The 56,775-nt window shown below is 59.5% G+C and carries 55 protein-coding genes and 1 tRNA gene (2 of these 56 only partly in view); 25 read left to right on the top strand and 31 right to left on the bottom strand.

Features of this window, described 5'->3' with window-relative positions; translation table 11 throughout:
• The 4 genes from metF to FHT78_RS03965 all read right to left on the bottom strand — a co-directional run.
• Positions 1 to 903: the 5' portion of a methylenetetrahydrofolate reductase [NAD(P)H] gene (gene metF / locus FHT78_RS03950; RefSeq protein WP_183740811.1), read on the bottom strand. Its footprint begins 3 nt before the window's first position; the window shows 903 of its 906 coding nt (coding positions 1–903); it begins with the start codon at positions 901 to 903; the stop codon falls past the left edge of the window.
• Positions 904 to 1,929, bottom strand: a complete 1,026-nt coding sequence (locus tag FHT78_RS03955; protein ID WP_183740813.1) for a metalloregulator ArsR/SmtB family transcription factor — start codon at positions 1,927 to 1,929, stop codon at positions 904 to 906.
• A gap of 156 nt (positions 1,930 to 2,085) precedes the next feature.
• Positions 2,086 to 3,735 (bottom strand): energy-dependent translational throttle protein EttA, encoded by a 1,650-nt coding sequence (gene ettA, locus FHT78_RS03960; RefSeq protein WP_183740815.1) that lies wholly within the window; start codon positions 3,733 to 3,735, stop codon positions 2,086 to 2,088.
• Positions 3,736 to 3,843: 108 nt separating this feature from the next.
• The gene (locus FHT78_RS03965) at positions 3,844 to 4,581 is read right to left on the bottom strand and encodes a ribonuclease (protein WP_183740817.1); all 738 of its coding nucleotides are present in this window, start codon (positions 4,579 to 4,581) and stop codon (positions 3,844 to 3,846) included.
• Between the two features lie 158 nt (positions 4,582 to 4,739).
• Between FHT78_RS03965 and FHT78_RS03970 the strand changes: the two genes are divergently transcribed.
• Genes FHT78_RS03970 through FHT78_RS03985 form a run of 4 tightly spaced genes read left to right on the top strand, consistent with a single transcriptional unit; the run spans position 4,740 to position 9,558 of the window.
• Positions 4,740 to 5,690 (top strand): alpha/beta hydrolase, encoded by a 951-nt coding sequence (locus tag FHT78_RS03970; RefSeq protein ID WP_183740819.1) that lies wholly within the window; start codon positions 4,740 to 4,742, stop codon positions 5,688 to 5,690.
• Positions 5,687 to 6,643 carry a DMT family transporter gene (locus FHT78_RS03975; protein WP_183740821.1) on the top strand — a complete coding sequence of 319 codons (957 nt, stop codon included), beginning with the start codon at positions 5,687 to 5,689 and terminating at the stop codon, positions 6,641 to 6,643. The genes FHT78_RS03970 and FHT78_RS03975 overlap by 4 nt, the downstream gene beginning before the upstream one ends.
• 43 nt (positions 6,644 to 6,686) lie before the next feature.
• Positions 6,687 to 7,886: a CaiB/BaiF CoA-transferase family protein gene (locus tag FHT78_RS03980; protein ID WP_183740823.1), complete on the top strand. Its 1,200-nt coding sequence runs from the start codon at positions 6,687 to 6,689 to the stop codon at positions 7,884 to 7,886.
• Positions 7,887 to 7,899: 13 nt separating this feature from the next.
• Positions 7,900 to 9,558, top strand: a complete 1,659-nt coding sequence (locus tag FHT78_RS03985) for a thiamine pyrophosphate-binding protein (RefSeq protein WP_183740825.1) — start codon at positions 7,900 to 7,902, stop codon at positions 9,556 to 9,558.
• Positions 9,559 to 9,617: 59 nt separating this feature from the next.
• Here the strand turns inward: FHT78_RS03985 and FHT78_RS03990 are convergent, their stop codons facing one another.
• The 3 genes from FHT78_RS03990 to FHT78_RS04000 all read right to left on the bottom strand — a co-directional run bounded on the left by FHT78_RS03990 (position 9,618) and on the right by FHT78_RS04000 (position 11,293).
• On the bottom strand, positions 9,618 to 9,962 hold the full coding sequence (locus FHT78_RS03990) for a RidA family protein (RefSeq protein ID WP_183740828.1): 345 nt from the start codon (positions 9,960 to 9,962) through the stop codon (positions 9,618 to 9,620).
• A gap of 70 nt (positions 9,963 to 10,032) precedes the next feature.
• Positions 10,033 to 10,371, bottom strand: coding sequence for a TIGR01244 family sulfur transferase (locus FHT78_RS03995; protein WP_183740831.1), 339 nt, complete (start codon positions 10,369 to 10,371; stop codon positions 10,033 to 10,035).
• Between the two features lie 85 nt (positions 10,372 to 10,456).
• Entirely contained in the window at positions 10,457 to 11,293 is an 837-nt protein-coding gene (locus FHT78_RS04000) for a DUF4432 family protein (protein ID WP_183740834.1), read from the bottom strand.
• Between the two features lie 252 nt (positions 11,294 to 11,545).
• Here FHT78_RS04000 and FHT78_RS04005 point away from each other — a divergent pair, with 252 nt between their 5' ends.
• On the top strand, positions 11,546 to 12,934 hold the full coding sequence (locus FHT78_RS04005; protein ID WP_183740837.1) for a L,D-transpeptidase: 1,389 nt from the start codon (positions 11,546 to 11,548) through the stop codon (positions 12,932 to 12,934).
• A 131-nt stretch (positions 12,935 to 13,065) separates the two neighbouring features.
• Here the strand turns inward: FHT78_RS04005 and FHT78_RS04010 are convergent, their stop codons facing one another.
• From FHT78_RS04010 to FHT78_RS04035, 6 genes are all read right to left on the bottom strand, one after another.
• Positions 13,066 to 13,776: a ParA family protein gene (locus FHT78_RS04010; RefSeq protein ID WP_183740840.1), complete on the bottom strand. Its 711-nt coding sequence runs from the start codon at positions 13,774 to 13,776 to the stop codon at positions 13,066 to 13,068.
• Positions 13,777 to 14,023: 247 nt separating this feature from the next.
• A complete protein-coding gene (locus FHT78_RS04015; RefSeq protein WP_183740843.1) occupies positions 14,024 to 15,178 on the bottom strand; it encodes an iron-containing alcohol dehydrogenase in 1,155 nt (384 codons plus the stop codon).
• Entirely contained in the window at positions 15,175 to 16,560 is a 1,386-nt protein-coding gene (locus FHT78_RS04020) for an aldehyde dehydrogenase family protein (RefSeq protein WP_183740846.1), read from the bottom strand. The genes FHT78_RS04015 and FHT78_RS04020 overlap by 4 nt, the downstream gene beginning before the upstream one ends.
• A 98-nt stretch (positions 16,561 to 16,658) precedes the next feature.
• The gene (locus FHT78_RS04025; RefSeq protein ID WP_183740849.1) at positions 16,659 to 18,023 is read right to left on the bottom strand and encodes a glutamine synthetase family protein; all 1,365 of its coding nucleotides are present in this window, start codon (positions 18,021 to 18,023) and stop codon (positions 16,659 to 16,661) included.
• A 147-nt stretch (positions 18,024 to 18,170) separates the two neighbouring features.
• Positions 18,171 to 19,718: an amino acid permease gene (locus FHT78_RS04030; RefSeq protein ID WP_183740852.1), complete on the bottom strand. Its 1,548-nt coding sequence runs from the start codon at positions 19,716 to 19,718 to the stop codon at positions 18,171 to 18,173.
• 119 nt (positions 19,719 to 19,837) lie between these two features.
• Entirely contained in the window at positions 19,838 to 20,608 is a 771-nt protein-coding gene (locus FHT78_RS04035; protein WP_183740854.1) for an N-formylglutamate amidohydrolase, read from the bottom strand.
• A gap of 176 nt (positions 20,609 to 20,784) precedes the next feature.
• Here FHT78_RS04035 and FHT78_RS04040 point away from each other — a divergent pair, with 176 nt between their 5' ends.
• The 8 genes from FHT78_RS04040 to FHT78_RS04075 all read left to right on the top strand — a co-directional run bounded on the left by FHT78_RS04040 (position 20,785) and on the right by FHT78_RS04075 (position 28,550).
• Complete coding sequence (locus FHT78_RS04040; RefSeq protein ID WP_183740857.1) at positions 20,785 to 21,657, top strand: MurR/RpiR family transcriptional regulator; 873 nt, start codon at positions 20,785 to 20,787, stop codon at positions 21,655 to 21,657.
• Between the two features lie 187 nt (positions 21,658 to 21,844).
• Entirely contained in the window at positions 21,845 to 22,948 is a 1,104-nt protein-coding gene (locus FHT78_RS04045) for an ABC transporter substrate-binding protein (RefSeq protein ID WP_183740861.1), read from the top strand.
• A 71-nt stretch (positions 22,949 to 23,019) separates the two neighbouring features.
• Complete coding sequence (locus FHT78_RS04050) at positions 23,020 to 23,913, top strand: ABC transporter permease subunit (RefSeq protein ID WP_183740864.1); 894 nt, start codon at positions 23,020 to 23,022, stop codon at positions 23,911 to 23,913.
• Positions 23,910 to 24,698, top strand: a complete 789-nt coding sequence (locus FHT78_RS04055; protein WP_183740867.1) for an ABC transporter permease — start codon at positions 23,910 to 23,912, stop codon at positions 24,696 to 24,698. Before FHT78_RS04050 ends, FHT78_RS04055 begins: the two co-directional genes overlap by 4 nt.
• A gap of 12 nt (positions 24,699 to 24,710) precedes the next feature.
• On the top strand, positions 24,711 to 25,772 hold the full coding sequence (locus tag FHT78_RS04060; protein WP_183740870.1) for an ABC transporter ATP-binding protein: 1,062 nt from the start codon (positions 24,711 to 24,713) through the stop codon (positions 25,770 to 25,772).
• Positions 25,773 to 25,935: 163 nt separating this feature from the next.
• Positions 25,936 to 27,273, top strand: coding sequence for an MFS transporter (locus FHT78_RS04065; protein ID WP_183740873.1), 1,338 nt, complete (start codon positions 25,936 to 25,938; stop codon positions 27,271 to 27,273).
• 31 nt (positions 27,274 to 27,304) lie between these two features.
• The gene (locus tag FHT78_RS04070) at positions 27,305 to 27,610 is read left to right on the top strand and encodes an NIPSNAP family protein (RefSeq protein WP_183740875.1); all 306 of its coding nucleotides are present in this window, start codon (positions 27,305 to 27,307) and stop codon (positions 27,608 to 27,610) included.
• Between the two features lie 334 nt (positions 27,611 to 27,944).
• Positions 27,945 to 28,550 carry a nucleotidyltransferase family protein gene (locus tag FHT78_RS04075; protein ID WP_183740878.1) on the top strand — a complete coding sequence of 202 codons (606 nt, stop codon included), beginning with the start codon at positions 27,945 to 27,947 and terminating at the stop codon, positions 28,548 to 28,550.
• Between the two features lie 140 nt (positions 28,551 to 28,690).
• Here the strand turns inward: FHT78_RS04075 and FHT78_RS04080 are convergent, their stop codons facing one another.
• The 5 genes from FHT78_RS04080 to FHT78_RS04100 all read right to left on the bottom strand — a co-directional run bounded on the left by FHT78_RS04080 (position 28,691) and on the right by FHT78_RS04100 (position 34,045).
• Complete coding sequence (locus FHT78_RS04080; RefSeq protein ID WP_183740881.1) at positions 28,691 to 29,692, bottom strand: ABC transporter ATP-binding protein; 1,002 nt, start codon at positions 29,690 to 29,692, stop codon at positions 28,691 to 28,693.
• A gap of 10 nt (positions 29,693 to 29,702) precedes the next feature.
• Positions 29,703 to 30,770 (bottom strand): Gfo/Idh/MocA family oxidoreductase, encoded by a 1,068-nt coding sequence (locus FHT78_RS04085; protein WP_183740884.1) that lies wholly within the window; start codon positions 30,768 to 30,770, stop codon positions 29,703 to 29,705.
• Complete coding sequence (locus FHT78_RS04090) at positions 30,767 to 31,609, bottom strand: carbohydrate ABC transporter permease (protein WP_183740887.1); 843 nt, start codon at positions 31,607 to 31,609, stop codon at positions 30,767 to 30,769. The genes FHT78_RS04085 and FHT78_RS04090 overlap by 4 nt, the downstream gene beginning before the upstream one ends.
• A gap of 13 nt (positions 31,610 to 31,622) precedes the next feature.
• Positions 31,623 to 32,570: a sugar ABC transporter permease gene (locus tag FHT78_RS04095; protein ID WP_183740890.1), complete on the bottom strand. Its 948-nt coding sequence runs from the start codon at positions 32,568 to 32,570 to the stop codon at positions 31,623 to 31,625.
• 215 nt (positions 32,571 to 32,785) lie between these two features.
• On the bottom strand, positions 32,786 to 34,045 hold the full coding sequence (locus tag FHT78_RS04100; RefSeq protein WP_183740893.1) for an ABC transporter substrate-binding protein: 1,260 nt from the start codon (positions 34,043 to 34,045) through the stop codon (positions 32,786 to 32,788).
• A gap of 532 nt (positions 34,046 to 34,577) precedes the next feature.
• On the opposite strand from FHT78_RS04100, the gene FHT78_RS04105 reads away from it, so the two are divergent.
• On the top strand, positions 34,578 to 35,462 hold the full coding sequence (locus FHT78_RS04105; protein ID WP_183740896.1) for an N-acetylglucosamine kinase: 885 nt from the start codon (positions 34,578 to 34,580) through the stop codon (positions 35,460 to 35,462).
• Entirely contained in the window at positions 35,459 to 36,223 is a 765-nt protein-coding gene (locus FHT78_RS04110; RefSeq protein ID WP_183740899.1) for a GntR family transcriptional regulator, read from the top strand. Before FHT78_RS04105 ends, FHT78_RS04110 begins: the two co-directional genes overlap by 4 nt.
• Before the next feature lie 113 nt (positions 36,224 to 36,336).
• Here the strand turns inward: FHT78_RS04110 and metH are convergent, their stop codons facing one another.
• The gene (gene metH, locus FHT78_RS04115; protein ID WP_183740901.1) at positions 36,337 to 40,110 is read right to left on the bottom strand and encodes a methionine synthase; all 3,774 of its coding nucleotides are present in this window, start codon (positions 40,108 to 40,110) and stop codon (positions 36,337 to 36,339) included.
• A 174-nt stretch (positions 40,111 to 40,284) separates the two neighbouring features.
• Between metH and FHT78_RS04120 the strand changes: the two genes are divergently transcribed.
• Positions 40,285 to 41,529, top strand: a complete 1,245-nt coding sequence (locus tag FHT78_RS04120; RefSeq protein ID WP_183740903.1) for an AGE family epimerase/isomerase — start codon at positions 40,285 to 40,287, stop codon at positions 41,527 to 41,529.
• Between the two features lie 10 nt (positions 41,530 to 41,539).
• On the opposite strand, the gene FHT78_RS04125 is transcribed toward FHT78_RS04120, so the two are convergent.
• The 7 genes from FHT78_RS04125 to FHT78_RS04155 all read right to left on the bottom strand — a co-directional run bounded on the left by FHT78_RS04125 (position 41,540) and on the right by FHT78_RS04155 (position 47,933).
• Positions 41,540 to 42,163, bottom strand: a complete 624-nt coding sequence (locus FHT78_RS04125; protein ID WP_183740906.1) for a DUF2799 domain-containing protein — start codon at positions 42,161 to 42,163, stop codon at positions 41,540 to 41,542.
• Positions 42,164 to 42,285: 122 nt separating this feature from the next.
• Positions 42,286 to 42,774, bottom strand: a complete 489-nt coding sequence (locus FHT78_RS04130) for a heme-degrading domain-containing protein (RefSeq protein WP_183740909.1) — start codon at positions 42,772 to 42,774, stop codon at positions 42,286 to 42,288.
• Positions 42,775 to 42,884: 110 nt separating this feature from the next.
• Entirely contained in the window at positions 42,885 to 43,628 is a 744-nt protein-coding gene (locus FHT78_RS04135; RefSeq protein ID WP_183740912.1) for an aspartate/glutamate racemase family protein, read from the bottom strand.
• A gap of 1 nt (position 43,629) precedes the next feature.
• Entirely contained in the window at positions 43,630 to 44,451 is an 822-nt protein-coding gene (locus tag FHT78_RS04140) for an ABC transporter permease (protein ID WP_183740914.1), read from the bottom strand.
• Between the two features lies 1 nt (position 44,452).
• Entirely contained in the window at positions 44,453 to 45,364 is a 912-nt protein-coding gene (locus FHT78_RS04145; RefSeq protein ID WP_183740918.1) for an ABC transporter permease, read from the bottom strand.
• 153 nt (positions 45,365 to 45,517) lie between these two features.
• Positions 45,518 to 46,816: a PotD/PotF family extracellular solute-binding protein gene (locus tag FHT78_RS04150; protein WP_183740921.1), complete on the bottom strand. Its 1,299-nt coding sequence runs from the start codon at positions 46,814 to 46,816 to the stop codon at positions 45,518 to 45,520.
• 28 nt (positions 46,817 to 46,844) lie between these two features.
• The gene (locus tag FHT78_RS04155) at positions 46,845 to 47,933 is read right to left on the bottom strand and encodes an ABC transporter ATP-binding protein (protein ID WP_183740924.1); all 1,089 of its coding nucleotides are present in this window, start codon (positions 47,931 to 47,933) and stop codon (positions 46,845 to 46,847) included.
• Positions 47,934 to 48,200: 267 nt separating this feature from the next.
• On the opposite strand from FHT78_RS04155, the gene FHT78_RS04160 reads away from it, so the two are divergent.
• Positions 48,201 to 48,911 (top strand): GntR family transcriptional regulator, encoded by a 711-nt coding sequence (locus FHT78_RS04160; protein WP_183740928.1) that lies wholly within the window; start codon positions 48,201 to 48,203, stop codon positions 48,909 to 48,911.
• A gap of 4 nt (positions 48,912 to 48,915) precedes the next feature.
• Here FHT78_RS04160 and FHT78_RS04165 read toward each other — a convergent pair whose 3' ends face one another.
• Together FHT78_RS04165 and FHT78_RS04170 are read right to left on the bottom strand one after the other, a co-directional pair.
• Positions 48,916 to 49,323, bottom strand: a complete 408-nt coding sequence (locus FHT78_RS04165) for a DUF4174 domain-containing protein (RefSeq protein ID WP_183740931.1) — start codon at positions 49,321 to 49,323, stop codon at positions 48,916 to 48,918.
• Between the two features lie 101 nt (positions 49,324 to 49,424).
• Positions 49,425 to 49,808 carry a hypothetical protein gene (locus FHT78_RS04170; RefSeq protein WP_112564635.1) on the bottom strand — a complete coding sequence of 128 codons (384 nt, stop codon included), beginning with the start codon at positions 49,806 to 49,808 and terminating at the stop codon, positions 49,425 to 49,427.
• 321 nt (positions 49,809 to 50,129) lie between these two features.
• Here FHT78_RS04170 and FHT78_RS04175 point away from each other — a divergent pair, with 321 nt between their 5' ends.
• From FHT78_RS04175 to FHT78_RS04185, 3 genes are all read left to right on the top strand, one after another.
• Positions 50,130 to 50,336 (top strand): hypothetical protein, encoded by a 207-nt coding sequence (locus tag FHT78_RS04175; RefSeq protein WP_183740935.1) that lies wholly within the window; start codon positions 50,130 to 50,132, stop codon positions 50,334 to 50,336.
• A 9-nt stretch (positions 50,337 to 50,345) separates the two neighbouring features.
• Positions 50,346 to 50,561, top strand: coding sequence for a hypothetical protein (locus tag FHT78_RS04180; protein WP_348644705.1), 216 nt, complete (start codon positions 50,346 to 50,348; stop codon positions 50,559 to 50,561).
• 216 nt (positions 50,562 to 50,777) lie between these two features.
• A complete protein-coding gene (locus FHT78_RS04185; RefSeq protein ID WP_183741840.1) occupies positions 50,778 to 51,026 on the top strand; it encodes a DUF2934 domain-containing protein in 249 nt (82 codons plus the stop codon).
• 9 nt (positions 51,027 to 51,035) lie between these two features.
• On the opposite strand, the gene FHT78_RS04190 is transcribed toward FHT78_RS04185, so the two are convergent.
• A complete protein-coding gene (locus FHT78_RS04190; RefSeq protein ID WP_183740937.1) occupies positions 51,036 to 52,964 on the bottom strand; it encodes a DUF5054 domain-containing protein in 1,929 nt (642 codons plus the stop codon).
• A 612-nt stretch (positions 52,965 to 53,576) separates the two neighbouring features.
• Positions 53,577 to 53,762, bottom strand: a complete 186-nt coding sequence (locus FHT78_RS04195; protein WP_183740940.1) for a hypothetical protein — start codon at positions 53,760 to 53,762, stop codon at positions 53,577 to 53,579.
• Positions 53,763 to 53,888: 126 nt separating this feature from the next.
• Between FHT78_RS04195 and FHT78_RS04200 the strand changes: the two genes are divergently transcribed.
• The 4 genes from FHT78_RS04200 (at position 53,889) to FHT78_RS04215 (ending at position 56,188) form a co-directional block, all read left to right on the top strand.
• Entirely contained in the window at positions 53,889 to 54,614 is a 726-nt protein-coding gene (locus FHT78_RS04200; protein ID WP_183740943.1) for a LuxR family transcriptional regulator, read from the top strand.
• Between the two features lie 247 nt (positions 54,615 to 54,861).
• Positions 54,862 to 55,527, top strand: a complete 666-nt coding sequence (locus FHT78_RS04205) for an acyl-homoserine-lactone synthase (protein WP_183740945.1) — start codon at positions 54,862 to 54,864, stop codon at positions 55,525 to 55,527.
• Positions 55,524 to 55,715, top strand: coding sequence for a hypothetical protein (locus tag FHT78_RS04210; RefSeq protein ID WP_183740948.1), 192 nt, complete (start codon positions 55,524 to 55,526; stop codon positions 55,713 to 55,715). Before FHT78_RS04205 ends, FHT78_RS04210 begins: the two co-directional genes overlap by 4 nt.
• Positions 55,716 to 55,957: 242 nt before the next feature.
• Positions 55,958 to 56,188 (top strand): DUF2934 domain-containing protein, encoded by a 231-nt coding sequence (locus FHT78_RS04215; RefSeq protein ID WP_183740951.1) that lies wholly within the window; start codon positions 55,958 to 55,960, stop codon positions 56,186 to 56,188.
• 14 nt (positions 56,189 to 56,202) lie between these two features.
• On the opposite strand, the gene FHT78_RS04220 is transcribed toward FHT78_RS04215, so the two are convergent.
• Complete coding sequence (locus tag FHT78_RS04220; RefSeq protein ID WP_183740954.1) at positions 56,203 to 56,571, bottom strand: response regulator; 369 nt, start codon at positions 56,569 to 56,571, stop codon at positions 56,203 to 56,205.
• 191 nt (positions 56,572 to 56,762) lie between these two features.
• Here FHT78_RS04220 and FHT78_RS04225 point away from each other — a divergent pair.
• Positions 56,763 to 56,775, top strand: a tRNA-Ile gene (locus tag FHT78_RS04225); it runs 63 nt beyond the window's last position.

Here is a 56,775-nt window from a genome sequence, read left to right on the forward strand (position 1 = left end):
GGCGGCCGCACCGGCACTTCTGGCTGTCTGGCGCGAGAAGCCGAGATTATCGAGAACGGCCGAGACCAGCGGCGCGCGGTTCATCGTATAAAGATGGAATTCGTGCAGACCTCGGCGGACGAGATCTTCGATCTGCTCGGCTGCAACATCAGCGGCGATCTTTGCTCGCTCCTCCGGCTTGTCTTCATATCCGGCAAAGCGCTCATCGAGAAAGGACGGGATGACCGTGCCGCAGGCGCCGGCAAAGCGCTTAAGCTGCGTCAGGTTCTGGATCGGCATGATGCCCGGCACAACAGGGATCCTGACACCGGCGGCACGCACCTTTTCGAGATAGCGCTCGAAATTGTCGTTATCGAAGAAAAACTGTGTCAGCGCGCGGTCCGCACCGTTGTCCGCCTTGCGCTTCAGCATGTCGATATCAGCCGCCTGGTCGCGGCTTTCTGGATGCTTTTCCGGATAGGCCGAGACGGAGATCTCGAAATCGCCGATCTCCTTGAGGCCGGCAACCAGTTCAGCGGCGTTGGCGTAACCGCCCGGATGCGGCTGGTATGGCGCACCGACGCCGCCAGGCGCATCACCGCGCAGCGCGACGAAATGCGTGACGCCTGCATTCCGGAAGCTGTCGACCACCTGATGCGTCTCCTCCTTCGTGGCGCTGACGCAGGTCAGATGCGAGGCGGTGGCAAACGGCGTGTCGGCCAGGAAGCGGGTGACTGTCGAGAGCGTCGGCGCCTTCGTGGTGCCGCCGGCGCCATAGGTCACCGAAACGAATTCCGGGTTCCAGTCCTGCAGATCGCGGACAGTGTCCCAGAGCTGGCCCTCCATCTCCTGGGACTTCGGCGGGAAGAACTCGAAGGAGAATATGATATCGCGGCGGGGGGCGTCGTTCTTTTTCTGGGGCATTTATTCTCTCCCGGCAAATGTAGGTACAGCGCCTTCGCTCTCCAGCGAAGCCATGAGGCGCCTCGGATCACGTGCGAGCCAGACGGTGACCGTGAGGCCCTTCTCGCCCTGCTGACCCGGATGAAGGTCGACGACCTGCTCTATATCGAGCCCGGCCCTGCGCACCCAGTCCGACATGGCCTGATGCGAAAAGCCGAGACGGACATGGGCATGTTCGTCGCGAAGATATTCGAGATTGTGCGGCGCCAGATCGATGACAACAAGACGCCCGCCCGGCCGCAGCATGCGCGCGGCCTCGGTAATGGCGATTTCAGGCTGATCGAAGAAGTGCAGCACTTGATGGATCGTCACCAGATCGAAGTCCTGCCCCTCGAACGGCAGGTTCAGGATATCGGCATGTCGCACCGACGCCGTCGTAATATGGGCCTTGTCGAGATTGGCGCGCGCAACACTCAGCATGTCGCGGCTGGCATCCACGCCGATCGCCCGGCGATAACGGCCGGCGAGAAGCTCCAGCATACGGCCGGTGCCGGTGCCGAGGTCGAGCAGGGAATCGATTGGGTTGGCGCCAAGCAGCTTGATGACGGCGGCATCCACCTCCTCGTCTGCGGCATGAAGGCGGCGGAGCTCGTCCCATTCGGCGGCGTTGCGGCTGAAATAGGCCTGGGCGCGTTCAGCGCGCTGGCGCTTGACGGAAGCCAGGCGCTCGCCGTCGCGCTGCACGACCGGATCATTTTCGGAGACATGCTTCAGCAGATTTCGCACGAGCGCCGCAGCCTTGCCTTCATGCGCGAGCCGGAAATAGGCCCAGGCACCCTCCTGATAGCGGTCGATCAGTTCCGCCTCACCAAGCAGCTTCAGGTGCCGGGAGATGCGGGGCTGGGATTGGCCGAGAATTTCGGTAAGATCGGTCACAGTGAGATCACCAGCCGCCAGCAGCGCCAGCAGCCGCAGGCGCGTCGGCTCGCCGGCCGCCTTCAAGACGTCCACCAGCGCATCCAATCCAAGCCTCAAGGGTTCACCCATATCCTACCCAATCAAGATATAAAGATATCTTTATGTGATTTGGATAGCTGAGGCAAGCGACATTTTACTGATTTGCGAACTTGCCTGTGGTGATAACGACAGCAAACATCGAAAAGCCCCGGACCAGCCGGGGCTTCGAAAGGTATATCAAACCAGTTAGCGCGTCAGGCGCTTATGAGCTTGGCTGCCCGGGTTCAGCGCATCGGGGCCGAGGCGGCGGATCTTGTCCTGCTCGTAATCCTCGAAGTTGCCTTCGAACCATTCGACATGACCCTCGCCTTCGAAAGCGAGGATGTGGGTGGCCAAACGGTCGAGGAACATGCGATCGTGGCTGATGATGATGGCGCAGCCGGCGAAATTTTCCAGCGCGCTCTCGAGCGCACCCAGCGTTTCCGTATCAAGGTCATTGGTCGGTTCGTCGAGCAGCAGAACGTTGCCGCCGGCCTTCAGCATCTTGGCAAGGTGAACGCGATTTCGCTGACCACCCGAAAGGTTGCCGACCTTCTGCTGCTGATCGCCGCCCTTGAAGTTGAAGGCGCCGCAATAAGCGCGCGAGTTCATGTCGAACTTGCCGAGCTTGATGACTTCGGCGCCGCCGGAGATTTCTTCCCAGACGGTCTTGTTGCCGTCGAGTGCATCGCGGCTCTGGTCGACATATCCGAGATGCACGGTCTCGCCGATACGAATCGAGCCACTGTCGGGCTTTTCCTGACCGGTGATCATCTTGAACAGTGTCGTCTTGCCGGCGCCGTTCGGGCCGATGATGCCGACGATGCCGCCCGGCGGCAGCTTGATAGACAGATCGTTGATCAGCGTGCGGCCTTCAAAGCCCTTGGTGATGCCTTCCATCTCGATGACCACCTGGCCGAGGCGCTCGCTGACCGGGATGATGATCTGCGCGTCACCAGGACGCTGCTTCTCGGCAGCCTCGACCAGCTGTTCGTAGGACTTGATACGCGCCTTGGACTTGGCCTGACGGGCTTTCGGGCTGGAAGCGATCCATTCCTGTTCGCGGCTGATCGCCTTCTGACGGCCGGCTTCTTCGCGGTTTTCCTGCAGCATGCGCTTGGCCTTCGCCTGCAGGTAGGCCGAATAGTTGCCTTCGTAAGGAATGCCGCGGCCGCGGTCGAGCTCGAGGATCCAGCCGGTGACGTTATCCAGGAAGTAGCGATCGTGGGTGATCATCATCACGGCGCCTGGATAGTCGCGCAGGTGCTTTTCGAGCCAGGCGATGGTTTCGGCGTCCAGATGGTTGGTCGGTTCGTCGAGCAGCAGCAGGTCGGGCTGCGACAGAAGCAGGCGGCAGAGCGCGATACGACGGCGCTCACCACCCGACAGTGTCGTGACATCGGCGTCGCGCGGTGGGCAGCGCAGCGCTTCCATCGCCATCTCGACCTGGCTTTCCAGATCCCATAGGTTCTGGCTGTCGATGATGTCCTGAAGCTTCGCGCCCTCTTCCGCCGTCTCGTCGGAATAGTTCATCATCAACTCGTTGTACCGGTCGACGATTGCCGTCTTGGAGGCAACGCCTTCCATAACGTTCTCGAACACCGTCTTTTTGGGATCGAGTTTTGGTTCCTGTTCCAGGTAGCCAACTGTCGCACCCTCAGCGAGCCAGGCTTCGCCGGTATACTCCTTGTCCTGGCCGGCGATGATGCGCAGCACGGTGGACTTACCGGCGCCGTTCGGACCCAGGATACCAATCTTGGCATCGGGATAGAAAGAAAGGTGGATATTCTCGAGGATCTTCTTATTGCCATAGGCCTTGTTGAGGCCGGACATATGATAGATGAACTGGCGTGCCATGCTGGGATGCTCCGGACGGAAACTTGAAATCGTGGCCGCTATGTAGGCGAAACCACGCCCGCGGGCAACGCCGAAACCCTGTTTCGTCAGGATTTCGGCATGTTTCCGTCAGAAGCCGGCGGCATCCACAATGCCTTCGTCGCAGCCGAAGGACGTCTGCCCTGCCCCTTGGATGAGGCCACCGAGGCCCTTCTCCTTCGCTTGAGCCGAAACGGCATCCTGCGAAAGCCCGATCGTCAGTTCACTGATCACGCGCTTGTTGCCGACGCGCCGGCAGCTCATCTTCACACGGTCACTGGCGCCAGCGCCGAAGCTCTTGTCGAACGCCGCCTTGATCGCATCTGATTTCAGCGTCTTGCCAACATTGGCGGCAAAGAGGTCGCGCACGGCCGAAGCATTGAGATCGCCCATAAGATAAATGGCGGTGGCGAAATAGTCGTCCGCGCTCATCTTCGTGCAGGTACCGTGCTTGATCCATTCATGCCGCTCGAGCGCCGATTGCGTCCCAGGCATCGCCTTGTCGAGCGCGCTCTTCGTCTCGGTCGAGAGGGTCACCGCCGGCAGGCTCGTCCATTGGCCGTCCTTGTCGGCGGTTTTCTGGTCGGCAGGTACGCCGCAATAATCCTGCCGCATCGGCCACAGGCCATGGAGAGAAAAGTTGGTGGCGTCATAGCGCTCGCCGCTCTGGCTGGCACACTCCGCCTTCTTCTGATTGGTCTGGCAGAACGCTGGCTGCCAGCTCGCCGCAAGAATGAAGCGTGTGCGCCCGCTTTCCTGCGCGGATACGGAACCGGCGGCAGATAACGAGAGGAATAGGATGGAAATCGACAGGAAAAGCTTGCTCATAAACAGCCCCGACAAAAGAACATTACAGGAACAAACAAGCACGAAGCCAACGATTTCGCAACCCTGAATCGCGAAGAAAATCAATTTTCGCATGTATGCCGGACCAGGAAATATTGCATTGCTCGGGTATCTGGTCTTTTTGGGCGCAGGAGGAAGGCATGGTTTTCGAGACATTGCGGCTTCAAAGCGCGGAAGCTTCGCTTGCCTATCATCACCAGCGTCCAGAGGGGCGCGCGCGGGCTATCCTGATGATTTCGCACGGGCTTGCCGAGCATTCCCGCCGCTATCAGCGCTTTGCTGAAGCCATGGCGGCAGGAGGTTATCACGTCTATGTGCATGATCATCGCGGCCATGGCGAGACAACCGCAGCCGATGCGCCGCTCGGCCGCTTCGCGAGACGGGACGGCATCGACCGTGTCATCAACGATATCGCTGCCATGCACGACTTTGCCACGACCCGCGACCCCGGCCTGCCCGTCATCCTGTTCGGCCATTCGATGGGCGGCCTGATCGCACTCAATGCCGCCGCCGAACTTCCCGGCCGGTTCGCAGCCCTTGCCGTCTGGAATTCGAACTTCGCGGTTGGTCTTTCCGGCCGCGTCGCACAGGCGATCCTGCTTGCCGAGCGCATGCTGAAAGGCTCCGATGTGCCGAGCGACATGCTGCCGAGGCTGACATTTTCCGCCTGGGGCAAATCCATTCCCGATCACCGGACGGGATTCGACTGGCTGTCACACGATCCGGATAAGGTCGATGCCTATATTGCCGATCCGCTCTGTGGCTTCGATGCGTCCATATCGCTCTGGCTCGATGTCTTCGCCCTCACCTTTCGCGGTATCGAGAAAGGGCGGCTCGATATTCTGCCGAAGGACATGCCGATCCATCTGTGCGGCGGTGGCAAGGACCCGGCAACCATCAATGGAAAAGCCGTGCTGTGGTTGTCAAAGCGTTTGAAAAGCCAAGGCTTCTCCCGTATCAGCACCCAGATATATCAGGACATGCGGCATGAAACGCTGAACGAGATCGGCGCGGAAGCGGCAATTGCGGATTTCGCCCACTGGTGCGATGAAGCGATCCGCACGGTCCGGAGCAAAAGGACCCTGAGATGACGAGCACGACTTCCACACGCCATCCCGCTGCCTCCGAGGTGACGCTCGGCCTGCTTTTCATGCTGCTCTCGGTGCTGATCTCGCCGCTGATCGACATCTTCTCGAAGCTCGCGACGGCAACGATCTCGTCGACGGAAGTCGCCGGCTTCCGTTTCGTCATCCAGTCGCTGACCATGCTGCCTTTCGTATTTCTGCGTGGCGCCAGAATCCGGCTTTCGCTGAAGCAGAGCTGCTATCATGCCATCCGCGGTGCGATGGTCACCACGTCGATGATCTGCTTCGTCACGACGCTGAAGGTCATGGCGGTTGCCGATGCGATCGCCATCTTCTTCGTCGAGCCGATCATCCTGACGATCCTTGGCAGCATCTTTCTGAAGGAAACCATCGGCTGGCGGCGCTACAGCGCCTGCGCCGTCGGTTTCCTGGGCGCCATGCTGATTATCCAGCCCAGCTTTGAAGAGGTCGGCTATATTGCCCTGCTGCCCGTCGTCAGCGCCTTCTGCATCGCCGTCTTCGCGCTGATGACGCGGGTGCTCTCGCATCGGGAGGATCCCTGGGCCATGCAGTTCCAGACCGGCCTCTGGGGCATCTTCTTCTGCGCCGTCATCCTGTTCTTCGGCTACGGCAGCGGCTCCGATATCATCGATACGGTAATGCCCGATCTTCCGGCCTTCGGCTACCTGCTCGGTACGGGCATTGCCGCTGCAATAACAGGCATTCTCGCGGCTTACGCCTATCGCGCCGCCCCGGCCTCGACGCTGGCACCATTGCAATATCTTGAAATCGTCTCAGCCACCGTCTTCGCCTGGCTGGTCTTCGCCGATTTCCCTGATGCGTTGAAATGGCTCGGCATCCTCATCGTCATCGCGTCGGGCCTCTATATCATCTGGCGTGAGCGGCGCTTTGCTTCCAAACCCGTATCCGATACATCTGAGGCAACGCGGGCGCCCTAAAATCCGCCGCCCGCACGGAGTTTGCGAGGAACTTGGGAGGAAGATGACGCAAGACGTGAAGAAGAAGCCGCCGCTTGCCGGCATCAGGGTCATCGAGCTTGCGCGCGTGCTGGCCGGCCCATGGGCGGGGCAGATGCTGGCCGATCTCGGCGCCGATGTCATCAAGGTGGAAAACCCTGACGGTGGCGACGACACCAGACACTGGGGACCGCCCTTCGTCGAGGGCGCGGATGGAGAAAACCTCTCTGCCGCCTATTACCACTCGACCAATCGCGGCAAGCGGTCCATCACCGCAGACCTAAAAAGCAAAGAAGGCCAATCGCTGGTGCGCCGCCTCGTCGCCACCGCTGATGTGCTGATCGAGAATTTCAAGCTCGGCGGCCTTGTCAAATTCGGGCTCGATTACGAAAGCCTGAAAGCAATCAATCCGCGTCTCGTCTATTGCTCCATCACCGGCTTCGGCCAGACCGGCCCCTACGCCAGTCTCGCCGGCTACGACTATATCGTCCAGGGCATGTCGGGTTTTATGTCGATAACGGGTGAACCGGATGGACAGCCGATGAAAGCGGGTGTCGCGATTGCCGATATCTTCACCGGCATCTATGCGGTCTCAGCGATCGAAGCCGCCCTCATCCATGCCCTAAAGACGGGCGAAGGCCAGCTGGTCGACATGGCGCTGCTCGATGTGCAATCGGCAGTGCTCGCCAACCAGAACATGAATTACCTGGTGTCCGGCCGTGCCCCAGTCCGGCTCGGCAACGCTCACCCGAACATATCGCCGTACGAGGTGGTGCCCACAGCTGATGGTTATCTCATCCTTGCCATCGGCAATGATGGCCAGTTTCGTCGTCTCTGCACGATCCTTGGCCTCGTCATCGGCGATGATGAAAACTTCGCGACCAACAAGGCCCGCGTCGCCAACAGAGACGCAGTTCGTCGGATGGTCTCAACCGAAACGCTGAAATGGCAAAAAGCGGATCTGCTCAAGGCCTGCGAGGACAATGCCGTGCCAGCCGGCGCCATCAATACGATCGAGGAAATGTTTGCCGATCCGCAGGTCAAGGCGCGCGGCCTGCGGGTTGATCTGCCGGATGCAGCGGGCACGATGATCCCCGGCGTGCGTACGCCGGTAGTGCTGTCGGAAACGCCGCTGCGATACGAGCGGCCGAGTCCGCGTCTGGGGGAACACAATGACGAGGTTCTGGCCGAACTTGTAGAATGGGAGAGGAAGACATCGCCATGAGAAGGAGGGAGCCATGAAGAGGACAGGCGGGCAATTGATCGTCGAGGCGCTGAAGGCAAACGGCGTAAAACGTCTCTCCTGTGTACCGGGAGAGAGCTTCCTCGCTGTGCTTGACGCCCTGCATGACACCGATATCGACGTGATCGTCTGCCGCCAGGAAGGCGGAGCCGCGATGATGGCGGATTGTTGGGGCCGGCTGACCGGCGAACCCGGCATCTGCATGGTCACCCGCGGCCCCGGCGCCACCAATGCCTCTGCCGGCCTGCACATTGCCCGGCAGGATTCGATCCCGATGATCCTCTTCATCGGCCAGGTGCAGCGGGATGCGCGCGAGCGCGAAGCCTTCCAGGAGGTCGAGTTCCGCCGCGCCTTCACCGAATTTGCCAAATGGGTCGGCGAGATCGACGATGCCGCCCGCATCCCGGAATTCGTCACCCGCGCTTTCGCGATCGCCACATCAGGCCGCCCCGGCCCGGTCGTGCTGACGTTGCCCGAGGACATGCTGCGCGACGAGGTCGAAGCGCCCCGCGCCAAGCGCTACACCCGCGTCGATGCCCATCCCGGCCGCAGCCAGATCGATGATCTCTACCTGCGCCTGTTGAAGGCCGAGCGGCCGATGATCATCCTCGGCGGCACCCGCTGGGATGCCGATGCCGTCGCCGATTTCCAGACTTTTGCCGAGCGCTTCAGCCTGCCGGTCGGCTGTTCCTTCCGCCGCCAGATGCTGTTCGATCACCTGCACCCCTCCTACGCCGGCGATGTCGGTATCGGCATCAATCCGGCGCTCGCCAAAGAGATCAAGGAAAGCGACCTGCTGATCCTGCTCGGCAGCCGCATGTCGGAAATGCCCTCATCAGGTTATACGCTGCTCGATATCCCCTACCCGGCCCAGTCACTCGTTCACATTCATCCGGATCCGTCGGAACTCGGCCACGTCTACCGCCCCGATCTTGCGATCTGCGCCAGCCCCGCCGATCTCGTCGCAGCGCTTGCCGATCTCGAAGCGCCGGCAGAACCGCGCTGGGCCGAACGCACCGAGCGCATGCATCAGGCTTATCTCGTCTGGTCGAAACCGCCGGCGACAGGGCCTGGCGCGGTGCAGATGGGGCCGATCATGGAATGGCTGGAGGCCAATACGAAGCCGGACACGATCTTTACCAATGGCGCCGGCAACTACGCCACCTGGGTCCATCGCTTCCACCGCTTCCGCCGCTTCAATACCCAAGCCGCCCCAACCTCAGGCTCCATGGGCTACGGTCTGCCGGCCGCGGTTGCCGCCAAGCAGCTTTTTCCAGAAAGGGAGGTCATTTGCTTTGCCGGCGACGGCTGCTTCTTGATGCACGGACAGGAATTTGCGACCGCCGTGCGCTACGACCTGCCGATCATCGCAGTCGTGGTCAACAACGGCATTTACGGCACGATCCGCATGCATCAGGAGCGTGAATATCCAGGTCGCGTCAGCGCCACCGACCTCACCAATCCGGATTTTGCAACCCTTGCCCGCGCTTATGGCGGCCACGGCGAGACGGTGGAAAAGACCGACGAATTCGCTCCGGCCTTCGAGCGGGCGCGCGACAGCGGCAAACCGGCGATCATCGAAATCAAACTCGATCCCGAGGCAATCACGCCAACGCGTACTCTGTCGGAAATCGCCCAAACAAAAAGCCGGTGAATACGTGAACTAACCCAGTTTACACCTCACCGGCTTTGATTGGTCGCTTTTAAGCGCTCTTAGTCGAGAGCGGCCGTGACGATGAACTCGACCTTGTACTTGGGCGCAGCGAGCTTGGCTTCACTGGTGGCGCGGGCCGGCGGGTTTGCCGGGTCGATCCAACCTTCCCAGACGGCGTTCATCTCGCCGAAATAGGCGATATCGGAGAGATAGATGATCGTCTGCAGGATCTTCGACTTGTTGCTGCCGGCAGCGGCCAGCAGCCGGTCGACTTCGCCGAGTGCCGACTTGCACTGATCGGTAACGCTTTCGCCTTCGCCGACCTGGCCTGCGAGATAGACCGTGTTGCCGTGGATGACGGCGCCGCTCATGCGGGCACCGATGTCGATACGCTTGATGCTCATCGTGTTCTCCTGTTCATTAAATGAAAGACGCCGCTTAAGGCGGCGTCATATTGGACCGGGTAAGGCCGGATCAGGCGCGAATGTGGTGCGTCTTCTGATAAATCGCCGTGGAGCGTGCGCCGGAGCGGCAGTAGCCGAGCATCGGGCGTTCGAATTCGTCGAGCGCATCGACCATGCCCTGCACGGCTTCCTCGGTCACGCCCATAGGTCCAACCGGCACATGGGTGATATCGAGACCGATTTCCTTGGCGCGGGCTTCGATGACGGCAAAGGGCGTCTGATCCGGGCTTTCGCCATCCGGACGATGGCAGACGATGGACTTGAAGCCGAGCGCCTTAATCTGGTCGAGATCCTCTACCGAGATCTGGCCGGAAACGGAGTATTCATCGTCGATCTGGCGGATATCCATCGTCTCAATCTCCTCAAAATGGTGGGCTGAAGGTCTACGACGCGTCCTGTCAAGCGTCAACATGTCTTCGCGGAACGCTCCTTCATCAGACGAATGCAAAGCGCAGGCCGTAGCTGCGGCTTTCCCCCGGCTTCAGCCAGTTAAATTCGCCAGCAGCCTCCAGTTCATCGCGCGACACCCAGCGATGCGACACGGGCTCGATCCCGATAATATGCGCCGGCGCCTTCTGGTTCCGCCAGATCTGCAGATGCGGCAGCGTATCGGCGCGGAAGCGCACCCGCAGCGTCTTGCCGTTGATTGCCGCGATCGGCCCGAGCCGGATTTCGGCAAAACCATCCTCCGTGGCTGGAGCCTCGACGCAGAAGATGCCACCCGGCTCCTCACCGAAGGCCCAGGGGAAACCAGCGCCCTCCAGCATCTTTCCTTCGAGCCGCGTTCCCGCGTCCAGCCATTTGCCGCCGATGTTCATATGGTACATCAGAAAGGTCGACACCGTTTGGTCGCCCATATTGACGACGCGGTCCTCGAGCGAAACCTCGCCGCTTGCCCCGTCGATCCGCCACAGCCGCTCGATACGCTGCGGCACCCCCTCGACGGTGGTCACATCAATGTCGGCGCGGCATTCGGCATTACCGTTTTCGAACTTCGTCCAGAACACCTTGGCCGTGTGGCCGGAAGCCGAACCGTGCAGCGGATAGATCTTGCCATCCGTGCCGGGAATTGGTTGCCGATGACGGATATGATCGGGACCGCAAGTAAAAAGGAAGCCTTCGAGCGAATGATCGATTCGCGGATCGCCATCGTCAGGTATGGCGCGCTTGGGCGCGATATCGATGCCCTCGACGACGCAGCCGCCGATATCCAGTACCGATCTTTCATCCAGCATCAGGCGCGGCCCGCGCGCCGCGGCAAATTCGATCATCGCTTGTCCTCCCGGGAATCTTGGCTGCCATAGGGTTAGGTGGTGCCGCCACCCTCGTCAATCGAGGGCGAAACGGCGGCAGACAACAGCGCAGCGGCGACTTCACGGGAACGTCATTTTCGCGCAAGCGTTTAAGAGTAAACGCGAAATACTGCTGTTTTTATCTTTTGTTCAGCACGGCTTAAGAAATTCCACACTAGCGTCAAAATTCGCAGGTGTGTGTCTGCCGAGCCACTGATCGAGGTGTGAGACGTGAATCGCTTTTTGAAATCGGCCCTTTCCCTTTCGGCCATGTTTTTGGCGCTCGCTGGCGTCACACCGCAGCAGGCCGATGCGCAGCAATATGGCCGCAACAGAAGCGATATCGTGCTGGTGACCCCGAGCGGCGAAATTCTCGACTACGTCCCGTCGGGCCGCGGCTTCGTCTATGCCCATGATTATCGCGGCAACCGCGTGTTGATCGATCGTTACGGCAATATCGTCGCCACCGAAATGCGCGCCCGCGGCTATTACTCGCCGCGCACCAACCAGGAAGTCTATAACGACGCCGACAGCAACGATCCCTATTACCCTGATGGCAACAGCTACGGCGACACACGCTATTCCGAACGCGGCCCGGTCACCGGCTCCATACCGCAGGATGCTGCCATCGAGCGACGGCAGCTTGAGGATCAACCCTATCCCGGCGACCAGCAGGGTCAGGACGACTACGCAGCGGTAGAGCCCGACCAGCAGTTTCCGCCGGCCGATCAGCCCCGCCAGGCACCGCAGGAACCTGTCATCACGCTCAAGGACAAGTCTAAGCCCGAGATCGTTGCCCTCCAGGTCTTTCTCGATCGCGCCGGCGTTTCGCCCGGCGTCATCGATGGCCATATGGGCTCCAACGTCACCAAGGCCATCTATGCCTATGAGCAGATGACAGGGACCAAACTCGATCCGAACAATACGGATGCGATCCTGGAAGAACTGCGCATGAATGGCGGCCTACCGGTCGTCAACTATACGATCACGGATGCGGATGCGGCCGGTCCCTACGTCGCACAGATCCCGGAAGATTATTCGCAGAAGGCGCTCTTGCCGTCCCTCGCCTACACCTCAGTCACCGAAGCGCTCGCCGAACGTTTCCACATGGACGAGAACTTCCTGAAGGAAATGAACCCAGGCGCTGATTTCACCATTCCGGGCACCGTCATCAAAGTCGTCAATCCCGGCGGGAACAAGGCCGGCACTGTTGCAAAGATCCTCGCCGACAAGGGCCGCAAGCAGGTTTTCGCCTATGACGACGCCGGCAACCTCGTTGCCGCCTACCCCGCCTCGATCGGCTCCACCGACACGCCCTCTCCGTCAGGTACGGTGACAGTCGAGCGCGTCGCCTTCAATCCAGGCTACACCTATAATCCGAAGATCAATTTCCAGCAGGGCGCCAACGACAGGATCCTCGACATCCCGCCAGGCCCGAATGGCCCGGTTGGTACGGTCTGGATGGCGCTTTCCAAGCCCACCTACGGCATTCACGGCACGCCCGACCCCTCCAGGATCGGCCGCACCCAGAGCCATGGCTGCATCCGGCTGACGAATTGGGATGCGACGGAGCTTGCCAAGATGGTGAAACCCGGCGTGACGGTCGAGTTCGTCGATTAACGAAGTCTATTCGCCCGATGTCTCGGCCGCGCGTTAGCCCGACTGGAGAGGCAGAGCAGTTCCACCTGCTCGTTATCACAAACAGAAAATGCCCCGACACAGGTCGGGGCATTTTTCATTGAATATTACGATCAGGCAGCGCTGAGCATCGCGTTTGCCAGCCGCACCGCGACCGGGAGCCGGCCCGGCACCTTGCGGGTGATTTCTTCAGCGAAACAGAACGCGTTTTCTCGAGCCTTGTCGAGGTTGCTGACGCGCATCGGGTCCATCGTATGCAGCGTCCCGCCGCAATCGAAGATGTCGCGGAAGGCCGAACGCTCGATGATCGCCGTATCGAGAACCGGCACGTGACGCTCATTCAACAGCGCCTTGACGAGCTGCAGAGCACGGGTGGTGACCATGGAATTGACGCGGGTGAGCACGACCGAATGGCCGATTTTGATACCCGCCTTCTCCTCCAGATACTGCAGAAGTTCGAGAACCTGGGCGCCGCCGCGTGCATCCATGGCGCAGCCCTGGATCGGGATCAGCACATGGTCGGAGAGACCGACGGCCGTTGCCAGCAGCGGATTGCGCGCCCCCGGCAGGTCGATGATGAAGTAATCGGTATTCTGCTTGTTTTCGCTGACGTGCTGCGGCAGCGAGGCGGTCGTTACGAAGTCGATGACGCTGATGTTGGGCACATGGCCGGAGATTTCGTGCCAGCGCGAAATCCAGTGTTGCGGATCGGCATCGAGGATGGTGACCCGGTAGCCCTGACGGGCAAGTTCGGTGGCAAGCAGGAGAACGGCTGTGGTCTTGCCGGCGCCGCCCTTGGTATTTGCGAATGTGATGACTGGCATATTCTTAATCCTCGAAGGGAAATGGCGCGAGCCGGCATCGCTCGTTGTTAATCGCACTGTCGGAGCATCGTGCGGTTAACCCATCCTTTCCAATCGTGGTTAACAAACTGTTAAACGGACCCGCTGAAATTGCGGCCTGCATTTTTCACATCATCAAAAATAAAGATGCCCTAAAATCCGGAAAGCAACAAAAAAGCCCGGAAAACCTCAGTTTTCCGGGCCAGCTATTGGGTCCGCCTTTATCTGTTCAGAAGCAATCTCTGAACAGGGTCTTGGTATTTTCGAGCGTCATTGCAACCGGATTGCCACCAGCACTCGGATCTTCGATCGCCATTGCCGCCAGTTCATCGATCCGGTCGGGGGTGATTCCCATCACCGTCAGATTGTCTGGGACGTTGAGCTCGGAACGCAGCTTCAGCACGTAATCATAAAAACCGTCGAAACCGCCTGAAATTCCGAGATAGGCAGCGGCACGCGCGATCTTCTCTTCGATGGCCGAGCGGTTGAAGCGCAGGACAGCCGGCATGACGACGGCATTGGTCATGCCGTGATGGGTATTGTAAACCGCGCCGATCGGATGCGAGAGCGCATGGATGGCACCGAGCCCCTTCTGGAAGGCGACAGCACCCATGGCAGCTGCCGACATCATGTTGGCGCGGGCTTCGAGATCCGTGCCTTCCTTATAGGCGCGCGGCAGGAATTCTTTGACGAGACGCATGCCTTCCAGCGCGATGCCGGCCGACATCGGGTGATAGAAGGGCGAGGAATAGGCTTCCAGGCAGTGCGCGAAGGCATCCATGCCGGTGCCGGCCGTGATGATCTTCGGCATGCCGACCGTCAGTTCCGGATCGGCGATGACGACGCCCGGCAGAAACTTCGGATGGAAAATGATCTTCTTCACATGCGTCACCGAATTGGTGATGACGCTGGCGCGGCCGACTTCAGAGCCGGTGCCGGCTGTCGTCGGCACGGCAACGATCGGTGCAATACCTTCAACGGTCGCCCGTGTCCACCAGTCGCCAATATCCTCGAAATCCCAGACCGGACGCGTCTGGCCGACCATGAAGGCGACGCATTTGCCGAGATCGAGGCCAGAGCCGCCGCCGAAGGCGACCACGCCGTCATGGCCGCCGTCGCGGAAGGCCTTGATGCCGGCCTCGAGGTTCTTTTCATTCGGGTTCGGATCGACATCAGCGAAGATCGCCCGGCCAAGGCCGGCATCTTCGAGAATATCGAGTGCGTTCTTGGTGATCGCCATTGAGGCGAGGCCGCGGTCGGTGACGAGCAGCGGCTTCTTCATGCCGAGGCTCTTGCAGGCGTCTGCGAGTTCCTTGATGCGTCCGCGGCCGAGCTTTACGGCTGTCGGATAGCTCCAGTTGGCGGTGATGTTGGCGCTGCTCATGCTGTAACCTTCTTGAGATGGTAGGATTTCGGGCGCGTCAGATTGTGGAAGCCGATGATAGACAGCGAGCCACCACGGCCGGTTTCCTTGACGCCGGTCCAGCACAGAGCCGGATCGAGATAGTCAGCACGATTCATGAATACCGTGCCGGTTTCGATTTCGCGGCCAAGCCGCCCTGCCCGCTCCGCATCCTTGGTCCAGAGCGAGGCGGTTAGCCCGTACTGACTGTCGTTCATCAGCGCCAGCGCCTCGTCATCGTTCTTCACCTTCATGATGCCGACGGCAGGGCCGAAGGTTTCTTCACGCATGAAGGCCATGGAGTGATCGACATTGACGAGGATCTGCGGGGCGAGATAAGCGCCGCCGTCATCGGCCGGAAAGAGCTTGGGATCGACGAGCGCCTTGGCGCCCTTGGCAACTGCATCGGCGATCTGCTCGCGCACCACCTTGGCGAAACGCTTGTTCGCCATCGGTCCGAGCGATGTTTCCGGATCAAGCGGATTGCCGAGTTTGTAGTTCGACACCCAGGCCACCGACTTTTCGACGAAGGCATCATAGAGCGATTCATGTACATAGATGCGCTCGATGCCGCAGCAGCACTGGCCGGAATTATAGGTCGCGCCATCCATCAGCGTATCGACGGCAGCGTCGAGATCCGCATCCTCCATCACATAACCCGGGTCCTTGCCGCCGAGCTCGAGGCCGAGACCGGTAAAGGTACCGGCGGCCGCACGCTCCATCGAGCGGCCGCCTTCGACGGAACCGGTGAAATTGACGAAGTTGAAACTGCCGGCCGCAATCAGGGCCGAGGTCGTTTCGTGATCGAGGAAGACGTTCTGGAACACATCCTCGGGAATACCCGCCTCGACGAAGGCCTGCGCCAGCCGTTCGCCGACGAGCAGCGTCTGCGAGGCATGCTTGAGTACGACGGCGTTGCCCGCCATCAGCGCCGGAGCGATCGTGTTGATCGCCGTCATATAGGGGTAGTTCCACGGCGCAACGACGAAGACGACCCCATGCGCTTCGCGCTCGATACGGCGCTCAAACTTGTCGCTCTCTTCGACGACGAGCGGCGCCAGAGCATCGGCTGCGATCGAGGCGACATAATTGGAGCGCTCGTTGAAGCCGCGATATTCGCCGCCATACTTGATCGGCCGGCCCATCTGCCAGGCAAGCTCGGGCACGACGACATCGGACATCTCGTTGAGACGGGCAACACCCTTCAGCACCAGTTGGACGCGCTCTTCGAGCGGACGCTTGGCCCAGGCCTTCTGTGCCTTGCGCGCACGCGCCACGGCTTCCTTTGCCGCTTCGAACGAAAGCGCCGGACGCTCCGCGTAAACAGAGCCGTCAATTGGCGAAATGCATTGGATCATTGTCATGATCTGAATCCTGTTTTCTATAAGCCGCAGAGAAAGACACCTCGACTGGTCCTCCGCAAGAGAATCCAGCCGGGCGACCTTCCGCTTCGGATACGTTCTTAAGCTCTCTCGAAGCCGCGCGCCACTTCCCAATCCGTGATGCGGCGGTCGTATTCTTCCTGCTCCCATTCGGCAGCGCGGGTATAGTGATCGATGACATCGTCGCCGAAGGCTGCGCGCAGCATCTCCGATTCCGTCATCGCCTTGGTCGCAGCCCGCAACGTGCGCGGGATCTCGCGGATGTCCTTGCCGAAATAGGCGTCCCCCTCATAGGGCGCTTCCAGTTCCAGCTTCTTTTCGATGCCGTCGATGCCGGCGGCAAGCAGGGCCGCGAAAGCGAGGTAAGGATTGAGATCGGAGCCGCCGACGCGGCATTCAATGCGGATCGCCTTGGTTTCCTCGCCGCAGAGGCGATAGCCCGCCGTGCGGTTGTCCTTGCTCCACACGGCCTTGGTCGGCGCGAAGGTGCCGGCCATGAAGCGCTTGTAGGAGTTGATGTAAGGCGCCAGGAAATAGGTGATTTCGCTCGCGTGGCTGAGCAGGCCGGCAATATAGTTCTGCATCAGCGGTGTCATGCCGTGATGGCCGGCATGGTCGAAGAAGAGTGGCTTTTCTTCCAGACTCCACAGCGACTGGTGGATATGCGAGGAACTACCGGCGGCATTGTAATGCCACTTGGCGAGGAAGGTGATTGCCTTGCCCTTCGACCAGGCGATTTCCTTGCAGCCGTTCTTGATGATCGCATGCCGGTCGGCCATGGTGAGCGCATCGGCATAACGCACATTGATTTCTTCCTGGCCGGCGGAAGCCTCCCCCTTGGAATTCTCGACCGGGATGCCGGCACCCTGCAGGCCCTTGCGGATCGCCCGCATCACCTCTTCTTCCTTGGTCGTCTGAAAGATGTGGTAGTCTTCATTATAGGCGCTGGCGAGCTTCAGATTGCGATAGCCGGACGCCTGCGCTGCTTCATAACTTTGGTCGAAGAGAAAGAATTCGAGCTCGGAGGCCATGTAGGCCTTCATGCCCATGCCTTCCAGGCGCTTCACCTGCTTCTTCAGGATCGCGCGGGGCGAATGGGCTACTTCTTCATGCGTATGATGGTCGAGCACGTCGCAGAGCACGAGCGCGGTGCCTTCGAGCCAGGGAATGACGCGCAGTGTCGAAAGGTCTGGCTTCATCGTATAATCGCCGTAGCCCTTTTCCCAGCTGGTCGCCTTGTAACCGGAGACGGTCTCCATCTCCATGTCAGTGGCCTGCAGATAGTTGCAGCTATGCGTTTCCTTCCAGGCGCTTTCGAGGAAAAATTCCGCCTGGAAACGCTTGCCCATCAGGCGTCCCTGCATATCCACCTGGCAGGCCAGCACCGTATCGATGCGCCCATCGGCAACGTCCTGTCTGAGATCGTCGAGAGTATAGCTGCTCATGATTCATCCGCCTGAAATTGAAACCGGGAAATCGGGACAACGAAACGGCATGCGACCGCAGGGATCAACAGGTTCGATGCCTTTTCGTTGAACCGTGATGGGGCCGCGTGACGCGGCCCCGCCATGTGAGAGGGAAGCCTTGATCTATCAGTGCTCGCCGACAGCCTTTTCGGCCGCTGCGATTTCGGCCTGGCGTCGTGCCACTTCCTCGCCGATCGGCGGACCCTTGAAGCGGCGGCTTTCGAAGCCGAACCAGACGATGCCGGTCAGGATCAGGAAGCCCACCGTCACATAGAGCGCCGGTCCGTTCGGCGGCTGGATGCCGAGGATGAAGATCAGGACCATCGCCAGGATCGAGAGAACCGCGAAGAGCTTGAACATGCCCTCACCGAGGTTCCACGGACCCATCTTGTCCCACTTCGAGGTTCCCCAGGCAAAAAGGCCGAGCGCGATCGGGATCGCGAAGGAGAAGAACAGGAAGATGACCGTGCACGACACGACGATCGTGTAAACCGGCGTTTCGCCGATCGAAACGAGCGACGAGCCCCAGACGAACAGCACCGAGAGGATCGAGCCCGTCCAGATAGCGGCAACCGGCGTGCGGTATTTCGGGCTGACTTTCGAAAGTCCCTTCGAGGCAGGCAGGCCGCCGTCACGCGAGAAGGCGAAGATCATGCGCGAGACCGAGGTAACGGTCGCAAGGCCGCACAGCCACTGGCTGACGAGGATCGCGAGGTAGAGAATGTCCTTCACAACCGCATTGACCTGCGTGTCCATCGCCCAGAAGAACACGTTCCAGCCCTGCTTTGCCGCTTCGTCCATATTCGGCAGCATGAGCACGAAGGCGCACAGCATAATGTAGCCGAAGAGAGCCGACCAGAGCACCGAGGAGACCATGCCGCGCGGGACGGAATGCGCCGCCTTGACGGTTTCTTCCGATGTATGCGCCGAAGCGTCATAGCCGGTGATCGTGTAGATCGGCAGCAGCAGGCCGAGCAGGAACACCCATGTGCCCGAGGTCGCCGGCCAGACATTACCGCCTGCCTCGCCGGAATAATTGGCGAAGGTGAAGAGACGGCCAAACTCATAGGACGGGGCCGAAAGCAGGCACACGGCAGCGAGCGCGATCGCGGTCGCAAAGATCAGATAACCCGAGAAGTCCGTGAGCTTTGCGGTGAGCCCGATGCCCATGTGGTTCACGAGCGCCTGCGCGCCGGTGATGATCACCAGGAAGACGATGCGCACCGTCGTCGTGTCCGTCAGGCCGAGATAGCTCGAGCCGAAGGAGCCCATGAAGAAGTAATAGGTGCCGACGTTAATGGCGCCGAGAACGGTGACGAGGCCGAGCAGGTTAAACCAGGCGGTCAACCAGCCGGTGAAGCGGTTGCCGAGGATCGAGCCCCAGTGATAGAGGCCGCCTGCCGTCGGATAGGCGGAACTGATCTGCGCCATGGCGACGGCGAAGACCAGAGAAACAAAGCAGCCGACCGGCCAACCGATGCCGATGGCGGCACCACCCGCACCCGCGGTTGCCTGCGCCAGCGAATTGATGCCGCCGGAGAGGATGCAGATGATCGAGAAGGAAACGGCAAAATTCGAGAACGAGCTCATCCGCCGTTCGAGTTCCTGGGCATAGCCCATGGAATGCAGGATATGCATATCCTGCTTCTTATCACTTTCGGTATAGTCCGACATGACTTCCCCCTGTTGACAATCGTCCGCGGAATTGCGGCCGATCCTGTGCCAATAGTGCCCGTGGCTTTTCGCCTTGCGGGCTGTTCGCAGTTAAACTGCTCCCCGGGGTCTTATTCTTTTCAGGCTTCCAAACTTCTCTGGATGAGCCCTGTTAGATAGTCGGCCACGACCCCTTGGCCGGTATCGTCTGCGATGAGGTCGTTGCGGACCTCGATCATGACATTACGAAGCCCATTGGAAACGCCATGCAGGATCAGCGTGTGCGTCACGCCATCCTCAGGTCCGTAGGGTTCGTTGCGCTCGGTGCGGTAAAGCGGTGCTTCGGCCGCAAACTCCAGCATACGATCGGCAAACCGGCTGTCCTCGTCATGGAGGATGCCGAGCTCCACGGCGCGCTGCTTGCCATTATAGACAGGAGTGAAACTGTGGATCGTCACGATGACGCTGTCCTGACCCCTCGCCTGCCGGTCGCGGATCAAGGCACGCACGCCATCGTGGAATGGCAGGTAGAGGGCTTCCGTGCGGGCACGGCGCTCGCTTTCGGTCAAATCCTGGTTACCGGGAATCGTATAAATCTCGCTGATCTCGGGCATGGCGCCCGGCGAGCTCGGCGGCCGGTTGCAGTCATAGATCAGCCGGGAGAAACGTTGGTAGATCAGCGTTGAATCGAGAGCAGCCGAAATGGCGCGGGCAACGGCAAGCGCGCCCGGATCCCAGGCGATATGGCTTAAAAGCGCTTCTTCGGACAGGCCGAGATTACCGAAATATTCAGGAAGCGTGCGGGATGCATGCTCGCAAATGATGAGCACGGGACTCTTGCCGTGAACGCGTTCGATTGCAACGCAATCACCGTCCGCTTCGCTGAGAATTCGGGGCTGAACCAGCACCAACCGCACCTCTCCATCGCTTAATAAATTCTTTATAAGAAAAGAATTCTTCAGCTTTACCGCAGTGTCAAGCACACTCTGAAAATTTCTTTTCATGACAGTCATTGACATGGATTGTGACAGCGTTGTTAACTTTCACTGGGAAAGTGGCATCAGACCATCCCGGGGAGCAAAATCACGTGAGTGTCGCGGCTAAGACCGTTTCGGACGTCATTCATTCGCATCTTGGCGTGCTCACACGCGCCGAAAAGCAGTTGGCCGAAAGCCTGCTCGATAACTACCCCGTCTCCGGCCTCGGCAGCATCACCACGATTGCTGAGAATGCCGGCGTCTCCACGCCGACGGTCGTGCGCATGGTCCAGAAGCTCGGCTATAAGGGCTATCCGGATTTCCAGCAGCATCTGCATCAGGAAGTCGAAGCGACGATTTCCAATCCGATCGCCAAGCACGATCGCTGGGCCCAGAACGCGCCGGGCACACATATATTGAACCGCTTCGCCGATGCCATTATGGGCAATTTGCGTCAAACGCTCACCGATCTCGATACGGCAACCTTTGACGACGTCGCTGCCCTGCTCTCGGACCGCAAACGCACGCTCTATTTCGTCGGCGGACGCATTACCGGCGCACTGGCCGAATACTTCTTTACCCATATGCAGGTCATCCGCCCGAACACGGCGCTGCTCTCGTCCAATTCGTCAAGCTGGCCGCAATACGTCCTTAATATGAATCCGGGCGATCTGCTCATCATCTTCGATATCCGCCGCTACGAGCAGGAGATGGTGAGCCTCGCCACCGCCGCCCGCAAACGCGGAGCCGAAATCATCGTCTTCACAGACCAATGGGCTTCGCCTGCCGCCAAGCTCGCCCGTCACGTCTTTCGCGTGCAGATCGAGGCGCCGTCGGCCTGGGATTCCTCCGTCGTCACACTCTTCATTGTCGAGGCGCTCATCGAGGCGGTGCAGAACTCGACCTGGGACGAGACGAAGGAGCGCATGAAAACGCTGGAAGGCCTGTTCGAACAGACCCGGCTTTTCCGCAAACCCGGTTAGGAGGGACAGCTAAAAAGGGCAAAAACAAAGACGGATTTCGCGGAATCAGGACAGCTTGTCGCAAATAAAACATCTGCCGCAAGCTCCTGCTATTCATGACGAAATTAACGTCACGCAACTGTCATACAAGCTTCATCTAACGACAGTAACAGCACATCGGACACTGAAAACCCGAAGGAGAACAACAGTGATCTCTAACATTTCTCGACTGCTCTCGCTTTCTACTGCGATGATCGTTGCTTCGACTGCGATCGCAGCAGCTGAGCCGAGCGCTGATCTTATCGCTGCCGCCAAGAAGGAAGGCACGCTGACGACGATCGCTCTCCCACACGACTGGTGCGGCTATGGCGACGTCATTGCCGGCTTCAAGGCCAAGTACGGCCTCGAAGTCAACGAACTGAACCCGGATGCGGGTTCGGGCGACGAAGTCGAAGCCATCAAGGCTAACAAGGGCAACACCGGTCCGCAGGCCCCTGATGTCATCGACGTCGGCCTCTCCTTCGGCCCGTCCGCCAAGAAAGACGGCCTGATCCAGCCTTACAAGGTCTCCACCTGGGATTCTATTCCGGATACCGCCAAGGATCCCGAAGGCTACTGGTATGGTGACTATTACGGCGTTCTGTCGTTCCTTGTGAACAAGGATCTGGTCAAGCAGTCGCCGGCCGATTGGGCTGATCTGAAGAAGAGCGGCTATGCGAATACCGTCGCGCTCGCCGGCGATCCCCGCACCGCCAACCAGGCTGTCCAGGGCGTTTATGCGGCCGGTCTTTCCGCTTCCGGCGGTGACGCTGCCAAGGCAGGAGAAGAAGGTCTGAAGTTCTTCGCCGAACTGAACAAGGCCGGCAACTTCGTACCTGTTGTCGGCAAGGCAGCTCCGTTCGCGCAGGGCTCCACGCCGATCATCATCGCCTGGGATTACAACGCGCTTTCCTGGGGTGAAAGCCTGAAGGGCAATCCTCCCTTCGAAGTCGTCGTTCCGAAGACGGGCGTCGTTGCCGGCGTCTACGTCCAGGCCATCTCCGCCTTCGCTCCGCACCCGAACGCTGCCAAGCTCTGGATGGAATACCTCTATTCCGACGAAGGTCAGCTCGGCTGGCTGAAGGGCTATTGCCATCCGATCCGCTTCAACGATCTTGCCAAGAACAACAAGATCCCGAAGGAATTGCTCGACAAGCTGCCGCCGGCGGCAGCCTATGAAAAGGCCGTCTTCCCGACGCTCGAAGAGCAGGCAGCAGGCAAGGAAGCCATCACCAAGAACTGGGATTCCGTCGTCGGCGCCAGCGTCAAGTAACCCCTGATCCTGCCTCCCCGCCTGAAGGCGGGGAGGTTTTCTCACTCCGACGCCCCAGGATGAGCTTTTCCATGAGCACGGTTTCAACGCCTATGGTGAGCAGCGCCCCCTTGATCAACAAAGACCGCGTGATCGACTGGCTGGGCATTGCACCCTTCATTATTTTTTCACTACTGTTCCTGATCATCCCCACGCTTTATCTTGTGGCGGGCGCGTTCTTGACTCCCGAGGGCGACCTCACGCTGAAGAATATCGGCGATCTCTTTACGCCATCGATTTTGAGCGCTTACTGGATCAGTATCCGCGTCTCGGTGGCGTCCGCCCTCGGCGGCGCGCTGATCGGCTTTTTCCTCGCCTGGGCCGTCGTGCTCGGCGGCCTGCCGAACTCGGTGCGCTCGACGCTTCTGACCTTCTCCGGCGTGGCCTCGAATTTTGCCGGGGTACCGCTCGCCTTCGCCTTTCTCGCAACGCTCGGCCGCACCGGCCTTGTGACCCTCTTCCTGCGCGACTGGTTCGGCTTCAACCTTTACGGCACCGGCTTCAACCTCCTCTCCTTCTTCGGCCTCACCATCACCTACATGTATTTCCAGATTCCGCTGATGGTGCTGATCCTGACGCCGGCGTTGGACGGTATGAAGAAGGAATGGCGCGAAGCCTCTGAAATTCTCGGCGCTACCAACCGTCAATATTGGACGATGGTCGCGCTACCGATCCTCTGGCCGAGCCTGCTCGGTACCACGCTGCTGCTCTTTGCCAACGCTTTCGGCGCCATCGCCACCGCCTTCGCGCTGACCGGCAGTTCACTGAACATCGTGCCGATCCTGCTCTATGCGCAGATCCGCGGTGACGTTCTTCACAATGCCAACCTCGGTTACGCGATCGCGCTCGGCATGATCGTCATAACCGGCGTATCCAATGTCCTTTATCTCATGCTGCGCATGCGCGCCGAACGGTGGCAAAAATGAAAGCTCAACGTCTCGGAGCCTGGATCGCTATCATTCTCGGCGCGTCCTATTTCATCATTCCGCTGATCGGCACGATCGAATTTTCGCTGCGCATGCGCCGCGGCGCCTATAGCTTCGATGCCTATCAGTCAGTCTTCTCGGACGCTCAGTTCCGCGAGACTTTCGGCTACTCCATGGGAATGGCGTTTCTGACCATCATCTTCGGCATGCTGCTCGTCGTACCGACAGCCTACTGGGTGCGGCTACGCCTACCGCAGATGCGTCCGGTCGTCGAATTCATCACGCTGCTACCGCTCGTCATCCCGGCGATCGTCATCGTTTTCGGCTACCTCAGGATGTACAATTCGTCGTCCTATCTGCCGTTGACGAATTCGTCGATGGGCACCAACATCCTGCTGGTTTTCTCTTACATCACCTTGTCGCTGCCCTACATGTACCGCGCCGTCGATACAGCCATGCGCGCCATCGACGTCCGCACGCTGACGGAGGCGGCTGAAAGCCTCGGCGCTCGCTGGACGACCATCATGTTCAAGTGCATTTTCCCGAATGTCATGAGCGGCGTACTCTCTGGCGCCTTCATAACGCTCGCGATCGTCATGGGTGAATTCACCTTCGCGGCCCTCCTCAATCGCCCAGCCTTCGGTCCCTACCTGCAGCTCGTCGGCGCCAACAAGGCCTATGAGCCTTCGGCGCTCGCCGTCATCGCTTTCTCGATCACTTGGCTCAGCATGGGCCTGCTCAACCTCGTTTCCCGCTTTGGCAAAGCCCGCCCGGCTAAAGCATAAGGTATTTGGCTCATGTCTTTTCTCACACTGACCAACATTCAGAAATCCTTCGGCCAGACCCAGGTCGTGAAGAACTTCAATATGACTATCGAGAAAGGGGAATTCGTTTCCTTCCTCGGACCATCAGGCTGCGGCAAGACAACGGTTCTGCGCATGATCGCCGGCTTCGAAACGCCAACCGGCGGCACTCTGACGATCAATGGCAAGGACCAGCGTCCGCTGAAGCCAAACCAGCGCAACATCGGCATGGTCTTCCAGGCCTACGCCCTCTTCCCGAACATGACTGTGCATGACAATGTCGCCTTTGGCCTGAAAGTCGCGGGCGCTCCCAAACCGGACATCGACAGCAGAGTCAAGGAAATGCTTGGCCTCATCAAGCTCGATCATCTGGCAGACCGCTTCCCCTACCAGATGTCCGGCGGCCAGCAGCAGCGCGTTGCTCTTGCCCGCGCCCTTGCCGTCAAGCCGCAGGTCCTGCTGCTCGACGAACCGCTGTCTGCCCTCGACGCCAAGATCCGCGTTTCGCTGCGCGAGGAAATCCGCCAGATCCAGCAGTCGCTTGGCATCACGACAGTTTTCGTCACGCACGACCAGGAAGAGGCGCTCTCGATCTCCGACCGCATCGTCGTCATGAACGCCGGCAAGGCCGACCAGATCGGTACGCCTTTTGAGATCTACAATACGCCGGCAACGCGCTTCGTCGCTTCCTTCGTCGGCACGTTGAACCTCATCGAGGCCAAGGTCGTCGATCCCGACAGCAATCGGATCCAGATCGGTGATCAGGCTGTGACGCTGAAACAATCTGTCCAGACCTACAAGTCCGGCGATACGGTTCAACTCGCACTCCGTCCCGAAGCCGGTTCGCTTGCCGAAGGCACACACAGCGATACGGCTCTGACCGGTCAGGTCGTCTCCGCCCACTTCCTGGGTTCTGTCATCCGTACCCGAATGAATGTCGGCGGCAACGTCATCTCCTTCGACATGTTCAACAGCCCCGGCGTCACGCCGCCGTCTGCCGGCGAGACCGTGACGCTCCGCTTCATGGCCGCCGACCTTCTCGTCATCCGCGACTGATCGGAAGAAAAACGTTCTTGATGAGGGCGCCGTCAATGCGGCGCCTTTTTCATTCGTAGAAACACTGTCAGCAAACGTGATGGAGCTTTCACCAGAAAGAACTTGAAGTGGCGGGAACCATGCCGCATGGAGCAAACATTCCCGATCCACGAAGTGCCCCATCATGTCATCAGTCGCAGCCTCCGCTCCCCGCAGCCTGACCTTGCAGGATTTCCGCACGCTTGGCCTTTCCGCCCTTGGCGGCGCACTGGAATTCTACGATTTCATCATCTTCGTTTTCTTCGCAGCCGTGATCGGCAAGCTGTTCTTCCCGCCGGAAATGCCGGACTGGCTGGTGACGCTGCAGACCTTTGGAATCTTCGCCGCCGGCTACCTGGTGCGGCCACTCGGTGGCATCGTACTTGCCCATTTCGGCGATCTCTTTGGCCGCAAGAAAGTCTTCGCCTTCTCCATCCTGCTCATGGCACTTTCGACACTCGGCATGGCGGCAATGCCGACCTATGCCTCGATCGGCGTCGCTGCCCCCGTCCTTCTTATCCTGATGCGCATCCTCCAGGGTGCGGCGATCGGTGGCGAGGTTCCAGGCGCCTGGACCTTCGTCGCCGAGCATGTACCCTTCCGTCGCGTCGGCTTTGCCTGCGGCTTTCTCTGCTCGGGCCTCACGCTCGGCATCCTCTTCGGCTCCTTCATCGCCACGATCATCAATACGGTTTTCACGCCTGACGATATCGCCGCCTATGCATGGCGCCTGCCCTTCTTCATCGGCGGCATCTTCGGCCTTGTTGCCGTCTATCTCCGCCAATGGCTGCAGGAAACGCCAATCTTCTCGGAGATGAAACAGAGCCGCTCGCTGGTACCGGAACTGCCGCTGAAGGCTGTGCTGCGTGATTATCCCCGCGGTGTCGTCATCTCCGTCCTGCTGACCTGGATCCTGTCTGCCGGCATCGTGGTGACGACGTTGATGACGGCAACCTTCCTGCAGAAGCAGTATGGCTATACCGCCCAGCAGTCGCTGGCTGCCACCAGCTTCGGTACGCTGTTCCTGATCTTCGGCACGGCGGCAGCCGGCGCCATCGTCGATCGTGTCGGCTCCGGACGCTTCTTCCTGGTCTCGAGCATCTTCTTCGCCATCGCCACCTTCGCCTTCTACAGCTATGCCGCGGTTTCGCTGACGGTTCTCTTCGTACTCTACGCCATCATGGGCCTTGCCGTCGGCATGGTCGGCGCCGTGCCTTACGTCATGGTGCGCGCCTTTCCGGCCCGCGTCCGCTTCAGCGGCCTCTCCTTTTCCTACAATGTCTCCTATGCGATCTTCGGCGGGCTGACGCCGCTTGCCGTCGCCGCCCTGCTGCCGATCAACCCGATGGCGCATGCCTATTATCTGCTGTTCATCGCCGCCCTCACCTTCGGCCTCGGCCTCTACCTTCTAGCCAGGGGAGACAGCATCGAGGCTGAAGTCGGTATTGAGGAATTGACGGAGCGCCTCGCCTCCCGCACCTGAACGAGCAAACCCGCCAAGACAGGATATTTCGATGATTACCTGCTACCTGCGATACGTGATCGACCCCTACAAGCTGGCTGAATTCGAGGAATATGCCCGACTCTGGATCCCGATCGTCAACAGGATGGGCGGCACCCATCACGGCTATTTCCTGCCATCCGAAGGCGCCAACAACATTGCGGTTGCGCTGTTTTCCTTCCCGAGCCTTGCCGCCTATGAGGACTATCGCACCCGGATGACGAGCGACCTGGAATGCCAGGCTGCCTTCGAACTCGACAAGCGTAACCGCAGCATCATCAGCTATGAGCGCAGCTTCATGCGCCCAGTTCTCGGCTGATCGCCCTGGAATCAGTCCAGGCATATCAATCCGGCCGATCGGCATAAGACAGCACCATATGATCCTGGTCATGGCGAGCCTGATCATCATCGACGGCAGGATTTTTCGACGCTGACTTCACCCATCACGTCGCCGAACGAAGGGCCTTGCGCGCTGGCCGAGTCTTGGCAAAGGTGGCATTCAAGCCGATGTTGACGCCGAGCATTTGCAGCACGGCTCTTTCAGGTGAGGCATCTTGCCGGAAACTTCATGAAGCATTTGGCTCGGTCAACTGTCGCTTTAATCAGGATTTTGCGCCGACAGTTTCACGACGCAAATAAGCAAAGGAGGGGCTATGCCGCTTACGGAGCAGCAATTCTCTGAGTCCGTCTTCCGCAACCCTATAAATGCTCAATTGTTGATCCGGTTGCGCGCCCCCCAAATTCCCCAGGGCATTCTCACTGCAGGCTGCCTCGTGCAGACCGTTTGGAATCTGAAGTCGGGGTATGATCCTCAGTACGGGATAAAGGATTACGACATCTTTTACTTCGATGACTCCGACCTATCATGGGATGCCGAAGACGCCGTCATTCGCCAGGTGCAGCAGGCCGTCGCCGATCTACCCGCAAAGGTGGAGATCAAGAATCAGGCCAGGGTCCATCTCTGGTACAAGGATAAGTTTGGAGCGGACTATCCAGCCCTACAGAAGGCGGAGGATGGCATCGACCGTTATCTCACCCTCTGCACAAGGATCGGCATTCGCCTTCGCGACACCAGCCTTTATGCTCCTGATGGCTTGGGTGATATGTGGAACGGCATCCTGCGCCTGAACCCTCTCAATCCTCAGCACGAATTATATCTGATCAAATGCACCGAATACTTGCAGCGGTGGCCGTGGCTGACGATCGTTGATCGTCAAACCGCAACGACGATAGACCATAACCAGGACGTTCGCAACTAACACGTTCCGCTCTATCGTGAAGGTCCTATATACTGGGGCGATGCATCGATCAGTTGCCGAAAGTCATGAAGCTCGGCGACCACAACGCCAAGTTGGAGTTGGAAGGCTTTATGCGAACACGTCCTTCATTCCGGCTGCGATCAACGGATCGCCTTATCGTTGGCATCAAAGCGATGGATATGGGTTCCATCCGGCGTCGCATAAACGATCTCATCCGGCTCATATTTGTGCTCGCCGAACAGACGCGCGGTGATGAGTCCGCACTGCTCGGATTCCAGGTAGACGATGGTGTCTGCACCGAGATGCTCGACATGCACGGTCTTCGCCTTCCAGGTGCCGCTGTCGCGCGACAGCGTCAGATGCTCGGGGCGGATGCCGACCGTCTTTGCATTGGCGTCACCCAGCTTATCGCCGGCGATGAAGTTCATCTGCGGCGAGCCGATGAAGCCGGCAACAAAGACATTCGCCGGGCGATTATAGAGTTCCATCGGCGAGCCGATCTGCTCGATCGCACCGGCATTCAGCACCACGATCTTGTCGGCTAGCGTCATGGCTTCGACCTGGTCGTGGGTGACGTAGATCATGGTTGCCTTGAGGCTACGATGCAGACGAGCAATCTCAAGGCGCGTCTGCACGCGCAACGCCGCATCGAGGTTGGAAAGCGGTTCATCGAACAGGAAGAGCTCGGGCTCGCGCACGATCGCGCGGCCGATCGCAACACGCTGGCGCTGACCGCCCGAAAGCTCGGACGGGCGGCGGGCGAGATACTGTTCCAGCGACAGCATCGAAGAGGCCTTGGAGACGCGCTTTTCGATTTCGTCCCTGGCCGTACCCGCCTGTTTCAGCCCAAGGCCCATATTGTCCTTCACCGTCAGGTGCGGATAGAGCGCGTAAGACTGGAACACCATGGCGATGCCGCGCTTGGCCGGCGGCGTCAGCGTCTCGTCGCGGCCGTTAATGACGACAGCACCCGAGGTGACGTCTTCCAGGCCGGCAATGCTCCGCAGCAGGGTCGATTTCCCGCAGCCTGATGGGCCGACGAAAATGACGAATTCGCCGTCCTTGACCTCAAGGTCGATGCCCTTCAGCACTTCGTGCTTGCCGTAGGCCTTGCGGATGGATTTCAGTTGAAGCGATCCCACTAGTCTTTCCTTATAGTCTAACCGGTCGGCCGGTGCGCACGCTTTCGTCAGCGGCAAGGCAGATGCGCAGTGAGGCCACCGCATCATCCATATGGCGGGTAAGGTCCAGATCCTCGTTGATGGCGCGCAGCACGAAGGCCTGCTCCAGGTCACAAAGCGCCTGGTGGCCGGGTTCGCCCTCCATCGTCATGTCCTGATCGGGACGGATGAATTTGCCGTCAGGCCCAGTCTCTGCCGTATGCAGGCGGATGACGGAGGTTTTCGTATGCGTGTCGATATCGTCGGACTTCGCATTCGGGTCCATGACGATCGAGACGGCGCCGTTCGGCGACATCACATCCTTCACGAAGAAGGCCGTCTCGGAAATCATCGGCCCCCAGCCGGCCTCGTACCAGCCGACGGAACCGTCTTCATAAAGCACCTGCAGATGGCCGTAATTATACATGTCCGGCGCGATCTCGTTCGACAGGCGCAAACCCATGCCGCGGACTTCCACAGCCTTGGCATCGGTAATCTGGCACATGACATCGACATAGTGGACGCCGCAATCGACGATCGGCGAGGTCGTCTGCATCAGCGACTTGTGCGTCGCCCAGGTCGGCCCGCTGGACTGCTGATTAAGGTTCATGCGGAAGACATAGGGACCACCGAGCTTCCGCGCCTCCTCGATCAGCTTCGTCCAGGACGGATGATGACGCAGGATATAGCCGATCACCAGCTTCTTGCCCGCCTTGTTTGCCGCGGCCACGACGCGCTCCGCATCGGCAACGGTCGTTGCCAGTGGCTTTTCGACGAAGACGTCGCAGCCGGCTTCGAAGGCGGCGACGGCATAATCGGCATGGCTGTCGGAATAAGTATTGATCGAGCAGAGATCCGGCTTCAGCTCGGCAAGCGCCGTCATGAAGTCGGGATGGATAGTGTACTGCTCCAGCTCCGGCGCAAGCTGGCTCGGCTTGGAGCGGTTGACGAGGCCAACGATCTCGTAGCCCGGATTGTTGTGATAGGCGAGCGCATGGCTGCGGCCCATATTGCCGAGGCCGGCAACAAGGACACGGATCGGCTTGTCGGATTGGCTCACTTGACGGCTCCCGAGGTAATGCCGCGGATCAGCTGCCGCGAGAAGATGACGTAGAGAACAAGGATCGGCAGGATCGCCAGCGACAGCGCCGCCAGAACCGCGTTCCAGTTGGTGACGAATTGGCCGATGAAGATCTGCGAGCCGAGCGTCACCGTCTTTGTGGCTTCTGATGGAGCCAGGATCAGCGGGAACCACAGGTCGTTCCAGATCGGGATCATCGTGAAGACGGCGACAGTCGCCATTGCCGGCCGCACCAGCGGCAGCACGAGGCGGAAGAAGATCGCATATTCGGAGAGCCCGTCGATGCGCCCGGCATTCTTCAGGTCGTCGGACACCGTGCGCATGAATTCCGAGAGAATGAAGATCGCGAGCGGAATACCCTGCGCCGTATAGACGAGGATCAGTGCCGTCAGCGTGTTGACGAGGCCGGTCGCGACCATGCCCTGCAGGATGGCGACCGTGCCGAGGCGGATCGGGATCATGATGCCGATCGCCATATAGAGACCCATCAGCGTGTTGCCCTTGAAGCGATACTCCGACAGCGCAAAGGCGGCCATCGCCCCAAACAGCAGCACGAGGAAGATCGCAACGATCGTCACGACGAAGCTGTTCTGGAAATAGGTGGCGAAGTCACCCTGCCCCAGCACCGTCTGATAGCCGATCAGGCTGAAGGTGGACGGCGTGGGCACCTGCAGCGGCGACCGGAAGATCGAATTTCGGTCCTTGAACGAATTGACGATCGTCAGGAACACCGGGAAGATGGCGATCAGCGTGTAGCCGATCAGCGCCAGATGCACGAGGCCGGTGCGGATGGGGGATGTGCGCGCTCTGTTCGACATGGGCTCACACTCCTCAGAACTGGTAACGGCGCATGCGCCGCTGGATGGCGAAAAGATAGAAGGAGACGCCGGCAAGGATGATCAGGAACATGACCGTCGCGATCGTCGCACCCATGGAGCGATCGCCGAGCTGCAGCTGGAAACCGAAAAAGGTACGGTAGAGCAGCGTGCCCAGAATATCCGTCGACATGTCAGGGCCGGCAAGCGCGCCCTGGACCGTATATATCAGGTCGAACGCGTTGAAATTGCCGACGAAAGTCAGGATCGAGATAATACCGATCGCTGGAAGAACCAGCGGCAGCTTGATCTTCCAGAACTGCGCCCAGCCGGTAATGCCGTCGCATTCGGCAGCCTCGATGACTTCCTCGGGAATGCTCAGAAGCGCTGCATAGATCAGCATCATCGGGATGCCGATATATTGCCAGTTCGAGATCAGCGACACTGCGATCAGTGCCGGGCCGGACTGACCGAGCCAGGGTGCGAAGGCCCACTTCAGGCCGACGAGGCTCATCAGCCAGGGTGCGACACCCCAGATCGGCGAAAGGATCAGCTTCCAGATGAAGCCGACGATGACGAAGGAGAGCAGCGTCGGCAGGAAGATTGCCGTGCGGTAGAAGGCAACGAAGCGAAGCCGGGGCGTCGATAGAAGTGCGGCAAGCGCAATCCCGATCGGGTTCTGCACGCACATATGGATGATGAAGAAGATCACATTGTTGCGCAGCGCATTCCAGAAGTCATGCACCCAGCGGGCATCGCCGAAGAGAACCTTGTAATTGGCGAGTCCGACAAAGGTGGGGACTCCGTCAACGGTATTGTAGAAGGAAAGCCGGAGCGTTTCGATCAGCGGCAGGATCATGATCGCCGAATAGACGATGAAGGCCGGAAGAAGAAAGATTCCGATATGCCAGCGAATGGGACGCTTGATCGGGATCACGTCGACGGTGGTGTCGGCTTCGCTCATGGCTTTTGCCTGTTTTTATTGGCTGGACCATAAGGCGCAGCGCAGGTGAAAATCTTGCCCCTCATTCCCCTCTCCCTCTTCGGAGAGCCGGACCATGCCCATACCTGAAAACCACGGGCCAGGAGGCGGCTGCGAGTCTCCTGCCCCTCGCGGGACAAGATGGCCGGCAGGCCGATAAGGGGCGGTCCAAAAGGCCGCCCCTTACCTTCAAAACCTTACTTGCCCGGCTTGTACCAGCTGTCGAGGCCCTTCTGGAGCTTTTCGGCAGCAGCGGCCGGGGTGTCCGTGCCGTTAATGACGTTAGCCGATTCAACCCAGGTCTCGTTTTCGAGATTCGGCGTACCGCGCGACAGGATCTGATAGGTCGAGCGCACGGTCGACTTATACGGGCCGCGCCAGGAAACGAATTCCTGAGCCAGCGGATCGCTCATCTTGACCGGGTTGGAGTTCAGGCTGAAGAAGCCCGGAAGTGCGTTCGCATAGATGTCTGCGAATTCCGGCGAAGCAACCCAGGTGAGGAACTTCTTGGCTTCTTCCTGGTGCGTGCTCTTGGCGTTCAGCGCAACGCCGATATCCGGATGGTCGGAAATGTAGCCCTGGTCGCCGGCCTTCGGAACCGGCGGCGGGAAGGCGCCCATCTTGAACTGAGCCTGCGTGTTGAACAGCGCGATTTCCCACGAACCTGCCGGGTAGATGGCGGCGCGGCCGAGCGTGAAGAGGTTCTGGCTATCGGAGTAGGTCTGGGCTTCGAAACCGTCACCGAGGTAGGGTTTCCACCTGGCAAGGTCTTCGAAGGGCTTGACCCAGGCGGGATCGGTCAGCTTCTGCTTGCCGGCGATCAGCGCTAGGCGGCCCTCTTCACCCTTCCAGTAGTTCGGACCGATGTTCTGGTAGCCCATGGTTGCGGCTTCCCAGAGATCCTTCGTGCCCATGGCGAGCGGAATATAGGTACCGTCAGCCTTGATCTTGTCGAGGGCTGCGAAGAATTCGTCTTCCGTCTTCGGCACAGCGATGCCGAGCTTATCGAAGGCATCCTTGTTGTAGATGAAGCCGTGAATGACCGAAGCCATCGGCACGCAGAAGGTCGACTTGCCGTCGTCCGTAGACCAGGCAGCCTTGGCGACCGGCGAGAAGTTTTCCATGCCGGACAGGCTGGTGATGTCGACGAGCTGCTTCTTGTTGAAGAGTTCGAGTGAGGCATCGAACGGGCGGCAGGTGATGATGTCTCCTGCAGAACCTGCATCGAGCTTGGCATTCAGCGAAGCGTTGTATTCAGTCGGAGCGGTCGGCGAGAAGACGATCTTGATGCCCGGGTTCTTGGCTTCGAAAGCCGGGATGATCTTTTCCTGCCAGATCTGCAGGTCGTCGTTACGCCAGCTTTCGACGGTGAGCGTCACGTCGGCGGCATGAACGAGGCCGGCTGACGACAGCAGGCTGGAGGCAAGCAGCAAGCTTTTCAGAGCAGTGTTTTTCATTTCCCTCTCCTGTTTTGAGCGCCACTGGGCGCTGTTTTCGGTCTGAAACAAGCGGTTGGCGTGCCTGAGGAAACACCCAACGCCCCTTTTTGGAGCCGCCAAGACTGGCGGCCCTGAAGCTCTGCCGACACGAAGGACGCTAGCCTCCGGCCGAACGGTGCGCCCTCCCGATACGCTGAACCGGGCGCTTGGAAATAAGGGGAAACTTGGAAAGATACCGCACGCCTCCGCGAGCCATTCCGGCTCCAGCGATCACCGTCTGCACCTTTCTCGAAACCTGGCCGGCACTATTTTTATTTGCCGGTTTTCACATGCCTCGATACGCCGTTCCCTTTTCCGGAATTAAGGCCAAAAAAATACCAATTGTCCAGCCAAAATTAACTTCTGGACGATGGAAAGTTCATAAAAAATTTTTATTATTAAAAATCAACGGGTTAAAAACTGACAATTTCCTAATCATTTCTGCTTGGTAAATGGTATTTTTTTGGTATTGTATTAAAAAACATAAGGGAACAGCGTATCCGGAGGTCCGATGACGGAACTTGCAATCGGTATAGATGGCGGCGGAACAAGCTGTCGGGCCGCAGTCGTGGACAGAATGGGCAAGGTCATCGGCCACGGCAAAGCCGGCCCTGCCAATATCCTTTCCGATCTGGAAAACTCTCTCGTCAATATCGTCGAATCCGCTCGCCAGGCGCTGCGTGATGCCGGATTTGAAAATGAAACCATTTCAACCGTCTCGGCAGTGGTCGGCGTTGCCGGCGCCAATGTCGGCGATTACGGCAACCGGATCGAAAAGGCCCTGCCCTTCAAGAACGGCCAGGTCGTCACCGATGCCTTGATTTCGCTGCAGGGGGCGCTCGGCGATGCCGATGGCATTGTCGGCGCTTTCGGAACAGGCTCGGTCTATAATGCGCGCCGGAACGGCAAGTTGCACGGGATCGGCGGCTGGGGCTCGATCGTCGGCGATCAGGCAAGCGGTGCCAGGCTTGGCCGCGATCTCCTGGAAAAATCCCTGCTTGCCTATGACAAGGTCCGCCTCGCCTCGCCGCTGACCGATAAGCTGATGACCGAATACGGCAACGATCCGGAACGCGTCGTCGAATTCGCCCATACGGCCCGGCCGACAGACTTCGCCCGTTATGCGCCTATGGTCTTCGAAGGCGCTCAGGCCGGCGATGCGACGGCGATCGAGATCATCAAGGATGCGGCGCGTGCCATCGACGAAAGCCTCGACGCACTGTCATGGCCGGAATGCCCGTCCATCTGCCTGCTTGGCGGCCTGGCCAAAGCCTATCATCCCTGGCTTGCCGATCGGCATAAGGCGCTTCTCGCAGAGCCAAAAGCCGATGCGCTGCAGGGCGCCGTGGACCTTGCCCTAAAACTTCTGAACGAACGGCAGAGAGGTGCGGCATGACCGACGATCTCGCCTCCATTCTGTCCCCCGAACGCCTGCAGGCCGGCGGCACCGGTCCGCTCTATGTGAAGCTGCGCCGCACGCTGGAAGACGCTGTCCGTACCGGCACGCTCGCGCACGGCGATGCCCTGCCCCCGGAACGCGATATTGCCGAATTTGCCGCCGTCAGCCGCGTCACCGTTCGTAAGGCGATCGACGAGCTCGTGGCCGACGGCCTGCTCGTGCGCCGCCACGGATCCGGCACCTTCGTCGCAAAGCCGGTTTCGAAAGTCGAACAGCGCCTGTCGCAGCTCACCTCCTTCACCGAGGACATGGCACGCCGCGGCATGTCCTCGCGCTCCGAATGGCTGCACAAGGGCATCCACACGCCGTCACCCGACGAGATGATGATCCTCGGCCTCGGCACGGACATCAAGGTTTCGCGCCTGTCGCGCCTGCGCATCGCCGACGACCAACCCCTGGCGATCGAACATGCAAGCGTATCGGGCGAATTCCTGCCTGACCCCTCTGCTGTCGCCAATTCGCTCTATGCCGAGCTGGAGCGGCTCGGCGTGCGCCCCGTCCGCGCCGTGCAACGCATATCCGCGACCAACATGAAGGAAGCCGACGCTCAACTGCTCGGTGTGCCCGTCGGCCAGGCCGGACTTTCCATCGAGCGTATTTCCTATCTCGGCTCTGGCCGCGCAGTGGAATTCACTCGCTCGCTTTATCGCGGCGACGCCTATGACTTCGTTGCCGAACTGACGATCGGCGCGACCTGATTTTTCTTCCAATTCAAAAAGATAAAGCCGGAAAGTGAATCACTTCCCGGCTTCATCGTTCATTGAATCAACGACTGAGCACGCCACCTCAAGCGATAGAAAAGACTCCGCAATCAGGCAGCGTCTTCGATCTCTTCATCAGTCTTGCGCGGCACGTAGTTGAGCACCGGTCCGAGCCAACGCTCGACCTCGGTGACATCCATGCCCTTGCGCTTGGCATAGTCTTCGACCTGATCGCGCTCCACCTTGGCGACGCCGAAATAGTAGGAGCCCGGGTGGCCGATATAGATGCCGGATACTGACGAGCCGGGCCACATCGCATAGCTCTCGGTCAGCTTCACACCAGCGGTGTTTTCTGCGTCGAGAAGACCGAACAAAGTCTTTTTCTCAGTGTGATCAGGCTGGGCGGGATAGCCGGGTGCCGGGCGGATGCCGGCATAGGCCTCGGTAATGAGATCCTCGTTGGAGAGATGCTCGTCCTTGGCATAGCCCCAATATTCGCGCCGGACGCGCTCATGCATGCATTCGGCGAAAGCTTCGGCGAAGCGGTCGGCTAGCGCCTTCACCAGGATCGAGGAATAGTCGTCATTCGAGCGCTCGAAGCGCTCGGCGATGGCGATCTCCTCAAAACCGGCGGTTACCACGAAGCCGCCGACATAGTCCTGCACGCCGCTGTTCACAGGCGCGACGAAGTCCGACAACGCCACGTTCGGACGGCCATCGCGTTTCGAAAGCTGCTGGCGCAGCGTGTAGAACGTTGCCAACTCTTGCCTGCGGGCATCGTCCTTGAAGAGGCGGATATCGTCGCCGACGGTACCGGCCGGCCAGAAGCCGATGACGGCACGGGGACGGAACCACTTCTCGTCGATGATCTTCTTCAGCATCGCCTGGGCGTCAGCCCAGAGAGCCCGCGCAGCTTCGCCTTGCTTCTCGTCTTCGAGGATCGCCGGGTAGCGCCCCCGCAACTCCCAGGTCTGGAAGAACGGCGTCCAGTCGATGTACTTGGCAAGTTCGGCCAGATCGTAGTCCTCGAACACCTTGGTTCCGAGGAAGCTCGGCTTGGTCGGCTTATAGGCTGCCCAGTCGACCTTCTGTGCGTTCTCGCGGGCGCGGGCGAGCGGCAGACGCACCTTTTCGGCTTCGCTGCGCGCATGGGCAGCAGCGACCTTGGCATATTCCGCCCTGATATCGTCGATATAACCCTGACGAGTGTCCGGCGACAGCAGCGAGGAGACGACGCCAACGGCGCGGCTGGCATCCGTCACGTAAATCGACTGACCCTTGTTATAGCCGGGATGGATCTTGACGGCCGTATGCACGCGGCTGGTCGTTGCCCCGCCGATCAGCAGGGGAATATCGAAGCCCTGTCGCTCCATTTCGGCCGCTACATGCACCATCTCGTCGAGCGACGGCGTGATGAGGCCGGAGAGACCGATGACATCGACCTTCTCGGCGACAGCCGTCTCGAGGATCTTCGTTGCCGGCACCATGACGCCGAGATCGATGATCTCGTAATTGTTGCAGGCAAGCACGACGCCGACGATGTTCTTGCCGATATCGTGCACGTCGCCCTTGACGGTCGCCATCAGGATCTTGCCGGCAGACTTGCGTTCCTCGCCGCCATTCTGACGCTTCTCCTCCTCCATGTAAGGAAGGAGCACGGCAACGGCCTGCTTCATGACGCGGGCGGACTTGACCACCTGCGGCAGGAACATCTTGCCCGAACCGAAGAGGTCGCCGACGACGTTCATGCCGGCCATCAGCGGACCTTCAATGACATGCAGCGGCCGCGCAGCCTGTTGGCGGGCTTCCTCGGTATCGGCTTCGATATATTCGGTGATACCGTTGACCAGCGCATGTTCGAGACGCTTCTCGACGCTCCATTCGCGCCAGGAGAGATCCTGCACCTTACCTTCCTTGGCGGCGGCGCCGCGGAAGCGTTCGGCAACCTCGAGCAACCGTTCGGTCGCGTCGGCGCGACGGTTCAGCACGACGTCTTCGCAGGCCTCGCGCAGTTCCGGATCGATCTGGTCATAGACGGCCAGTTGGCCGGCATTGACGATGCCCATGTCCATGCCCGCCTGGATGGCGTGGTAGAGGAACACGGCATGCATCGCCTCGCGCACCGGCTCGTTGCCGCGGAAGGAGAAGGAAAGGTTCGAGACGCCGCCGGAGATATGGACGAGCGGCATGGTCTTGCGGATCGTGCGCGTCGCCTCGATGAAGTCGACACCGTAGTTGTTGTGTTCCTCGATGCCGGTCGCGACGGCGAAGATGTTCGGGTCGAAGATGATGTCCTCGGGCGGGAAACCGACCTTCTCGGTGAGCAGCTTGTAGGCGCGCGTGCAGATCTCGACCTTGCGTTCGTAGCTGTCCGCCTGCCCTGTCTCGTCGAAGGCCATGACGACGACTGCCGCGCCGTAATTGTGCAGCAGACGCGCCTGGGCGAGGAAATTCTCCTCGCCTTCCTTGAGTGAGATCGAGTTGACGATCGCCTTGCCCTGAACGCGCTTCAGGCCGGATTCGATGATCGAGAACTTCGACGAGTCGATCATCACAGGCACGCGAGCGATATCCGGCTCGGCGGCGATCAGGTTCAGGAACTCGACCATCGCCTTTTCGGAATCGATCAGGCCTTCGTCCATGTTGATGTCGATCACCTGCGCGCCGTTTTCGACCTGGTCGCGGGCGACATCGAGCGCTGCCGTGAAATCGGCATTGGTGATCAGCTTGCGGAACTTGGCCGAACCGGTGACGTTGGTGCGCTCGCCAACATTGACGAAGGGAATGTCCTTGGTCAGCTCGAAGGGCTCGAGGCCCGACAGCGACATGAAGGGACGATGCTCAGGGACCGGCCGCGGCTTATACTTCGCCACAGTCTCCGCAATCATCCTGATATGTTCGGGCGTCGAGCCGCAGCAGCCGCCGACGATGTTGACGAGGCCTTCGCGGGCAAAGCTGTCGATCTGCGCCGCCATCAGTTCCGGCGTTTCGTCATACTGGCCAAACTCGTTCGGCAGCCCGGCATTCGGATAGGCGCAGATGAAGGTATCGGCAACGCCCGAAAGCTCCTGCAGATGCGGGCGCATCGCATTGGCGCCGAGCGCGCAGTTGAGGCCGATCGTGAATGGGTTGGCATGGCGCACCGAGTTCCAGAAGGCGCTCGGCGTCTGGCCGGACAACGTGCGGCCCGAGAGATCGGTGATCGTGCCGGAGATCATGACAGGCAGGCGGATGCCCTTCGCCTCGAAACGCTCCTCGCAGGCAAAGATCGCAGCCTTGGCATTCAGCGTATCGAAAATCGTCTCGATCAGGATGATATCAGCGCCGCCATCGATCAGGCCATCGATCTGCTCGGCATAGGCATCACGCAGATCGTCAAAGGTGACGGCGCGGAAACCAGGATTGTTGACGTCGGGCGAGATCGAAGCCGTGCGGTTCGTCGGACCGATGGCGCCGGCAACGAAGCGGCGCTTGCCGTCCTCGCGCTCTGCACGCTGGGCTGCCCGGCGCACGATCTCCGCACCTTCCTTGTTCAGCGCATAGACCTCACCTTCCATCTGGTAATCGGCCTGCGCGATGCGGGTCGAGGAGAAGGTATTGGTCTCAAGAATATCGGCGCCGGCCTTGGCGTATTTGTAATGGATTTCTTCAATGGCGTCCGGCTGCGACAGGATCAGCAGGTCGTTATTGCCCTTCTGATGGCAGGCACAGCCGATGAAACGCGAACCGCGGAAATGGTCTTCATCGAAGCCCAAACCCTGGATCTGCGTGCCCATGGCACCGTCAAGGACGAGAATGCGTTCGCTGGCTGCCTTCTTCAGCGCCGCGAATACTTCACTGCCATCACGCTTGCCCCCTTCGGGGCCAAAGAGATTATCGAACACGGGAAGGCTCCTTGATATCACAAGATCGGAAACGACCAATCACATAAAGATATCTTTATGTCAACATATGCCTGTTACTTTAGGGACATTACGAGCCTTGGCGGATGACAGACTCGCACGACCTCTATATAGGCGTTTTCCTAAAGGCATTGTGCACGAATTCGGAGGAGTATCATGGCACCTGCACTCGGCAACTGGTCCACCCGTGCCTATCATCGCGGCTGGCTGCTTTCGCAGGCCAACGGTCTCTTCGATTTCTTCCAGCACAATTCCATCAATCCCAAAGGCGGCTTCTACGACCTCGACGACGCCGGCAAGCCGCTCAATGCCGAAGGCCAGGTACGTCCACTCCATATTGCCTCGCGCGCCGTCCACTGCTTCTCGATCGGCACACTGCTCGGCCGCCCCGGTGCCGCAGATGTCGTCGATCACGGCATGAACTACATCTGGAACCAGCATCGTGACCGCAAGAACGGCGGTTACTTCTGGTCGCTCAACAACAACGGTCCCGTCGATTCCAACAAGCAGGGCTACGGTCACGCTTTCGTCCTGCTCGCCGCCTCATCGGCCAAAACGATCGGCCATCCGCTCGCCGATGGCATGCTCGCCGATATCACCGAGGTCCTGAACACGAAGTTCTGGGAAACCAAATTCGGTGCTATCGCCGAAGAGTTCACCGCGGACTGGCAACCGCTCGATGGCGGCACCTATCGCGGCCAGAATTCCAATATGCATCTCACCGAAGCGTTGATGGCCGCCTTCGAGGCGACCGGTGACCGCGACTACCTCACCAAGGCCGAAAGCATCGCCGATCTCGTCATCCGCCGTTCGGCCGGTTCCGTCGACTGGCGCGTCGCCGAGCATTTCGATGCCGAATGGAACCTCGATAAGGATTACTATCATCCGAACGAAATGTTCCGCCCCGCCGGCACGACGCCGGGCCACTGGCTGGAATGGACTCGCCTGATCCTGCAGCTCTGGGCGCTCGGGGGCAGGAAGATCGACTGGATGCCGGATGCGGCCAAGGCCCTCTTCGAGCAATCCATGGCTCTCGGCTGGGACAATGATAAGGGCGGCTTCTTCTATACGCTCGACTGGGCCGACAAGCCGGCCAAGCGCAACAAGCTCTGGTGGCCGGCCTGCGAGGGTGCTGCCGCCGCGCACTTCCTCAACGAGCACCTGCCGAGCGACTATCATGAAGAATGCTACCGCAAGATCTGGAACGTGATCGAGCGCAGCTTCATAGACCATGAGAATGGCGGCTGGCACGAGGAACTGACGGAAGACCTCGTTCCCTCGCACTCGCTCTTCCCCGGCAAGGGCGACATCTACCACGCCCTGCAGGCCTGCCTTATCCCGCTCTTCCCAGCGACGGGCAGCCTGACCAAGGGGATCATTGAAGCCGGCGGCAAGCTCTGAGGCGAAAGCCTCAGTAGCCAGGCATGGCCGGCGGCGCTGCGTTCGGATTCTGCTGGAACCACTGCACTTCCGCGCTGGTATCGTCGAGTTGATCCTGAACGTCACGCTGCTCTCTGCGGATGCGGCGCATATCGTCTTCGAGATCGTCCATCCGGCGGCGGATATCGCGCCGGTCTGCATCCGGCGCATCCTTGAGCTTGCGCGACAGGTCGTCGATCTCGGCTTCCTTCGATCCGTAGTCGCTTTGAAGCGAACTCAGACGCGACTGCTGTGAATTCTGGCGATTGCCGAGCATGTAGCCACGCAGAAAACCGGGCGCTGTCTCCGGCGGGCAGACATTGGAATAGCCGTGACCCGCCTGCCCGTGCATCAAGCCGCTCATCGGCGTGCAATAGCGCACCAAGCCTGCCTGATAACCCTGATACCAGATCGTCTGGTCGGGAACGATCTTCACCCGCTCGCAGGATTTGGCATGCGCGGCAAAACGCTCCTGCGGCTCGTATCCGGCAGCGCCGTCGGATTCACCGATCACCCGCCAGTCGGCGGCGACGCATTCTTCCTTCGAGAGCGTATTGCAGGAAGCGAGGAAAAGACTGAAACCAATTGCAAGAAAGGCAAAGAGCAAACGTAACATGATGTCCCGGCAGCAAGTCACTAAACCGGGCGCACCTTATCGTTACGACATGCGACCGTCACCGGGAACGGATCGCGATCTTGGGTTTTTTGTGGCTTCTATTTGTCAAAAATGCGGCAGAGTCATCTAAGCCGCAGGCTTTCGAGATCCTTTGCCAGGATCAGTGCCAGCGCCTCGACCGCGAGATTGTGGTCGTCGCGCTGCGGCAGGCCGGATACGGTGACGGCGCCGATGCAGCCCGTGCCTCTGACATTGATCGGGAAACTACCGCCATGCGGAGCATAATCCGCCGGCGAGAGCCCGTTATCTTCAACCGTCTTGCCTTCCTTCTGCAGCTTGAGGCCGGAAGCGTAGCTGCTGCGGAAATAGCGGGACACCATATTGCGCTTGCGCCGCACCCAATTGACGTTGTCAGGCGTCACACCAGGCAAGGCCGCGTAGAAGACCGGCATGGAATGCAGCGTGATATCGATCGCGATGCCGAGGCCGCGTTCGGTGGCGAGCTCCTGCAACAGCTTGCCGAGCTGCCATGCAGTCGTCAGATCGAAGGCATCGAAGCTCAACGCCTTTTCCTGTTCCGCAATCCGGATCAGATCCTCGTCGATCGACATGGCACGGCTCTCCTCTCAGCGTGATGATCGGCAGTGACCATTCTCACGCGAGGGGGAAAAGTAAAGTCAAAACTTGGGCCTGTGCACCATCAAGAGCTTCGATGTGATGCTCAGCCGATCGCTCGGCTTGGTGCAAAACCGCTCATCGCGCCCATGAAATGTTTCGGCAGCGGCGAGGCATAGGAGCCGCGCTTGCTGGTCGAAAGACCGAGCGACACGAGCGCTTCCGCCTGCTTGACGGCCGCCGCCACCCCATCGATGACGGGCACGCCATAGTGCTCTTGAAGCTCGCGCGCCAGATCGGTCATGCCGGCGCAGCCAAGCACGATTGCCTCTGCGCCATCCTCCGAAAGCGCTCTCTCAATTTCCGCCTTCAGCTTGCCGATCGCCCCTGAGGCTTCATCCTCCAGCTCCAGCACCGGAATATCCGATGCCCTCACCTTCGCGCGACTACCCATGCCATAACGGCGCACGAGATTGTCGATCAGCACGCGGGACCGCTCCAGTGTCGTCACCACCGTAAAGCGCTGAGCGAGGAAGCCCGCTGTAGCGACAGCGGATTCGCAGAGCCCGAGAACGGGCACGTCAGCGAAGGTGCGTGCCGCATCAAGCCCGGTATCGTCGAAGCAGGCGACGATCGCCGCATCGTATCCTGCCTCCTGCCGCTCCTTCAGCTCCGTCAGCAGACCAGGGATGGCAAGCGCCCCGTCATAATGCCCCTCGATGGAAACTGGCCCCATGCGCGAGGTCGCGGCGACGATCTCGGTGCCGGCCGCGGCGACCGCACGCGCGGCGGCGGCCGCCTTCTCAGTCATGGAAGCGGTCGTATTGGGATTGACGATCAATATGCGCATGTCAGCGGGTCTTTGCCTGCCGCCGGCCGAGCATCGCCATGATGCCGAGCGCGACGAGAATGATGGTGAAGGAGAAAAGCGTCGTGACCGTGCCGAGCGCATAGAGGACCGGCGTCGTCACGTTCGTGGTCATACCGTAGATTTCAAGCGGCAGCGTGTTGTAGGTGCCCGACGTCATCAGCGTGCGGGCAAATTCATCATAGGAAAGCGTGAAGCCGAAGAGGCCGACGCCGATGAGACTGGGTGCAATCATCGGCAGAACGACATGGCGGAAGGTTTGCCATGACGTCGCGCCGAGATCGCGCGCGGCCTCCTCGTATGCCGGCGAGAAGCGGTTGAAGACAGCAAACATGATCAGCACGCCGAAGGGCAGCGTCCAGGTCAGATGCGCGCCGAAGGCCGAGGAATACCAGGCAGGCCTAAGCCCGCCCTGCTGGAAGACGACGCCGATGCCGAGCGAGATGATGATCGACGGTACGACGAGGCTCGCGACCGTCGCATAAAACAGCACCGACGAGCCGCGGAACCGCCGGCGGAAGGCAAAGCCCGCCATCAGCGAGACGACCACGGTCACCACCATCACCATCAGCCCGAGAATGAAGGAGCGTTGGAAGGAGGCGCCGAAATCGCCGACGGCCTGCTTTTCAAAGAGATTGAAGAACCAGTGCGTCGAAACACCATTCAGCGGGAAGGTCAAACCGCCATCCGGCCCCTGGAAGGAGAGAATGACGATCGCCGAAAGCGGCCCATAGAGAAAGAGCACGAAAAGGCAGAAGAAGGCGGCAAGGACGTAGAATTCGAGGGAGCGTTTTTCGCGGTACATCCTAAAGCTCCTTGCGGATATCGACGACGCGCAGGATCGCCGCGACCATCATCAGCACCACCACCAGCAGCACGACGGCATTGGCGGCGGCGGCTGGATATTGCAGCAGCGACATCTGGTTCTTCATCATCAGAGCCACCGAGGCGCTCTGCCCCCCCGACATAACCTGCACGGTGGAGAAGTCAGCCATGACCAGCGTGACGACGAAGATCGTGCCGATCGCTATGCCGGGCTTGGCAAGCGGGATGACCACATTCCACAAAACCTGCCTGCCGGAAGCACCGGCATCGCGCGCCGCTTCAAAGAGCGAACGGTCGATGCGCATCAGCGTGTTGAAGATCGGTGTCACCATGAAGAGCGTGTAGAGATGCACCATCGCGAGTACCACGGCGAAATCCGAATAGAGCAGCCATTCCACCGGCTGCGGTACGATGCCCATCTGTACCAGCGCCGAATTGACGAGACCGTTGCGGCCGAGCACTGGGATCCACGAGATCATGCGGATGATGTTCGATGTCATGAAGGGCACGGTGCAGACGAGGAAGAGGATCATCTGCGTGGAGGTCTTGCGGATATGGAAGGCCAGGAAATAGGCGACCCAGAAGCCGATGAAGAGCGTCAGGGCCCAGACAATCACGGTGAATTTCAGCGTGTTGAGATAGGTCTTCCAGGTCACCCATGAGCCGAGCGTGTCGGTATAGTTCATGGTCAGGAAGTCGGGATAGAGACCGGCGAAATCATAGTCCCAGAAGCTGACGATAGCGATCATCGCGATCGGCAGGATGAAGAAGAAGCCGAGGATGGCGATCAGCGGCGTGGCCTGCAGATAGGAGATCGCCCATGGCGCAAGCCGGAAGGCGCGTTTGGGCGTCTCCGCGGCCGGTATCGTCTGCTCTGAAGCGATCGTGGCCATGCCTGGTCCTTTCCTTCATCGAGGTGAGAAAGGAGAGGTCGATGAAGACCCCTCCCCAACCCTCCCCACAAGGGAGAGGGAGAACGGTGCCGCACCCTCGACAAGTTCCCTCCCCCTTGTGGGGAGGGTTAGGGAGGGGAAAGCCGTGGATACTTAAGCCGCGATGAATTCGTTCCAACGGCGGACCATGTAGCGGTCCTCGTCCATGACGGAGTTCCAGCACGCCACATGACCCATGCGCTCTTCGAACGAACCGCCATCGCGAACAGCGCCAGCCTTTTCCATGACCTTGCCTTCGGGCGAGAGGATATCGCCCTGTGCCGGCTTACCTTCGATCCAGTAGCCCCATTCGTCTGCAGTCATGAAGTTCTTGGCCGTATCCATGCAAGCGGAGTAGTAGCCCTGACGGTTGAGGTAGCCGCCGACCCAGCCCGACGTATACCAGTTGATGTATTCATAGGCCGCGTCGAGCTGCGCGCCCTTGAGGTGCGCAGCGAGGCCGAGACCGCCACCCCATGAACGATAGCCTTCCTTGAGCGGCTGATATTTGCAGGCAATGCCCTTGGAGCGGACGGCGGCGACGGCCGGCGACCACATGGACTGGATAACGACTTCGCCCGACGCCATCAGGTTGACCGACTCGTCGAAGCTCTTCCAGAAGGCGCGGAATTGGCCGTCGTGCTTTGCCTTGATCAGGAACTCGATCGTCTTGTCGATCTCCGCCTTGGTCATGTTGCCCTTGTCGGCATATTTGATGTTGCCCAGAGCTTCCATGATCATCGCGGCATCCATGATGCCGATCGACGGGATGTTGAGGATCGAGGTCTTGCCCTTGAACTTCGGATCCATGATGTCAGCCCAGGTGGTGATCTCGCGGCCGACGAGGTCGGGGCGAATGCCGAGCGTATCGGCATTGTAGATCGTTGGCATCATGGTGAAGAGCTCAGTCTCCCCCTTGGCGAAAGTCTTGGCATCCTTGCTTTCGACATAGCCAACGGTGTGCGGCGCCGTGCCCTGGGCAATGACGCTGTCTGGCTTCAGCTTGCCGTTCTTGAAGAGCGGCACGACCTTGTCGTAGTACTTCAGCTTCTTCACATCCATCGGCTGGATGACACCGGCCGGATAGACCTTTTTCAGGATCCAGTATTCGATATCGGCGATATCGTAGCTGTCGGGCTGGGTGACCGCGCGCTGGGCAGCGGCGTCGGAATCCGTCGCGGTCATCTCAAGTGTGATGCCGAGGTCCTGCTTGCACTTCTCGGCGATCGCGTTGATGTTCGAAACGCCGGTGCCGAACTGGCGAAGCGTGATGTTGGACTGCGCCCAGATCGTCGGGAAGCCGGTGATGGCGCCCGAGCCGGCGATGGCGCCGACGGCGGCGGCACCGGTCTTCAGAAGCGAGCGGCGGGAAATTCCCTTTTCCGCCTTGGTGGTTTTCGTTTCAGTCGTCATGGCAGTTCCCCTTTTTTAGTAGTGAAGTTCATGCGGAAACGCGGCCAAGGAGGACAGCATCCTCCGGAGCCCAACTCAAAGACACCGCATCGCCGACCGAAACCGGGCTGGCGAAGTAATCGCTGTCGCTTGCGATGACGGTGAAATCGTCGCTGCCAGCTCCGAAGACGGTGATCTTCACCGAGGAGCCGCGATATTCGATATTGGAGACGATGCCGTTGAAGCCGAGGGTCCATTCGGTCGCCACCTGAAGGCGTACGCGGTCGGTGCGGATGCCGATATCGATCGGCTCGCCGACCTCCCTGCCCATCCCGCGCACGGAAAAACTCTGCCCTTCCGGCACCGTCATCACGATCACGCCGTTCTCGCTCGAGGTGACCCGGCCGGAGAGCACGTTATGATCGCCCATGAAGCGCGCGACGAAGGCAGTCGCCGGCTTCTCGAAGACCTGCCGCGGAGAGGCCGCCTGCTCGATCTTCCCGTCATTCATGATGACGATGATGTCGGCGAGCGCCATCGCCTCTTCCTGGCTGTGCGTCACATGCACGAAGGTGATGCCGAGCGTTTTTTGCAGTTTCTTCAGCTCCGCGCGCATGCGGATCTTCAGGAAAGGGTCGAGTGCAGACAGCGGCTCGTCGAGCAGCAATGCTTCCGGATCGGTGATCAAGGCACGCGCCAGAGCGACGCGCTGCTGTTGACCGCCGGAAAGCTGCGCCGGCCGCCTGGTGGCATAGGCCTCCATCTGCATCAGTTTCAGCATCTCCAGCGCCTTGGCGCGACGTTCGTCCTTGTCGACACCTTTCATCTTCAAGCTAAAGGCCACGTTGTCGACGAGATCGAGATGCGGAAACAGCGCATAGGATTGGAACATCATCGCCGTGCCGCGCTTTGCCGGCGGAAAATCGGTGACAACGACATTGCCGAGACGGATATCGCCCGATGAAATCGTTTCGTGACCCGCGATCATGCGCAGGGTCGAAGTCTTGCCGCAGCCCGAGGGGCCGAGGAAGCAACAATAGGAACCGGCCGGAATCTTGAGGCTGATGGCATGAACCGCCGTGGTCGCGCCGTAGACCTTCGAAACGGATGCTATATCGATCTCTGCCGCTTTCGACATCGTGTCTTCCCCTGTTCGAGAAAGACAATGCATCTGCCGTGCCAATTTGGTGAGCGCATCCTAAGTTCTTGCAAATTATGAATTTTTAATAGCATCATCGGGACTGACGAAATTTCTGGCACTTTTCACACTGCACACAAAATGGGCTTTCGTCCTCAATTCGTGCAGAAAATCGTATACAATTTGACCTCTATTTTGAGCGCAAATTCCATTTAACTTTCCAGACGAAGGCGGCTATTGTTTGCTGACATCAAGGAAACCGATTTCATGAAATCCGCCGCCAGCGCCATGAGCCAAGACGACATCAGGGATACGGGCGTCCCGCAGATCCGCGATGCAATCAGGGACGCCATCGTCGAGCGACGCCTGTCACCTGGCACGAAACTATCGGAAAGCGACGTCGGTAATCTCTTCAATGTCAGTCGCACGCTGGCCCGCGCTGCCCTCCAGGCACTTTCTTACGAAGGTCTCGTCAGCGTCGAGAAGAACCGCGGCGCTTTCGTCGCCTATCCTTCCCCCGACGAAGCCCGGCAGATCTTTGCCGCCCGGAGGCTCGTCGAGCCCGGCATTCTGCGGGAAGCGGTGGCCCACATCACGCCATCCGATATCCAGCACTTGAAGCAATTGCTTTTGGAAGAAGGCCGGCTGATGGCTGAGCGCGGTCAGACGGCAAGACGAGCCGAGATAAAGGCCTCGGGCGATTTCCATCTGACGCTCGCCGCCATCTCGGGCAATGCGATCATGCAGCGCTTCATGGAAGAACTCGTCGCCCGCTCATCCCTGGTGATCGCGCTCTACGGGCAATCGACCGTATCGAGCTGCGGCCATGCCGAACACGGGGATATCATCGAAGCGATCGAAAGCGGGGAACTTGATCGCGCCTGCCATCTGATGCTTCACCATATTGCCCATATCGAGGCTGATCTCGATCTGCGCGAACGCAAGAGCGTTGGGCTGAAAGAAGCATTCGAACTCTGAAAACTCAGTGATGCGGTGATGGGATGTCGGCGGCGCGGCTGATCTCCTCCACACTCATCACCTGGCTGGAACGCAACTTCACCTTGCCATCGGTGCCAACAAGTACCAGCCCGAATTCGCCGCTCTGTGGCCCTTGAAGCTCATCGCGCAGCTCGTCTGCATCAAGGTCCTTGCCATCCTCGAACATGGAGAATGCGCCGCCGCCGGCGATCGTGAAGACATCGATATTGTCTTCGATCAGCCGCATCTGCGACTTGCGCAGCAATTCGTCCTGAACGATTGGCCTATCGTCCTCGGCGTCAGCAAAGACGATGAGGACATTCTTTTCGCCGAGGAACTGTTCCAGCGATCGCGGCAGGTGAGCCTCCTGAACGCCCGTTCCCATAATTTCGTGTAGAATGGATCTCAACATGGTGCTCATCCTTCTCTGCCTGTTTCAACGGCTGGAAATGAGCAGGGTTCCACAGAAGGATGGGGAATGGGATCGCGGCCAGCGCCGCGATCCTGAAAGCTCTATTCGCGCGGTTCGGCTTCGGATGCGCGCGTCGAAAGAGCGGCGATGTCAGGCGTACCATTGGCAAGAAGGCGCTTGCGCACCAGAACGCGCATGACGCGCGCCGCCGTGGAGAAAGTCATCTGGTCTAGCGGTCCCTCGCCTTCCCAGGGCTTGGTCAGCCGTTCGGTGACAGCGCCGACGATATTGGCCGGGACGATATCGGTGCATTCGCGCATAGCTTCGAAAACGAAGCTGATGGGAATAACCCTGCCTTCATGGGTGACAATCGGCTCCGTCAGTTCGCTGTCCCATTCCTCGTACGCATAAAGCGCCTCACGGAACAGCTGTTGCAGGGTGAACGGGGCATGTCCGTTGTGAAGTGGCGGCAGTGCATTCATCATGTCTGTCTCCTCTGATGGATTTAGCCAGCTTCCTCAAGACCCGGCCCGGATCGACGCGAAAACGAGAGCTCGACTCCTCCCTCGGACCAGATACACGATTCATTTTATAGAGTAACACAGGCGTGATAAAGCCATTTCTGACCGCCTTGTCTGCAGGCACCTTCTAAACGATTGAAATTCATTGATACTTGCCGGTATTTTTTTGCTTTCGGCGCCGGTTAAAACGGCGTTTCGCCTCTAAGACGGCATCGACGGGGCGGATTTGGAACCTTTAGCGCGCTAGGCGGTTTTGCCTCGGCAAGCAGTCTGGGGAGATCCGCAATGACGCAAATTCACCAACCTGAACGACGCAGCCGCACCCTGCGCGGCCGCCCCTATAGTCTTCAGGAATTCGCCGCCAAATATGGCCTCAAGAAAGAGCAGGCCGAAAGCCTTTTTACCCGCTTCGGTCCGTCTTCCGTCGAGTTGGACTTGCTGATGGCGGCCAAGCGCCGTCCGCCTGTTCTGCCCGATCATATTCACGAGTAGGACAGGACCGTGAACGGTAAAGACAAAATCCGCAAAGACGCCGAAGGACAGTTCGCGCGTTCGCGAGAGGGCCGCCGCAACAGCGGCGTCTCCAGCGCCAAGCCGCGCGACATTACCCATTCCGATGATGCTACCATCCATCGCAAACCGCCCGGCCAGAAGTCGCGAAAAGACTGGAACGTTAACCACGACGAGGCCCACAGCGAGCGGTCACGCTCTGAATGACCGCCCTCTCTGAAGGCAAAATTTCACCGAATATGTCGGGAACACACGTCGGGTGAAATCGTTCTTACACTGAGCATGGCAAGAGGTCATGCCAGCCCATCGAAATGCCGGCACAATGCCGGATTCATCTACAAGATAGGCGTGAGGTATCGTGTTCAGCGGTAGGCCTATCATGTCGATTCCATGGGATAAGATCGGCTCAAGAAGGATGAAATGATGAGCAACACCTCCCGGCATGACTGGATATGCAAGCGGGCCTACGCGCTTTGGGAAGCGGAAGGCAGACCGCATGGCCGCGACGCTGAGCATTGGCTTCAGGCAACGGCGGAGCGTGACAGGCTGGAACAAACGCGCGCCTCCGCTGACGGCAACGAGGTTCTCGTCAAATTCCGGCCGAAAGTTCCAGAATCTCGCGAGCCCACCGTCCAGATCAGTCAACGCCACAGGCTCCCCCGAGCGGTATGAAGAGGCGAGCTAGTCCAAGCGTATCCGGAAACGGGCGGAAAAATCGCCTTCCCACCACATTGGGAAATTGGTTCCCCACTTGTTATTATGCAGGTTGAAGCGGATTCCTGCTTCAAAATCCGGCAGCTCCTTACAGAACGTCATGAAATCCCAGCTCTGCGGCGAAACCAGCGGCGTGTCGAGGGGCTCGATGAAGAGCGTTCCGGCATCCGCAAGGTCGCCGCAGACAGCGGAGACGGCCTGCAGCTGCGCGCCGCCGGATCTGGCGAAACTGCCGGACCGGTGCCATAATCCCATTTTCCTGAAAGCCCAGTCCTTTGCGCCCTCGGGTGTGAACGACAGGAAACTCGCCTCCGGCATGCGGTTGGCCGGCTTGTCGCGCAGCGAGAGGCGCAATTGCAGGGTACGGCCATCACTCGAAAACTCCACGGCGAGCTGGCGTGGCGCCCCAAACCGCTCGACGGCTTCCGCTGGCATGGACAAGAGAAGCCCGTCGCTGCCCGCACGTTCCAGTCTCGGCACGAAAACCTTCGAAAGCGCCGCACCCGAGCGGCCAAGCCCAGGCTTGTCGTGATCGAGCACTGCCCATTCCTGCCGATGCGTCAGATAGCTGTCCATATGTCTGGCGACATCGGCGGCGTCGTAGCTCTCATAGCGATAGGCGATCAGCGAACCGTTGCGACCGGCAATCCTGCGCCCCAGCGGCGAAGTCACCGCAGCAACATCGCCCGTCACCTCATCGAGCTCGATCGACCAGTCACTGGCACCAAGGCGGGTCTCCCTGCTCGCGCTGCCGACGAGCGCCGGCGCGAAGAGTTCTGCGAGCACCGCCTGCGCCTGCTGCTGGTCGTCGGCATCGAGTTCGGCGACAGCCTGGTCGATATAGCCGCGTTGCTCGTCCCACGACGCCTCGGTATAGGCGAAACGGTAATCCCCTTTGCGGGCCGCTTCAAAATCAGCTTTTGCCCAGGCCTTGTCGTCGCGCAGATAGGATTTGATATCCACCCCGCAGGTATGCTCCGCCACCATGGCGAGCCCGCGGCCGAAAGCGAGCCTGCGCCGATTGAGTCCCTCGCCCGCGAAGCGGTCATAGAGCCGCTGCAGGGCCAGAAATTTCGCCATCTTCAATGGGTCGGTGGCGCTACCATGAATCCAGCTGTCTCCCAACTCCAGCTCCAGCACCGGAAAACGCTCGCGCTTCTCCCAGAGGATCGCACCATAGTCCTCCAGCGTCGCGGCGCGGATGCCCGCTTCAGGCGCGAGGCGGCGCATGTCGCGATAGGCTTCCGCCGTCTGCGGCACGCGCTGCGGGCCGATATTGTCCTGCGTATGTGCAAAGCTCAGCCCGTCGTCGAAACCTTCGGGGAAATAGGTTTCGCCATAGGAGCGCTGGTACATGACGACGACTTCAGCACCCTCAGGCGCGCGCCAGCGGAAGATGTCAGGCACATCTGGCGGCGGCGAGGCCGTATTGACGCCGAGATGCAGGAAGCGGATGCCGGCTTCGGCAAGCAGCGGCACCATGCCGAGCGTGTGACCCGGAACATCGGTCATCTTCGCCGCAATCGTCTGCTTGCCAAAGCGGCGGTCGAGCTCCTGCGAATAGGAAAGACCCGCTCGGAACAGGTCCGGTGACATCAGCTCCGTATGGGTGGTGAAAGGCAGCCCGTGCCAGCGGATGAGCCCGCGCTCGATTGCCTGTTCCAGTGCCGCGACCTCGGCAGGCGAACGCGAATTCAGATGATCCCAGATCAGCCACGCACCTGTTGTCCAGATGAACTTCGGTTGTTCAGGATTTTCGGCATAGAAATGCGCGCCGGTCTCGATCGCCTGCGGAATGAAGCGCTCGTGATATTGCCGGCGAACCTTCTCCGCATGGTCGGTGAAACCGATATCGAGATGGGTCTTGAAGACCAGGTGCACGCGCTTTTCCGTCATCTGCATCCCGCTAGATCAGTTCTGCCATCGCAAGCAGCTTTCATGAGACGCAACGCAAATGATTTTGCGCTCGACACGAAATCCCGATCCTCTCCCAATATGGCACAATGGCATTTTGTGTAACCGTTTCCACAAACAGCTTTTCGCTTCATGGTAACGATCCGTCAAGCATATTTGCTTGAGTGATCCAGAATACGCTGGATATTTCGCCGAGCTGGTCTTTGCCTATCTTGCTTCCGACAGGCAACACAACTTAAGTGACGACAAAATGTGAAAGCGTGTTCACTCACCATTAACCTGACCGGCCAAGGTGGTTCACGCGCGATACACCTCTCATCTTGCTGCTTTACACGACGAAGCCAGGACTTCCGCTAATGGCCCCCATGATCGAAATCGCCGTTCATGTTCCACGTTCCGATAGGGCGAACGAATTCCCTCCCCCACGCGAGATTCCGCCGGGAGGTTTTGACACGACAATACCCAGGCGGGCCGCTTTTCCGGCGGTTGCGCGGCATCAAGATGCACCGCGACCTCTCCGGCGCGCACTCGTCGATCGCGGCGACTCCGATTCCAAGGAAGAAATGCGTGACTGACGTAACGATAAAGGAGCGATTATTTCTCTTCGCAGAGCGTCCGGTGAACCTCTGTCCAGAACAAGGCAAGCAACGTATCGCCGCTTCGTTCGGCAACGAGCGCGCGGATCAGCGCCTCGGAGCCAGCCATGTCCTGCCAGCTCGATCTCAGCCCTTTGGCTGCCTGATGGCATTCGGCGATATCGAACGTTCTCTTGCTGTCCATCTGGAGCCTCCCCGGAAAAGGCGCTAACAGACGGATCTGGAAAAGTCATTCCCCGCATATGTGGGGATGCCTTGTATTTTTGACATTCCTCGCGGTAGGATTGAACGGTTTGAGACAGGCGGCACGATGACGGAAAACAGTTATTCCCAAAAGTTCGAACCCGTTTTCGAACAGATCAAGGCTGCGGTCAATGTCGATGCTTCCATCCGCATCTTCCAGGCGGAGTATGCCGTCGACTATGTCACCTATCACCTCGCTCAGACCATAGCGGCAAAGATCGACGCCCCTTTCGTGCGCACCACCTATCCGGATGCCTGGGTCTCGCGCTACCTGCTCAACAGCTATGTGAAGGTCGATCCGATCGTCAAACAGGGCTTCGAGCGCCAGCTGCCCTTCGACTGGAGCGAGGTGGAGCCGACGCCGGAAGCCTATGCCATGCTCGTCGATGCCCAGAAGCACGGGATCGGCGGCAACGGCTATTCCATCCCCGTTGCCGACAAGGCTCAACGCCGCGCGCTGCTGTCGATCAATGCCCGCATGCCGGTCGATGATTGGACCGCTATGGTCAAGCTCTATCGCAATGAATGGATCGAGCTCGCCCATGTCATCCATCGGAAGGCAATCTACGAGCTTCACGGCGAGAACGACCCGGTACCGACGCTTTCTCCGCGCGAAATCGAATGTCTGCATTGGACGGCACTCGGCAAGGACTACAAGGATATCGCCGTCATCCTCGGCATTTCCGAGCATACGACCCGCGATTATCTGAAAACCGCCCGCTTCAAACTCGGCTGCGCCACCATTTCCGCGGCCGCCTCGCGGGCCGTGCAGCTGCGCATCATCAATCCCTAAATTTTTCGTCCCGGCCGGACCGAAACCTCCGCTGGCTAAACGTCGGGCGTACCGGAAGGTATGGCCTTCTCTGATCTTTGCACCTTGACGAAACCCGCTCCGCGGCATGCTTCAAGCTGCCTGGAAAAGGCCCTGATGGATCCCCCCATATGCGGGGGCTCATCTGTAGGCACCCATATGAGGGAATTTCCGACACCGCCGTCCTGAACCATTCTGCCTTCACGAACCAAACACGCTGGAGGGCAAAATGTTCGTTATCATTCAGGCACATGAGTATCAGAAATACGCTTTCATACTCGACCAGATGTTCCGTCTGCGCAAGAAAGTCTTTGCCGATACTCTTGGCTGGAACGTTCCGGTAATCGGCCCCTTCGAGCGCGACAGCTATGACTCGCTATGCCCGGCCTATCTCGTCTGGTGCGACGAAACCCGCACCCGCCTTTACGGGGGCATGCGCCTGATGCCGACGACCGGACCGACCCTCCTCTACGATGTCTTCCGCGAAACCTTCCCGCAGGCAGCCGATCTCGTCGCCCCCGGCATCTGGGAGGGCACCCGCATGTGCATCGACGAGGAAGCAATCTCCGACAATTTTCCCGATATCGACTCCGGCCGCGCCTTCTCCATGCTGCTGCTGGCGCTTTGCGAATGCGCCCTCGATCACGGCATCCACACCATGATCTCCAACTACGAACCCCACCTGAAACGCGTCTACAAGCGCGCCGGCGCCGAGGTCGAGGAACTCGGCCGCGCCGATGGCTACGGCAAATATCCGGTCTGCTGCGGCGCCTTTGAAGTTTCCGAGCGTGTGCTCACCAAGATGCGCGCATCCCTCGGCATCGATACCCCCCTCTATACCCGCTACGTCCCGACGCGTTCCGTCGTGACCCAATTCCTGGAGATGGCAGCATGAACCGCGTGAACGAAACCACAGTGCAGAAAGATATCGGTGCGTTGGAACGACATATCCTCGCATCCCGCGATATTGCCACGCAGATGGGAGACCCCTTCCTCTCCTATCTCCTTTCGATGGCTCTTTTCACGATCTATGAGAAGAAGGCGCATCAGGAAAACGATCTGCTGAAGAGCAGCTACAACTAGAGCAATTCGAGCAAAAGTGCTTGAGCATTTTGCGTCCGGAGTTGCGTGAAAACAAATAGATAGAGCATTTTCGTTATTCGAAGAAAAATTGGAAATGCTGTGGCGGCTCCCCCGGGGCCAGCGGCCGGGCTTGAAGCAGACCTCCCTTCAGGCTCGGCTGCGCCTCCCGATCTCAAGCGCCTCGCCGGAACATTCGGCTCCCCAGCCGGTTTTGCGATGACCGAAACCCACGGGAGCTAGCCATGACGGAACGAAATGAGGACCGCGTACGCGAGCGCGCCTACGCAATCTGGGAAAAGGAAGGCAGGCCGGAAGGCCAAGATCGGCGCCACTGGAACGAGGCCGAGGCCGAATTGCGCGGCGAAACGACAAAAGTCAACGAACAGGCTCGCAAGCAGATCGAAGAAACCGAAACCGCGACGGGAGCAACCGACGTCCCCATTCCGCCGCCGTCGATGGCGAGCCCCGATTGATGCTCCGCCTGCAGCTACCGCGTCATCGAATCGATCGCCGAGATCAAGGCCTCGTGCTGATAGGGTTTCGGCAGGAAAGTCGTGTTGGCAGGCAACGACATCGGATCGAGCCGCACCATGCCCGAGGTGATGATGATGCCGATATTCGGCCGCATCGCCCTCACCCGCTTGGCGAGCTGGATGCCGTCCATCGAACCGGCCATATTCACGTCGGTGAAGAGGATATCGACATCGTTGCGGGCCTTTAGAAGCACCATTGCCTCGTCCGCGTTCCCAGCCTCGAGCGCCACATGCCCTACGTCTTCGAGCACATCCAGAATATTGAACCTGATCAGCGGTTCGTCCTCGACGATGAGCACCACGGCACCCTGGGAAGCCACCATTCTGCGATTGCCCTCTTCAATCCTGTCTGACAGCAGTAAATGTAGCCCGCGCGCGAAGGTTCCAGAGGGCAGACCGCAAATATGCATCGTCCACAGATGCTTGCGCTCATGGCTTGTGACTGTCCCGGATTTGCGTTAAGCGGACAAAAGCCGCGGGAACCATTGCCCCGGCTGACCGCACCCTGGGTGCCGGGCCTGTAGCTC

This window comes from Rhizobium sp. BK196 (assembly GCF_014193255.1).
In the GTDB taxonomy this organism is placed as follows: domain Bacteria; phylum Pseudomonadota; class Alphaproteobacteria; order Rhizobiales; family Rhizobiaceae; genus Rhizobium.

Bases quoted from the DNA above. Each gene is read 5' to 3' on its own strand.
- FHT78_RS03955 (WP_183740813.1), bottom strand. From the start codon at position 1,929: ATGGGTGAACCCTTGAGGCTTGGATTGGATGCGCTGGTGGACGTCTTG.
- ettA (WP_183740815.1), bottom strand. From the start codon at position 3,735: ATGGCACGCCAGTTCATCTATCATATGTCCGGCCTCAACAAGGCCTAT.
- FHT78_RS03965 (WP_183740817.1), bottom strand. From the start codon at position 4,581: ATGAGCAAGCTTTTCCTGTCGATTTCCATCCTATTCCTCTCGTTATCT.
- FHT78_RS03970 (WP_183740819.1), top strand. From the start codon at position 4,740: ATGGTTTTCGAGACATTGCGGCTTCAAAGCGCGGAAGCTTCGCTTGCC.
- FHT78_RS03975 (WP_183740821.1), top strand. From the start codon at position 5,687: ATGACGAGCACGACTTCCACACGCCATCCCGCTGCCTCCGAGGTGACG.
- FHT78_RS03980 (WP_183740823.1), top strand. From the start codon at position 6,687: ATGACGCAAGACGTGAAGAAGAAGCCGCCGCTTGCCGGCATCAGGGTC.
- FHT78_RS03985 (WP_183740825.1), top strand. From the start codon at position 7,900: ATGAAGAGGACAGGCGGGCAATTGATCGTCGAGGCGCTGAAGGCAAAC.
- FHT78_RS03990 (WP_183740828.1), bottom strand. From the start codon at position 9,962: ATGAGCATCAAGCGTATCGACATCGGTGCCCGCATGAGCGGCGCCGTC.
- FHT78_RS03995 (WP_183740831.1), bottom strand. From the start codon at position 10,371: ATGGATATCCGCCAGATCGACGATGAATACTCCGTTTCCGGCCAGATC.
- FHT78_RS04000 (WP_183740834.1), bottom strand. From the start codon at position 11,293: ATGATCGAATTTGCCGCGGCGCGCGGGCCGCGCCTGATGCTGGATGAA.
- FHT78_RS04010 (WP_183740840.1), bottom strand. From the start codon at position 13,776: ATGCCAGTCATCACATTCGCAAATACCAAGGGCGGCGCCGGCAAGACC.
- FHT78_RS04015 (WP_183740843.1), bottom strand. From the start codon at position 15,178: ATGAGCAGCGCCAACATCACCGCCAACTGGAGCTATCCGACAGCCGTA.
- FHT78_RS04020 (WP_183740846.1), bottom strand. From the start codon at position 16,560: ATGACAATGATCCAATGCATTTCGCCAATTGACGGCTCTGTTTACGCG.
- FHT78_RS04025 (WP_183740849.1), bottom strand. From the start codon at position 18,023: ATGAGCAGCTATACTCTCGACGATCTCAGACAGGACGTTGCCGATGGG.
- FHT78_RS04030 (WP_183740852.1), bottom strand. From the start codon at position 19,718: ATGTCGGACTATACCGAAAGTGATAAGAAGCAGGATATGCATATCCTG.
- FHT78_RS04050 (WP_183740864.1), top strand. From the start codon at position 23,020: ATGAGCACGGTTTCAACGCCTATGGTGAGCAGCGCCCCCTTGATCAAC.
- FHT78_RS04055 (WP_183740867.1), top strand. From the start codon at position 23,910: ATGAAAGCTCAACGTCTCGGAGCCTGGATCGCTATCATTCTCGGCGCG.
- FHT78_RS04060 (WP_183740870.1), top strand. From the start codon at position 24,711: ATGTCTTTTCTCACACTGACCAACATTCAGAAATCCTTCGGCCAGACC.
- FHT78_RS04065 (WP_183740873.1), top strand. From the start codon at position 25,936: ATGTCATCAGTCGCAGCCTCCGCTCCCCGCAGCCTGACCTTGCAGGAT.
- FHT78_RS04070 (WP_183740875.1), top strand. From the start codon at position 27,305: ATGATTACCTGCTACCTGCGATACGTGATCGACCCCTACAAGCTGGCT.
- FHT78_RS04075 (WP_183740878.1), top strand. From the start codon at position 27,945: ATGCCGCTTACGGAGCAGCAATTCTCTGAGTCCGTCTTCCGCAACCCT.
- FHT78_RS04090 (WP_183740887.1), bottom strand. From the start codon at position 31,609: ATGTCGAACAGAGCGCGCACATCCCCCATCCGCACCGGCCTCGTGCAT.
- FHT78_RS04095 (WP_183740890.1), bottom strand. From the start codon at position 32,570: ATGAGCGAAGCCGACACCACCGTCGACGTGATCCCGATCAAGCGTCCC.
- FHT78_RS04100 (WP_183740893.1), bottom strand. From the start codon at position 34,045: ATGAAAAACACTGCTCTGAAAAGCTTGCTGCTTGCCTCCAGCCTGCTG.
- FHT78_RS04105 (WP_183740896.1), top strand. From the start codon at position 34,578: ATGACGGAACTTGCAATCGGTATAGATGGCGGCGGAACAAGCTGTCGG.
- FHT78_RS04110 (WP_183740899.1), top strand. From the start codon at position 35,459: ATGACCGACGATCTCGCCTCCATTCTGTCCCCCGAACGCCTGCAGGCC.
- FHT78_RS04120 (WP_183740903.1), top strand. From the start codon at position 40,285: ATGGCACCTGCACTCGGCAACTGGTCCACCCGTGCCTATCATCGCGGC.
- FHT78_RS04125 (WP_183740906.1), bottom strand. From the start codon at position 42,163: ATGTTACGTTTGCTCTTTGCCTTTCTTGCAATTGGTTTCAGTCTTTTC.
- FHT78_RS04130 (WP_183740909.1), bottom strand. From the start codon at position 42,774: ATGTCGATCGACGAGGATCTGATCCGGATTGCGGAACAGGAAAAGGCG.
- FHT78_RS04135 (WP_183740912.1), bottom strand. From the start codon at position 43,628: ATGCGCATATTGATCGTCAATCCCAATACGACCGCTTCCATGACTGAG.
- FHT78_RS04140 (WP_183740914.1), bottom strand. From the start codon at position 44,451: ATGTACCGCGAAAAACGCTCCCTCGAATTCTACGTCCTTGCCGCCTTC.
- FHT78_RS04145 (WP_183740918.1), bottom strand. From the start codon at position 45,364: ATGGCCACGATCGCTTCAGAGCAGACGATACCGGCCGCGGAGACGCCC.
- FHT78_RS04150 (WP_183740921.1), bottom strand. From the start codon at position 46,816: ATGACGACTGAAACGAAAACCACCAAGGCGGAAAAGGGAATTTCCCGC.
- FHT78_RS04155 (WP_183740924.1), bottom strand. From the start codon at position 47,933: ATGTCGAAAGCGGCAGAGATCGATATAGCATCCGTTTCGAAGGTCTAC.
- FHT78_RS04160 (WP_183740928.1), top strand. From the start codon at position 48,201: ATGAAATCCGCCGCCAGCGCCATGAGCCAAGACGACATCAGGGATACG.
- FHT78_RS04165 (WP_183740931.1), bottom strand. From the start codon at position 49,323: ATGTTGAGATCCATTCTACACGAAATTATGGGAACGGGCGTTCAGGAG.
- FHT78_RS04170 (WP_112564635.1), bottom strand. From the start codon at position 49,808: ATGATGAATGCACTGCCGCCACTTCACAACGGACATGCCCCGTTCACC.
- FHT78_RS04175 (WP_183740935.1), top strand. From the start codon at position 50,130: ATGACGCAAATTCACCAACCTGAACGACGCAGCCGCACCCTGCGCGGC.
- FHT78_RS04185 (WP_183741840.1), top strand. From the start codon at position 50,778: ATGAGCAACACCTCCCGGCATGACTGGATATGCAAGCGGGCCTACGCG.
- FHT78_RS04190 (WP_183740937.1), bottom strand. From the start codon at position 52,964: ATGACGGAAAAGCGCGTGCACCTGGTCTTCAAGACCCATCTCGATATC.
- FHT78_RS04195 (WP_183740940.1), bottom strand. From the start codon at position 53,762: ATGGACAGCAAGAGAACGTTCGATATCGCCGAATGCCATCAGGCAGCC.
- FHT78_RS04200 (WP_183740943.1), top strand. From the start codon at position 53,889: ATGACGGAAAACAGTTATTCCCAAAAGTTCGAACCCGTTTTCGAACAG.
- FHT78_RS04205 (WP_183740945.1), top strand. From the start codon at position 54,862: ATGTTCGTTATCATTCAGGCACATGAGTATCAGAAATACGCTTTCATA.
- FHT78_RS04210 (WP_183740948.1), top strand. From the start codon at position 55,524: ATGAACCGCGTGAACGAAACCACAGTGCAGAAAGATATCGGTGCGTTG.
- FHT78_RS04215 (WP_183740951.1), top strand. From the start codon at position 55,958: ATGACGGAACGAAATGAGGACCGCGTACGCGAGCGCGCCTACGCAATC.
- FHT78_RS04220 (WP_183740954.1), bottom strand. From the start codon at position 56,571: ATGGTGGCTTCCCAGGGTGCCGTGGTGCTCATCGTCGAGGACGAACCG.